Here is a 44,498-nt window from a genome sequence, read left to right as displayed (position 1 = left end):
GGTAGTGGTAAAGTATCCTCCGTTAGTAAGGGCTGGAAGTGTATAACTATCACAAGCTTCAACATCCGATGGATTATCTGCTAGTGGTCTTTGGTAAACTGTTACCACTAATTCTGCACGAGGACTTTCACAACCACTACCATTAGTTTGACTTACATAATATGAAGTAGTACCTGCACTTGAAGTAACTGGTGTTGGCGCTGTAGCACTTCCTATCCCTCCGGTAGCATTAGTATACCATAATAAATTACTTCCTGTAGCTGTAAGAGCACTTGCCGTATCGCCAGTACAATATTCTACTGGACTAACTACTGGTGCAATTGGTGAAGCATTAACTGTTAAATTAATTGTTGAACTGTCATCTGCACATCCTCCCGCAGATGGTACAGTATAGGTTATTGTAACAGACCCTGCACTAACTCCAGTTACTACACCTGAAGAATCCACAGTGGCTACTGATGTATTTGAACTACTCCAACTTCCTCCTGAATCTCCATCTGTTGTTATGGTAACTGTAGCTGAAGTACATACTGAAGGTCCTCCACTTAATGTTCCTGCGTTAGCAGCATTTGACAAGATTACGTTAGCTGTTGTACCTTGCCCTTGATCTCCTCCAACATCAGCAGCTCCTCCAGAGTTTACTAATACAGGTACTCCATCAGCATCTACTGCTCCGCTTATGCTTCCTCCTCCTGTTACTTGAGCAATTGTTACATTTTCATCTGCTTCAATGGCATCAAAACATCCATCATCATCTGAATCAGTATCTAGGTGATTAGGACTCCCATCTCCATCTGTATCTAAATTACAGAATAAACTTGCAAAAGGCACATCTTGCCTAGTTATAACTCCTGATAATTCGTATTCAAAATCTAATGATTCTCCTCCAGCATTTTCATAAAATAAAATTTCTATTTCATGTAAACCAACAGATAGAAAACGGCTACCTGTACGAGTAATCACTCCGTGATCTCCATCATTATCAACAACTTCTACTCCATTGATAAAAAGTTTAGAACCGTCATCTGATGATAAGTAAAAATTATAATTACCTGCATTTGATATATTTAAAAAACCTTTATATCTTAAACCATAGCTATCATTTACTTCTCCTAAAACGTTTATTACCAAATCATCAACATCTAAAGATGCTACAGTTCCTGTAAAACCTGCTCCTGTTGTAGGAATATTATCAACTGTAAGTCCTGATGGTGTTCCATCATAGTACTCATAAGTCAATTCTCCTGAACAAGCTGCTAATTCGTCTGTGTCTAAAATTCCATCATTATCATCATCTAAATCAGCTGCATCTCCAATATCATCTCCATCAGAATCTGTAGTATCTACAAATAATGTTGCACTGTTCACAATATTAGTACAAACATTACTGTTGTGTCCAACTACAAGAAAATATTCTGTGTTATTTAATCCTGTTACATCTACTATTGTCAAAGTGTCAGATGTTTCACCACTATAATTGGTGTTAGATGCAGCTATTGGTGTACCTCCAGAACTCGGATCTCCAATATACCATTGGTAATTTATTCCTGCATTTGCGTTTCCTGGTGTACCATAATTAGGTGTTCCAGAAGAGAAGCTCGTTGCACTTGAAGCTGTTACTGAAGTCACTGTAAATGAAGTTCCAATACCAATTGGAATAATTTGATCTACTAAAGCAGTGGCATTCACAGAAGTTTCTACAGCGATATACTCTCCTCCAGTAGCTGACAAACCATTATATCCTCCTGTTCCTCCAGTAACTTGTCCTGTACTATTAAAACCAGATCCGTCTAAAATTCCATCATTATTTGTATCTACACCTCCAGATTCTACAACATCATTACAAGCATCCCCATCTGAATCTAAATCTAAATGATTTGGTGTTCCGTCAGCATCGGTATCATCATACGTACAGTACTCAAAATTTGTAAACGTAAATGTTAATGTCCCTGTATTCGCTACATTATTATCTTGTCTAGCTTTTCTAGTTGTGATTTGAAAAGAACTTACAAGTCCATTAATAATAACGTCTGAATAACTCTGATTAGCATCTCCTCCATTTATAAATGATGTAATTGTTGGTGATGTTGAGCTATTATTAGTTATATCAAATAAAACTCCTCCTGTATTTGGATCTCCTACATTAGTCCCATCATAATCACTATTAATGGTTGAAACTGGGTTTGCAAATCCTGCTAATAAAATATCATTAGCTCCGTTAGGTCCTGTTGAAGTAACGGTAACTTTATCTCCTTGATCAATTCCTGTCCATCTAAATTTAACATTTGCTACTGGCTCGCTAAATGTAAATATGTATACTACAGAATCTCCTGCACCATCATCAGCTCCAGTCCCTTGTACTCGTAATGTAGTTGCATCTTGCACTTGTAGTTGCGTTAATGAAGCATTAGTTAGACTTGTTGTTAAGTCTACATTAACTCCATCGTGGGTATACATGTTATTTATAAAAGTGTCGGTAGTATAATTACCCACAGCAACACCAACATTTAAAGTAGAACTACAATTTAATCCTTCATTACTATCTAATATACCATCATTATCATTGTCTAAATCACAATTATCAGGCACATTATCAACATCTATATCTGCTGTATCATCAAATCCATTACAAATATCATTTGCATTAATTACACCATCACCGTCATCATCACACTGTGCATCAGTAGTAGCAAAATCTTGTGAAGACCCTAAACCTTGACCTGATGTTGCCAAATTTGGTACTCCATCACTATCTACACCTCCTGTTATTACACCTGAAGCATCTATTTGAGAAACTAAAATATTCTCTGCTCCTTCTAATGCATCAAAACAGCCATCACCATCAGAATCCAAATCTAACCTATCAACAGTTCCATCAGTATCAGTATCTATGTCTGTACATATTTGATGTGCTCTTACAATTACCTCTATAAATTCAAATCGACCATTAGTATCTTGATCCATTTCTATTTGAATGAATTGAGTGTCAGCTGTAAGCGTATAATCAAATTGTGTAACCCCGAATACGTCTGCTGTACTAATAAAGAATTCATTAACTCCATTTCCTAAATCTGGAGTAGCATTAGGTAATTGTGCTACACGAAGTCTTTTATTATTATTATTACTCTCCCATATATAAATACTTATAGTAGTACCTAACGGTAAATCTTGATTAACCCCAGCACCGTTCAAGTCTAAAATTATATACTCATTAATGTTATCAATCGGAGTACCTTGATCTGGTGTAAGTAAACCATCATTAATTCGAAAACGTTGGTTGTTGGGCACACCTGCATCAGCTATAATCTCTGCAGAAGAAGCATCGGGTACAGTAGTACAATTAGACTCTTCTGTATCTAATATCCCATCATTATCATCATCTAAATCACATACATCCCCTACTCCATCACCATCTGCATCTGCTTGATCAGCATTAGGTATGGTAGGACAATTATCTGATTCATCAATAATTCCATCACCATCTTGATCTATTATACAAGTATCAAAAAACACTACTTGTTGCGAAAAATTAAATCCTTGTACATCAAAACCATTACAAGTAGCACTTGCACTAATATCTATAAATGTAAAATTAGCATTTGCAGCAGCAGTAGTAGTATTAGGATTCGTTAAATAGTAAATATTACCACTCCCAGAATCAGATAAGTATAAATTATCATCTGGACCTAAAGCAATTCCTGCCCAACTCCCTAATGTTTCATTCTCTATTCTTTCAGAATCTACATCGCCAATTATGTGCATATATAAATCACTCTGCCAAGCAAATGCACCAGTAAAGTTCTCGTGAGAATAGAATAATCTAGTACCATCAGGAGAAAAATCTAAACTATATCCAGAATCTGTTAACGTTGTGGTTGTTCTTGGTACGTGAGTCCATGTACCTATATTACCTGTATCTGGATCAAAACTAGCATAATAGACCCCTCCAAATTCAACAGCTATTGCAATCAGATCATTTTGCCTATTGAAACGTATTGAAGCTCTTTCCCCTCTTCTTGCTAATTGTGGTGGAATAGACACCTGTAAATCTGGATTATTAGCTCTAGCTGGAGTTAATTCATTTCCATCTTCTACTTCCCATAAAAATATTGAGGCATTACAATTCGTTGTACATCCACTATTATCATTAGCAATTGCAGCAATCCATCCCCCACATTTATCACCATTATTTGTACCAAATATAGCTTCAGAAGCACCACTTATGAAAGTAACATTCTTTGTTGTTACAGCCATAGTATCGACGTTAACTATTGAGTAGTACCCTGTACCATCATTTAATTCATCACTTCCATTACCGTGAATTATATAAATCTGTCTTGCATTAGTACCAGGGACAGGCATTACTGTTGCCATTTGAGTCCTTGTACCATTAGTCAATAAGTTATCACCGTTAGTGATTATAGTGCCTGTATTATCATAAACATCTCCATCATCTACATAAAAAATTAAATCTCCAGTTATTGGATCACTCCATGTAGCTGTTGCTTCAAAAGCACCACCAGATGTTAAACCACAAGATACTGTAGGAGGACTTGTTCTAAAATCCATCAAATAACCTTGACCATTCCACCAATGCGAGTCTACTCCTTGAGAAAATAATGAATTGAACGAAAATAATAAGAAAAAAATTACACTTGCCTTTAGGCAATTGGGTTTTAAAAAGCTTCTCATTTGATAACTTCTATATTTTGAAAACTTACTAAAATATTATTCTTTAATTCAGCTATTAATCAAGTCACAAAAGAGAAAAAGGAATATTATATAAAATATGAAGTGTGATATATTCCACCTCCTAAATCTTACTTATACAGACCCTTTATTCAAGTTTTTAGACAAAACTTAATAGCGGGGGGAACATATTTAATAACAAATATATAATTTTTAAATACATATTTGCATTCTTTTGACACTTTTTTGTCATTTAGGTCACAATTTACTTTATGGAATCTTAATTTTATTTATAAAGCAAACATTTTACCTAAAAGTAATACGATAGAAAAATAAAAAAACAGAACAGATTAGATTCGATATTAATTTTTATTGAAATATAAAAAAACACTCCTAATAAAAATAAGTAAAACCTATACTAATTAAAAATTAAATAATAAAAATAAATTAAAAACACACATAAAAAACAACTTTTAAAGAAATATTATTTTTGAACAATAAAAACACTTGCAACAAAAAAGAAAATAGCTAAAAACAGCTTATTTCCTGTTTCTTACCAAACTATAAGTTTTTATTATTTTACCCATAACAAAATCAACTTCATCTATAGTAGAAAATTTACTAAACGAAAATCTTATTGAGGAAAAATCTAACTCTTCTTTTTCTAAAACTTCTTTAAGCACATGAGAAACTTTTGCACCACCACTCTGACAAGCACTACCTACAGAAGCACAAACACCTTGTAAATCTAAATTAAACAACAACATTTTATCCTTAAACGGGAATCGTACATTTAATATAGTTACGCTAGATTCCTCTAGATTACCTGAGCTCCCATTAAATCTCACATCAGGTATTGAATCCTGCAAAGTTTTAATAAAATATAATTTTAGTTTTTTAATTTCTTCAAGATCTTCATCAAGATTAACCAATGAAACCTCCAACGCTTTCTGCATACCTAGTACAGCATGGACATTTTCCGTACTGGAGCGAATCCCTCTCTCTTGTCCTCCTCCTAAAATCATAGGTTTTACATTATACTTTCCGTTAGCATATAAAAAACCTACTCCTTTGGGACCATGAAACTTATGCCCACTGCCCACTAAAAAATCCACAGGTGTATTTTTTAAATCAATATTAAAATGCCCTATCGCCTGAACTGCATCTGTATGAAAAATAGCATTATATTCTCTACATAAATTAGACACCTTTTCAACAGGCAAAATATTTCCTATCTCATTATTAACCCACATTAAACTGACTAGCACAGGGACATCGGTAGACGATAATTTATCCTGAAGATCTGACAAATCCACCTCTCCATTCTCATTTAAAGAAACAAACTCAACTTCTACCTCAAATTTCAAATTCAAATTATCTACCACATGTAAAACTGCATGGTGCTCTATTTTTGAAGTGATTATTTTCTTTACACCTAGATTTTCTACAGCATTTCTTAACACTAGATTATTTGCTTCAGTTCCGCTAGATGTAAAAACCAATTCTCTTGGCAATACATTTAAATATTCTGCGATCTTTTTTCTAGACGATTCTACCAATACTTTAGCTTTCCTCCCTAAATGATGCGTTGATGATGGATTTCCATAGCTATTTAACATAGCTTCACTCATCACTTCCACAACCTCTCTATACATAGGTGTTGTTGCCGCATTATCAAAATACACCGAATTCATAAGACTCTGATTTATAATTCAAAAATAAGATTTTAAGGGTTTTGATACACATACACTTCTGTTGCTCCTAAGCCATACTTTTGATAAGAAGCATCATAATATTTGACTGGATAACGATCTAAAAGGCAATTGAGTTCTGTTTTAAGCACTCCCTCTCCTACACCGTGTATAAATACAATTTTAGAAACTTTTTTTTGTATAAAATACTCTAATTTTCTTTTTGCTGTGTCAATTTGTATCGATAAAATATCGTAATTATCCATACCCTTGGTAGACTTGATTAGTTTTTCAATATGCAAATCTATCTCTGCTATAACCTCATTCTTATCTTTTTTGAATATTTTCTTTGTTTTTTTCTGGATATCTAGTTGTTCTTTATTAGAAAAACTTTTGTCTACTCTAACTTTTTTCAACAACATATTCTGTTCTAAATCAATTTTAACAACTTCTGATTTATAAAACCAAATATCCATATTTTCTTGTGTGGTAATTAAAATTTTACCTCCTTCTACCTTCTTAATTACCCCCCTTATAACATCATCTAAAACAGCTACTTTATTACCAATTTGTAAACACATACTTAACTTTAAATTAAAAACAAAAAGCGCCTCCCTTTCTTAATTTTGCGTTTAATAGATTATAGCAAAAATACAGCTAATTTCCCCATTAACACCAATATTAATAATGATAAAAACTACTTTTAAAACTAAAGATTTTTTTGAAGCAGCAAAAAATGATTTAGTTATTTCTGAAGATAGGAAAAATTTATTGTATTCAATTGCAGACAAGATAGTTGAAGAACTTGAAGACAGAGACAAAATTAATTTAAATTTCATCTGCACACACAACTCAAGAAGAAGCCAAATGGCGCAAGTTTGGTCTTTTTATGCTATAGAGTATTTCGAATTAAATAATATTTTCTCTTATTCAGGAGGAACAGAAGTAACTGCTTTCCATAGAAACACGGTAAAATGCCTACAAAAAACAGGATTTGAATTTAGTGTAGAAGATTTTTCACATCAAAACCCTTTATATTTAATCACTTTTAAAGGTGCTAAAAAATCTATTCAAGGTTTTTCTAAGATCTTCGACAACGAGAACAACGATTATCCTTATATAGCAATAACCACTTGTGATCATGCAGATGAAAATTGTCCATTTATACCTGATGCTATTCATAGATTCCACCTACCTTATATCGATCCTAAAGTAGCTGACAATACTGATTTACAAAACGAAAAATATTTAGAAACAAGCAAAACGGTTGCTGGAGAGCTTTTTCTTGTTTTTGAAGAAATTAAGAGAATGATGAATGAGTAATTTTAAATTAAAATTACTCATTCATCTTCTTTAAATCTTAGTTTCCTTATCATAAGGAATACTATATAATATATGTTCTATACAATCTATACGCGCTTGTGGCTTTTTATTTGCTCTTATAATTTTCCAAGGTGATTGTTTAGTATTCGTTTTCTTAAACATTTTCTTTTTATACACAGTATAATCATCCCAAAGATCCTGAGCTTTCTCATCAACAGGAGTCATTTTCCACTGTTTTAACGGATCGTTTTTTATTTCATCAAAACGTTTTTGCTGTTCTTTCTTGGAAATAGACATATATATTTTAACAAGTCTTATACCAGATTGTAAAATCATTTTTTCGAAACCATTTACTTGTTTCATAAAAATCTTATACTCCTCCTCGGTACAAAAACCGTTTACAGGTTCAACTACAGCTCTATTATACCAACTCCTATCAAATAAAACTAACTCTCCTGCCTTTGGAAATTGCTCCACATATCTTTGAAAATACCATTGGGTTTTTTGTTCTTCTGTGGGTTTAGGCAAAGCCACAATACGCATATGTCTTGGATTAATTCTTTCTGTTATCCTTCTAATAGCCCCACCTTTTCCGGCAGCATCTCTTCCTTCAAACAAAACTATAATTCTTTCATTATGTTCTATGGCCCAAGTTTGTAATCGTATCAATTCTACTTGCAACTCTTCTAACCTTTCTAAATAATTCACATATCGTAATGCTCTATCTACATTGTAAGGTTCTCTTGAAAGTATAGCTAAAAGCCCTTCTTTAGAATTTAATTTTTCCACATCCTTTTCCGTCAAACCAGATGGAGTAATATCAGTATTTTCCATATAAAACTTTAATCGTTTTGAATTACAGACCTATAATATCTCATTACTACATTAGGGTCTGGATTTAGATTTGTTAATGCATCTTCCTTTCCATCATAATCAAACTTTGACAATACGTGACGAATTGCCTCCAGTCTTGCTATCTTCTTACTATTTGTTTTTATAATCGTCCAAGGACAGTATGTTGTATGTGTATTAGTAAACATTTCTGCTTTATAATAGGTATATCGATCCCATAACTCCTGACCTTTTTTATCAACAGGACTAAATTTCCAGTGTTTTAAAGGATTATCCATTCTAGCCTCAAATCTTTTAAGTTGCTCTTTTTTTGTAATCGACAACCAAAATTTTATCACCACTACACCATCTTCATACAACATATGTTCAAATTCTGGTACTTGTACCAAAAATTTTCGATACTGTGCCTCTGAACAAAAGCCCATCACAGGCTCAACAACTGCTCTATTATACCAACTTCTGTCAAAAAAAACAATTTCACCAGGATTAGGCAACTCTTTTATATAACGTTGAAAATACCACTGTCCCATTTCAACTTCTGTAGGCTTATTTAGTGCAACCAAACGAGAAGATCTAGGATTTAAATGCTCCATAAATCGTCTAATATTCCCTCCTTTCCCAGCAGCATCCCTTCCTTCAAATATAACCGCAACACGTTTATTATTTTTTGCAACCCACTGTTGTAGCTTCACTAATTCAATCTGAAGCTTCCTTAATTCCTCTTCATAAATTAACTCCTTCTCTACAGACCGGAATGGTATGTTATTATCTGTAATAAAAGATAATAACTCTTCATTACTTTTTATTTTTTTAAAGTCTTCTGCTGTGATTTTAGGCTGATTTTCCATATTAACAAAGATTAGCACTAAATTATAAATTCTCAAGTAGAATACTATATTTTTTTTACTAATTTGGCATCGTGATTAAAAAAGGAATTTTATTATTTTTCGTTGCTATTAATTGCTTTTCTCAGAAAAAGTTTTCCAAGCAAATTAGTTTAGCTAGTGACAATGACTTATTCATATCACTAAAACAAGACAGATATTATACAAGTGGTGTATTTTTAACCTATGATTTTCTTAGCAATAAAGAAAATGAAAAGCTATATAAAAAGGTATATACTATTCAAATTGGTCAACAACTATACACTCCATTTAAAGCTAATGTTTTTTCCATTGACCAACATGATAGACCTTTTGCAGGATATTTATATGGAGGTTTTGAATTTAGTAACTTTAGAAAAGATGAATCTATCATTAGAATTGGTGGAAAAATAGGAGTTATTGGACCTTCTGCTTTTGGTGAGGAATTAATGAATTATGTTCATGAAATCTATGGTTTTGTACCAGCAATTGGATGGAAATATCAGATAAAAGAAGCATTTGCTTTAAACTTTAATGCAGAATACACCAAACAACTAAGCACATCTAAACATTTAGACATCAATTGGATGAATAAAGCAAACCTAGGTACCATCTTTACAGATGTTAGCACAGGACTTTATTCTAGAATAGGTTTCATTCCACTACAAAAGATTGCTAATTCTATAGGATTTAACAGTAATCTAAACAATTCTATTAGTAATTTCGAAAACAAGGCGGAAGCTTTTTTTTATATTAATCCTATGTTACGTTTAGCTTTATATGATGCCACAATACAGGGGAGTTTTTTCAACGAAAACGAAGCTGTTAGTTATGGAATTAAACCTATTGTTTTAACTACTGAATTAGGTTTCAAGTTTACGCTTAACAGATTCAATTTCATATACTCTGTAACACATCATACAAAAAAAATTAAAAGCTTCAGGGTTCCCTTGAATAACTTTTACGGTAGCTTAGGTATTAGCTACCTTTTTAATTAATCAACAAATCGTACAAAAAAGTGTTGATAAATTAATTTTCAAAATTAATTGAATACAATATCTTTGTACATCAAATTCATTTAGAAAACAACCAATGAAATTTATTGTATCTAGCTCACATTTACTTAAACAGTTACAAACACTTGGTGGAGTAATTAACAGTAATAATACACTACCTATTTTAGATAACTTTTTATTTGAGTTATCTGAAAACCAATTAAAAGCTTCAGCTTCTGATTTAGAAACTACAATGAGTGCTATAGTAAATGTTGAAAGCACCGACACAGGTTCAATAGCTATCAATGCTAGATTATTACTAGATACACTTAAAACTTTTCCTGATCAGCCATTAACCTTTAAAACAGAAGGAGAAAGCACTATTGAAATTAGTTCTGAACAAGGTAAATACGATATGGCTTATCATGATGGCGAAGAATTTCCTAAAGCTATAGAATTGCCTTCTCCAAGTAGTACTGAAATTCCTGCACATGTTTTATCTACAGCTATTTCTAAAACTATTTTTGCTGCTGGAAATGACGATTTACGTCCTGTAATGAGCGGAGTTTTCTTTCAATTTAACTCTAAAGAGCTAACTTTTGTTGCAACAGATGCACATAAATTAGTTAAATATACGAGAACAGATGTATCGGCTGATAAAACTGCAGAATTCATTATGCCTAAAAAACCTTTAAATATTCTAAAAGGTATTCTAGGAGGATCTGATGACGCTATTACTATTGAATATAACGATACAAATGCTAAATTCACTTTTGACAACATCGTATTAGTTTGTAGATTAATTGACGGAAAATATCCAAATTACGAAGCCGTTATACCTAAAGAAAACCCTAACAAATTAACAGTTGATAGAGCTTCTTTCTTAAATTCTGTACGTCGTGTATCTATTTTCTCGAGTAAAACCACTCATCAAATTAGGTTAAAAATGGCTGGTACAGAGCTAAACATTTCTGCAGAAGACTTAGATTATGCAAATAAAGCTGACGAACGTTTGAGTTGTGATTATCAAGGTGATGATATGCAAATTGGTTTTAATTCTCGTTTTTTAAGCGAAATGTTAAATAACTTGAATGCTAATGATGTACAACTTGAAATGAGTTTACCTAATAGAGCAGGTATTTTAACCCCTATTGATGGAACTGAAGAAGGTGAACATATTACCATGTTAGTAATGCCAGTAATGTTAAATGGATAAAAAAATCTTTTATCATAAATATCAAAAACACAGCTAATAGCTGTGTTTTTTTTATTTCATATATGAATCAACAATTATTTTGAGTTGAAAGAATTTATGATATACCAAACATACAACTACTTAAATTCATCTTAAGGTCTATTAAATTGGGCGAAAAACACTCCAAAAAAAAGCGTTAAATGTATTTAGTGTAATCTTTAACTTTTTTGTTAATATCTTCCTTGTTGAAAAGTCATAAATAATTGTATTTTTACGTTTGTTAATTACATAAAAACTATGAGTAAAATCATTGCAATAGCAAATCAAAAAGGTGGCGTTGGAAAAACTACTACATCAGTAAACTTAGCAGCGGCCCTAGGAGTTTTAGAGAAAAAAGTTTTATTAATAGACGCAGATCCCCAAGCAAATGCAACTTCTGGTCTTGGTATTGATGTTGATACTGTAGAACTTGGCACCTATCAAGTATTAGAACATACTGCAACTATTAAACAAGCTATTGTAAAAACTGAATCACCTAATGTAGATTTAGTACCTGCTCATATCGATTTGGTTGCAATTGAGATTGAACTTGTTGATAAGCCTGAAAGAGAGTACATGTTAAAAAAATCTCTAGCAGAATTAGGAAACGAGTATGATTATATCTTAATAGATTGTGCTCCTTCTTTAGGTTTAATTACATTAAACTCTTTAGTTGGATCAAATTCTGTAATTATACCTATTCAATGTGAATATTTTGCACTAGAAGGTTTAGGGAAGTTATTAAATACTATAAAAAGCGTTCAAAAAATTCATAATAAAGAATTAGAAATTGAAGGCTTATTACTAACTATGTATGATGCTAGACTTCGTCTTTCTAACCAAGTAGTTGATGAAGTACGCAAACATTTTAGTTCTATGGTTTTTGATACTGTAGTACATAGAAATATTCGTTTAAGTGAAGCTCCAAGTTACGGAGAGAGTATAATTTCATATGATGCCACAAGTAAAGGTGCCGTAAATTATATTAACTTAGCAAATGAAATTATAAACAAGAATTCATAAAATGGCAAAAGCAACAAAGAAGCAAGCATTAGGAAGAGGATTATCAGCTTTGTTAAAAGAAACTGCAGAAGTAAATTCTGCGTCAGATGAAAATGCCGATAAGGTTGTTGGTAGTATTATTGAAATTGACTTAAAATTAATAGAAGTAAACCCCTTTCAACCAAGAACTTACTTTGACGAAGATGCTTTACAAGAACTAGCAAATTCAATCAGAGAATTAGGTGTTATACAACCTATCACTGTTAGAAAACTTGCAGAAGATAAATTTCAATTAGTATCTGGTGAAAGACGTTTTAGAGCATCAAAATTAGTAGGAAACGCTTCTATACCGGCATATATTCGTATTGCTAATGACCAAGAAATGCTAGAAATGGCCTTGGTTGAAAATATTCAGCGTAAAAATTTAGATCCTATAGAAGTTGCTTTATCATACCAACGCTTAATAGATGAAATAAAACTAACTCAAGAACAATTAAGTATTAGAGTAGGAAAAAAGAGATCTACTGTTACTAATTACCTAAGATTATTAAAGTTAGATCCTATAATTCAAACAGGAATGCGAGATGCCTTTATTTCTATGGGGCATGGTAGAGCTTTGATTAATGTAGAAAGTCCTTCTGATCAATTAAAGATTTATGAAAAAATCTTAAGAGATAAATTATCAGTACGTCAGACAGAAGATTTAGTAAGAAATTTAAAATCAGGAACTGTTGCAAAAGCAGCTAGTAAAAAATCACTACCTAGTGCTATTTCAGCCAGTTTAAAAGATTTTAATGACTTTTTTGATGCTAAAATTAATGTGACTGTAGCAAATAATGGTAAAGGAAAAATTTCTATTCCTTTTAATTCTATTGAAGATTTTAACCGAATAAAAGAATTGCTTAAATAATATTGAAAATACTTTATTACATATGTATATTTTTTGTGTGTATCAATTTATATGCACAAAAAGACTCAACTCAGGTAAAACATATTTCTCAATTACAACTGAAACAACCTGTTAAGTATAATCCTTTGGCTCCTTCCAAAGCTGCTTTTTATTCAGCGCTTTTTCCTGGAGCTGGACAAATTTATAATAACAGATATTGGTGGCAACTTCCTTTGATTTATGGAGGTATGGCAACTAGTATTTACTTTTTTATAGACAATAGTAATGAATATGATAGGTTTAGAACTGCTTTTAGAAGAAGAAGTGCAGGCCTACCTGATGAATTTTCAGATGCAGATGGAAATCCTATTATATCTACAGCTGGTTTAGAAAGTGCTCAACGCCAATTAAGACAAAATAGGGATTTATCTTTGCTAACTACCGTGTTAATTTACGTTTTACAAATTGTAGAAGCTAGTGTTACTGCACACTTGATTCAATTTGATGATAGTGATGATCTATCCATAAGTCCTACTGCAATACCAAATAATGATATGTTTGATGACTTACCTAAGGTAGGTTTAACTTTAAAATATTCCTTTTAATTATGAAAATAGCCTTACTAGGTTACGGAAGAATGGGTAAAGAAATTGAAAAAATTGCCCTAGAAAGAGGTCATGAAGTTGTGATAAAAGATGATGGGACTAAAAATTACGATATTACAAATGCAGATATAGCTATTGATTTTAGTATTCCTACTGCAGCATTTTCAAATATTTCTAATTGTTTACAAAATAATATACCTGTAGTTTCTGGAACTACGGGTTGGTTAGAAAAATATGAAGAAGCTGTAAATTTATGTGAAACTAATAATGGTGGATTTATATATGCTTCTAATTTTAGTTTAGGAGTAAATATCTTCTTTGAACTCAATCAGCAGTTAGCTAAAATGATGAACTCTTTAGACCAATATAAAGTTAGTATTGAAGAAATTCATCATACAAAAAAATTAGATGCGCCAAGTGGTACTGCTATAACACTAGCTGAAGGAATTATTGAAAACTCCGATAAAACGGCTTGGGAATTGGATAACAAAACATCCGATGATCACATTCCTATTACTGCAGTAAGAACTCCTGAAGTACCAGGCACACATACGATTAATTATGACTCTGTAGTAGATAGTATTGAAATTAAACATACAGCTCATAACAGAAAAGGATTTGCATTAGGCGCAGTAATTGCTGCTGAATGGTTGAAAGATAAAAAGGGAGTTTTCACCATGAAAGATGTGTTAAACATAGGTTAAAACTACGGTCTTTTTATAACTAAATGCTGTAGATTGCGTCTTAAAACTGATAAAAAATTAAACTAGAGAAATTATGTCATTCACTGGATGGTTCATTTTATTTTTAATTGTACAATTAATCCATTTTTTAGGTACATGGAAATTATATGTAAAAGCAGATAGAAAAGCTTGGGAAGCTGCAATACCTATTTATAATGCAATTGTACTACTTGGAATTTTAAAACGTCCTAAATGGTGGGTGATTTTGCTTTTCATTCCTACTGTTAACCTTATCATGTTTCCTGTACTTTGGATTGAAACCTGTAGAAGTTTTGGCTTTAAAACTACTAAAGATTCTATTTTAGCTATAGTAACTTTAGGTTTTTATATCTTTTACATTTCATATTTCAACGATCCAAAATATGATGAGAATAGAAAACTAAAAGCCCCAACTGCCATTGGTGATTGGTTGAGTTCTATAGCATTTGCGATAATAGCTGCAACCATTGTGCATAATTATTTCATTAGACCTTATGTGATTCCTTCTTCTTCGCTAGAAAAAACATTATTAATTGGTGACTATTTATTTGTTAGTAAATTTCACTATGGAGCTAGAGTTCCTATGACTACCGTTTCATTACCAATGATTCACGATAGTATTCCTGGTTTACAGACAAAATCTTATGTTTTTAGTGATGATTATGAGAATAGAAATAACTCATTAATTAATAAATTACAACTTCCATATATGAGATTACCCGGGTTGAAAAAAATTAAACGAAATGATATCGTTGTTTTTGGTCAACCTGCAGATACACTAAGAAATATGAATATTCTTACTTCTGACAGGAACTATTATAAACCTATTGATAAGAAGACAAACTTAGTAAAGCGTTGTGTTGGAGTTGCTGGTGATAGTTTAGAGATTAAAGACGGATATATTTATATTAATGGTAAACGTTCCATATTACCTGAAAGTGCAAAACCTCAGTGGTATCATATTGTTGATACAGGAGAAGAAAGGTTTAGTATCCCTGCTCTTAAAAGATACAATGTAAGGCTAGAAGAAGCTAAATACGGTAATGGTAAATACTTTTTAAATCTTACTGATGAAGAAGCTAAAGCTATTGCCAAAAATCCAATTGTAAAAAGTGTTACTAAAAACCTTGCCCCATCAGGTTTTTATGATAAAAACCAAAGTTTATTTCCTCATAACCCAATGTATCCATGGTCTGTGGACAATTTTGGTCCTATTTATATTCCTAAAAAAGGAGCTACTGTGGAATTAAATGCTAAAACTATACCTTTTTACAAAAGAATTATTCAAGAGTATGAGCAAAATGAGCTTACCTTTTTCGGAGATGATATCTACATCAATGGTAAAAAAGTGAATAGTTATACTTTTAAGCAAGATTATTTCTGGATGATGGGAGATAACCGACAAAACTCTTTAGATGCCAGAGCTTGGGGATATGTACCTTTTAACCATGTTATAGGTACTCCTGTAATGGTTTGGTTTAGTTACGACAAAGACACTCGTAAAATACGCTGGGATAGAATGTTTAGAACTGTTACTAATGGTGAATCTAAATCTTATTTCTGGATCGGTATACTAGCTTTTATTGGAGTTTTAGTATTTGTTTTTATGCCTAAAAAGAAGAAAACAAAATAATTTTTTAAGTTGTCATTATTCATACCTACATATTTTTCTCCAGTAAGCCAATATGCTGCTATTTTAAATTCTGATAACGTAGTTTTTGAAACTCAGGATAATTTTCAAAAACAAACGTATAGAAATCGTTGTTATATTTACGGAGCTAATGGAAGACTACTATTAAATATTCCTGTAAAACATAATAGTAGCTCTGAAAGAAAAAAAACAAAAGATACTTTAATAGAAAACGATTTTCCTTGGCAAAGCCAACATTTTAAGTCATTGAAAGCTGCATATCGATCTTCTCCTTACTTTGAGTTTTTTGAAGATGATATCGCTTCTATTTATAACAAAAAATATGTATATTTAGTAGATTTAAATATTGATTCGTACTTATTTGTTACTGATGCTCTTCAAATGTCTCAGGAATTTTCAAAAACTGACACGTACGAAATAACACCTAAAATAAAGGATTACAGAAATCTATCTATTGCCAAAAATGGTATTTCAATAGAAATTGAAGAATATACTCAGATGTTTGATCACAAACATGGCTTTATTCCTAATTTATCCATTCTAGATCTTTTATTTATGGAGGGGCCAAACGCATTATCTTTTTTGGAAAATGTAAAAATTAAAGAATAACCTAGAAAAATCTTTTTTAGCGTATGAAAGGTACTATTGTTACATCTTTACTAAAGTCATATATGAAAGAAATATCTGATGAAAATATTTCTTTATTTTTAAGTTGCATTGATTTAAAAGAATATCCTAAAGATTACGTACTTATAAAAGAAAAAACTATTGCTAAGGATTTTTTTATTGTTGTATCCGGAATTGTTGGAAGCTATTCTAAAAGTAAGGCTAATGACAAAGAATACATTAGAGCACTTCATGATAAAGGAACCATTTTCACTAATATATCTTCTTTAGACAAGGATAATAATAGTATAAATTACTATAAATCTTTATCATCTTGTACTGTTTTTAAAGGTAGTTATCTAGATTTCATCAAATTAACCACAGAGAATCATCAACTATCATTATTATATAATAGAATCATAGAGCATAGTCTTTTACAATCTCAAAAGAGAATAGATGAACTTTCATTTATGGATGCTACTGAGCGATACAAAAGCCTAAAAAATCGTTTTGCCAACATAGAAAATTTAGTTCCTCAATATCAAATAGCCAGTTATTTAAATATCACTCCCGTACAATTAAGTAGAATTCGAAAAAAAATGTATTCAGTATAACATGGAAAACAATTTTATATATCAATTCTGTAAATTTTACATGAATGATATCTCCGAAACCTCTATAGATTCATTTTCTTCTATTTTAAAAGAAAAAGAGTATAAGAGTGGTGATTTTATAAAAACTAAGGATGTACCTTCTAAAAACTTTTATATCATTGAGTCTGGTATTATGGCCAATTTCACTCAAGATATTAAAATGGAAAAGGAATATATTAGATCTATAATGTTTGAAAAACACATCTTTATGGATGTTTCTGATCTAGGAAATGACAATGATATCTCTACAGATTATTTTAAATGCTTAACCAACTCTAAATTATTCGTTGGTGACATCAAAGATTTAATGAGTTTAGCAGTTAAAAATCAAGAACTTTTAGTATTCATGCATAAAGTGAGTCAAACCTCAATACATCTAATTACTAATCGTTTAGATAGGTTAATACTTTTGGATGCAACTGAAAGATATCAGATATTAAAAAAGAGAATTCCAGATATTGATAATTTAATACCGCAATATCAAATTGCTAGTTATTTGAATATAACTCCAGTGCAATTGAGTAGAATTCGAAAAAAAATGTATTCCAGATAAGGTATTTATAAACTTATGTTAAGCCTAATATCTTTGGAATCCTTGTAACTTCGCTATCATAAGTAATCCCCATTATTTATATTTATGAAGACTTGCTCCTCCCCTAAGCAGAAGTAAGTCTTTTTTATTTCTTCATAAATCTATTCATCAAATTATTAACCTGACTTGAAATTTTAAGTTTGTAAACAAGTAATAAGTACAATACACTTATAAGAATACTTTTAAGTACAATATTAATTATTGGATGAACGGGTAATCTGCCTATAAATATTTCTGGTGTTGGAAAGTTCCAAAAATAAAACACCCCAAATAATACAACAATTACACTAGTTATTAGCCATGTTTTATTGGTATAAGGATTCATATGTAACTTAACATCTACATACTTTAATTTAATGGTATTAAACACTAAATAAGTGATTAAAGTGGAGAATGCTAAACCTGCAGTTCCGAAATCCATATTATAATAAAACAATCTATTTAAAAGGTAAACCGAAAGAGCCATACCTAAACCAATAGGTAACACCATTCTATAGAATTTTGAGTTATTAATAATATCTCTATTATTTCCTAAGGAAATCGTATACATTTTTGCTAAAGAAATCATTAAAACTACTAATTCACCACCCGAATATCCTTCAGGCATCATTTTGAATAACTCACTGATATTGCAATTCACCAACAAAAAAAACAAACCACTTATTACCAATAAATTAATTGAGCTTTTTTTATATAGATTTTGTACTTCTTCAACATCATTCTCATTTAATGATTTTGATGTCAAAGGTTGTAGTATTTGGGCTAAAGCCCTACCTGGAGCTTCAATAAAAGAACCAATATACACTGCTACTGTGTAATAACTAGCTACTTTAATTGCTTCTTTACCAGGTATCATAAGTTTATCTATATCAATAATAATAGCTCCTGCACTTCCTGCTAAAAACACATATGCTGAATATTTTAAAATCTCTTTTAAATTCCCTGGTAATTTGAATCTAAAACTAGGCAGATATGTTTTAAAAGCATAAAACATCATAATTAGTGTTCTAATTACATAGAAAAAAGTAAGTGTATATATAAACTCAGATTTACTAATTATTTTAAATAAAACCCCTAATAATAATATAAAGACTACTGCTCTGTTATAAAACTCTTTTAATACATTTCCTAAAACTGTTTTTAAATGGACTTTAGCCCAAGAATAAAACACTTCAAAATACGCACAACAAATAGAAATGATATAAATAACTAACGTATAATCTTCAACTCTTTTATTGTTTTCAGTATTGAGTTTAGATATGATAAAATCATGAAAATGATCCCAGAAAAAACCTATAGGTATAGCAATAAGAAGTGGAAAAAAGATAATTGAAGATAGAAAGCTATCTTTTTCTTGTTTCGTAGTGTAAGATGAAAAGAATTTTACAATAGTATTATGAATACCAAAGGCAATTACTGGCATAATTAAATTAGATGTAGACAACAAAAATGTGACTAAACCATGGTACTCTTCTTTTAGAAAATTTGGGTAAAAAATAACTGCATTTATGGCCCCAATAGCAAACCCTAAATAAATTACTACAGAGTTTTTAAATGATTGTTTAAAAATTATTCCCAAATCTTATCTATTTATGTCTTTTATTATCAATGATAATTTTTCTGTCAATTTCTTTCTATGAAATTTTTCAATATTCTTAGAGTTGCATACCAAAGTACCATTTTTAAATTCCCTATATAATTTAGCAATTTCATTTTTTGCTAAATCTTTGTTGTTAAAATCTATTGCTAAACCAGCATTAGTATATTTTAAAATATCGGCTAAATCACCATCTTCAGGAGCAAAACCAATAATAGGTCGTTTTGCCTGAAGATATTCAAATGTTTTTCCTGGAATCATTTCTTTTGAACTAGGATAATCATTCACTATAATAAGCAATACTTGAGCTTTTCTTTGATATTCCTTAGCTTCTATATGAGGAACATAAGATATCCTTTTAACCGTTTTAAAGTCTCTGGTTTCAATTTCATTATCCCAGATAGAGTCGTCTATTTTACCGATAAATTTCAATTCCAAATCGTCAGCAAATTCTTTATTTTCATCTATCAATTCTTCTAAGGCTTGCCATAATCCTTTAGGGTTTCGCTCTGAATTCATAGAACCAATATGGGTAATAGAAAACTTCTGATCTAACGCAACCATTTTTTCTTCTAAAATAGTTTCTGTATCAAACCCATTAGTAATTACACTAATTGAATCATTAAATGTCTCATATTTCTTTTTAGCGTGGTTACTTACCATAATTACTTCATCAGCACTTCTTACTACTTCTTTTTCTAATTTGAAATGCTTTCTTCTTGCTTTTTTTGTAAGTGGTAATAAGTGAAAATAATCAATACTGGTCCATGGGTCTCTAAAATCTGCAATCCACTTCACTCCTATTTTTTCTTTTAACTTTTTACCAATTAAATGTAAACTATGAGGAGGGCCTGTAGTTATTACTGCATCTATAGTATTATTAGCTATATAATTCTCTAACATTTTTGCTGCAGGTTTTACCCAAAACATTCTAGCATCTGGTATAAAATAATTAGCTCTAATATAAAGTAAGATTTTAGCTAAAAGAGACGGATTGGGATCTAAAAAACCGGCACTTTTTTGTGTTTCACTTTTTTTAAATTTAGCAACAATATTATTGGGTTCAAAAATAGGACATTTGATTACTTCTATTCCTTGTGGAATATCATTTGCTAAAGTTTCATCTATAGTTGGATAATATGGATTATCAGCAGTAAAAACAATTGGTTCAATATTAAAATCTCTTAAATATTTTACAAATTTTAACCAACGTTGAACTCCCGGGCCTCCTGCTGGTGGCCAATAATATGTAATTATGAGTACTTTCAATTTATCTGCTTAACTTAATTATCTAGACTGACTTTTCTGCATAAACTGCATAATACCTAGGTGTAAATCTTCTTAATATTGGTCTGAGACCTATTTTTTTAACAGGATTAGTCCATTTTTTTCTTTCTAAAATATTCCATCCTGATTTTTCCAACAACCAATCAAACTGCCAATCTTCAAACTCATGATAATGCCTATCCCACATATCAGTTTTACTCCTATAAGCTGTGGAAAACCATAATCGTAAAGGAACTGTTGTAATTAATTTATCACATTCTATTTCACGTAAAACATTAAAAGGAGAAATTAAATGCTCGAAAATTTCAAATGAAGTAACGGCATCAACTTCAAAGTTTTTAACAACTTCAGGTAATAGATCCAAATCTTCACCTGTTGTATTATAAACTGTATATCCATTTTCTTCCATTATTTCGCTAAACGGATTTCTAACTCCTAGATCTAAAACAGTAGCTGGAGCTGGTAATACTTTTTTAAGAAATTCAAGAGTTTGCTTATATCTATACTTAGGATATATTTTATACATTAATTTAAAAATTTAATGACAAATCTATGTATTTAAAGAGTAAAACCATTTTTTTTCATAAAATATTTAGTCTTTATCCTATACTAACGAGTCATTTATAAAAGTGTTCATAACAAGATGAACTATTTTCTCTTATATTTATTTTGTGCTTTTTATAAAATGCATGTATTTTTGATAGATCTAAGAAACCATTTTACATCTTGAAAAAACTTTTTTTCACGACTTTTTTACTTTTTAACTTAACTGTAATTTGCCAAACTATAAATGATGATGAAACATCTTTATTAAAGTTGCATGAGTTTAAGGACACGAATGCCGATAGCTTATATCATTACATTAAAATATTAAGGGCTTCTCCTAATAAATGTCATCATATATTAAGTTATAATGCAGAAGCTTATCATTATTATACGTTAAAAGAGTATAATTTAGCAAGAAAAAATTCTGAAAAAGCAATTAGTTTAGCAGATAAATATTTGCTGGATGAACCAGAAAACTCATGTATAGCGCATGAAAAAATAGATAGTTTCAGTCGGTTATTTTGGATTTATAAAAATTTAGAAGAATACAAGGTAGCTTACGAGTATATCATTAAAGTTTCCAATTTAATTGATCAGGAACAAAGTGATTCTAATAGAATTTTTAATAAAAAAATTGGTATTGCTTTTTCTAAAGCTGTAATAAAAAAAGAACTCAACTTAGAAGAAGACTCAAAGGAAATACTTTTGGATGCTTTAAAAAAAATAGCAACAAAAGAAGTTTTACCTAACAGTTTACTTTATAATAACCTAATTGCTAGAAAGGCAAACATTCATAATTTAATGGGTGAAAATTACTTAGCTTTAGGTAAGAAACTAAATAATATACAATTTTTAGATTCGGCAAGTTTCTATTTTGAGAAAGCCTATAAAACGGCACTCAAATTCAACCCTCCACATAAAGATTCTGAACTTATGTATCATCTGAGAAAAACAGATGTTCTCATAGTACAGAAAAAATATGCAGAAGCTTTAGAGTTAATCAATACTTACAAAAAAGTATGCAATGGTGCCAACTTTAGAGTTTTTGAAACCTTAAATAAAGCTATTTGCTTCCATAATTTAAACGAAATAGATTCTGCTATAGTTAATGCATCGCAATTTTTAAATCATAAACAAACCAAGAAGAGTAAATTAATTACTGCATATGATATTTTATCTAATGATTATGTGATAAAAAACCAATTAGATAGTGCATATAAATATTCAAAATTAACCCTACAAGAATTTGATAGAGCTAGAGAGGATAAACAAAAAACATATCAACTTTTATATGATAATGACCTAAATAAAGCTAAAGCCTTAAATAGTTTAATTGTAGAAAAAGAAAAAAATAAATCTTTTACCTATATTATTCTTATCACATTGTTTTTCTGTTTTGTCTTATTCCTATTGAATAGATTTTATAAAAGGAAAAACCACAATAAAGAAAAGCAAGTCAAAAATATAAAAGCAACAATTCAAAATGAAGATAATTTAAAAGTTTCTTACAATTTAGATGAAGATTTTGAACGAAAGGTGATTGAAATTATTGAGAACTCAGATAAAAATTTTGAGTTTTTAAAACCTGATTTCTCTATAAATTCTCTAGCAAAAAAATTAGATACAAACTCAACCTATTTATCTTACGTATTTAATAAGAATAAACAACAGACATTTAAACAATATTACAATAATAAAAAGTTAGAGTACATAATAGATCGATTAGAAAACGATCCTAAGTATAGAAAATTTACCATACAAGCTTTAGGAGAAGAAATAGGTTATACTAATGCATCAGCTTTTACTAGAGCATTTAAAAAACATACTGGTGTAACTCCTTCTACATTCCTAAAGGAACTGAAATAAAAAAAAGGACTCAAGTCCTCTTTTTTATTTCAGTTTTCTTTTCAGCTTTCTCTAAAAATAATATTTAAGAGACCTCCTCTTTTCTATAAAAATTTCCCCGCAAAAATTTCTATTTCAAAAATATAAATGAACTTTCATTTTAAAAAATATAATAGTGTACATTTTATAAAATGCACATAAAAGTATGTTAAAAATCAAGTTTTTATATTGTATTTTTTCCTTTCAATAAAAAGCCAAATACCAGGTATTACAATCAATAAAACAAAAAATAGTAATGATAAATTACTTCCAGTATTGATTACTTTCGGTTCAAACTTAAATTCAATTGTATGTTCTCCTTCAGGAATTTCCATTCCTCTTAAAACATAATTTACTTGATAATGAGGGTTTAATTTTCCATCAATATATGCATTCCACCCATCACCATAAAATATTTCAGAAAAAACTGCGAATTGATTAGATTCTGTTTTACTTTTATATTCCAATCTATTTACATCATACTTTTCTAATTGAATTGTTGCTAGTGAATCTACAGAAAAATCTTTTGGCCCATTATATTTATCGGATCTAATAATAGCTACCTCTTTAGTATTAACACTATCTAAAGCTTTCATTTCTTCGTTTGCTGAAGTAACCAACTTTAGCTTGTTCACAAACCAAGCATTACCATTGGCTTCATTGTTCGCTTTAACATCAGTTTCCCCAGCAATAAAATACTTAGTATTTAACATATTAAGCATTTCAAAATTATTATTTGCTATTTGGTATTCAAAAAGTTCCTGATAACGCATCATTTTAGCAGCATGATATCCTCCTACTGACTTATGAAAATAAGAAGTCCTAGCCTCATTCATTAAATTGGTAGTAAAGTTAGCTACTCTATAATGTGATTTATCTTTTAAAATCTCTTTATCAGCTTCATTAGCTATAAAAGGTTTTTCAACATTTCTTGCTAAAGTAAAATCATCTGAATTCACATATTTTAAGTCTACAGAAAGTAAATCAAAAAGTATTAATCCTCCTGTAATAAATAATACAGGAACTAATTTTAATTTACTTTTAATAAATAACCATAGTACTCCTCCTGATAAAAGAATCAATATCAAAGAACGTATACTATCCCAAAATAACATTGCTTTTCGATCAGCTATTAATGCCTCAACTAACGCGGGTAATTCTCTATATTGATCATCTCTAAGCCCTTCAAAAGTTGATGATAAATGTGCAAAACAAAAACCTACAATTATCACTCCTCCAGTATATGATAAAGCTTTCACTAATAACTTTTGTTTTTCTTCAAAAGAGAGTTTAGAGGTTAAAAACTCCTTTATGCCTAAAATTCCTAATAGAGGAACACATAATTCCGCTATAACTTGTATAGAAGAAACTGCTCTAAACTTATTATATAATGGTATATAATCTATAAAAAGATTAGTTATAATACTAAAATTCTTTCCCCAGCTTAATAATAATGAGAAGATAGTAGCACCAACAAGCCAATGTTTTATTTTTCCATTCACAAAGAAAATTCCCAAGAAAAATAAAAACCAAATAATTGCTCCAATATAGGCCGGTGCTTCAACAATAGGTTGATCTCCCCAATAAGTTAATACTTGACTTGAATAATCTTTTGCTACTTTTTTTCCCGCATTTTGTTCTAATACTTTGTAAAAGTTTGAATTCTCTCCTAACTTTTCTACTGTTCCTCCTCCCATAAATCTTGGAACAATCAAATTAAAGGTTTCTAGAATCCCATAGCTATACTCCGTAATATAAGTTTTATCTAAACCTGAAGTTTTCTTTTTAGGCATCCCTTCTGGGGTGATCGTTAATTCTGATTTTCCTCTTGTACTATAATTTGCATATTCCTTAGTAGCTAATAAACGAGTAGCATTAGTTCCAATTCCAATTATAAAAGCAATTAATAAAACACCCACTTGTTTAGCAAAAATGGGCAGTTGTTTATTTTTAAAAGCTTGAATACCTTCTACTATTCCTAAAATTAAGATACAGAAACCTAAATAGTAAGTCATTTGTATATGATTGGCCACTATTTCTAATGCCATAGCCAAAGCAGTAATTACAAAACCTAAGAGATATCGTTTTTGAAATACATACAAAACTCCTGCTAATACTGCTGGCATATATGCTATAGCGTGCGCCTTAGCATTGTGTCCCGCTCCAAATATAATAATAAGGTAAGTAGAAAAACCAAAGGATAAACTTCCTAAAACAGCCAACTTCCACTCTACTTTTAAAGCTGTTAATAATAAAAAGAAACTTATAAGATATAGAAAAAGATAATCAGCTGGCCTTGGTAAAAAACGTATTAATAAATCTATCTTTTTAATAAAGTCGTTTGGAAATTTAGATCCAACCTGATATGAAGGCATACCTGAAAATGCATTTCCTATCCAATACGGTTCTTTATTATTTAGATTTCGAAAATCGTTCATTTCTTTGGCCATTCCTTTATATTGAACGATATCACTTTGTTTAATCTGTTTTCCGCTTAATACCGGATTAAAATACAAAAGAGAAGTAATGGCAAAGAATACTAAAGCTCCTAAGTAAGGGAGTAATTTAGAAATGTTCATAGTTATAGTTAGTCAATTTCTTCAAAATCGATATATTCTCCAATCGATTTATTAGTTGATTTATTTGAATTAGGTTTTGTATCTATTACTGTTTCCCCAACTTTTACGTCAGATCCAGTATTAGATTGTTTGTATTTGCTTTTCATTTTTTCTTCCATTTTATCCATCGCTTTTTTCATTAAAAAAGGCGCAAATAACCTTGCTAGAAATTTAAATGAATAGTATATTATACCTAAAATAAGAAGTGTTTTTAATAACCCCATATGATTTAATTATAATCTAAATTTGATAGTTTTGTTAAAAAACAATCAAAAATAACAATTTGAGCTAAAACCTAGCGTTAATAGTTTGGTAAACTTACAGGATTAATATTTTTACTGTATGTTTGTAGCACTAGTAAATTGTTTGTGTTGAGTATGATGAAAAGATTTTTTAATGTAATTCCCCTATTCTTTGCAATTCCGTTTTTTGCACAGTATACTGATGTAATAAACTCAAATAGACCAGGTTTTTCTGAGAGTCCATATAGTGTAGGTATAGGTGTATATCAATTTGAATCTAGTATTTTCCATAGAAAATTTGAAGCTGAAGATCCAACGTTCAGCAATCCAAATGCTACAGGATTAGACTTGCATTTTAGAATGGGTGCTTTAGATGAAAAATTAGAATTCAGCTTAACAACTTCGTTACAAAGTAGTGATATAGTTTTTACTAATGTTTTTCAATCTACAAATTCTAAATTCGGATTCGGACAATTTACTTTAGGAGCTAAATATTTAGTGTATAAACCTACATACCAAGATCGATCAAAAGAAATAAGAAGCTGGAATAAAAGACATTCATTTGACTGGAAAAGATGGATTCCACATGTTGCTCCCTATGTAGGATTTAATATAGGACCTTTTGTTAACGACTTTCATGCCAGAGGTGGAATTACCCCTAAAATTGGAGTTTTACTACAAAACGAATTTTCTAGTAAATTAAATGTCATTACCAATATTCATTACAATTATATTGGCGGGTATTTACCTGAATGGTCTTATGTAGTTACTGGAACTCATAACTTTAACTATAATTGGTCAGGATTTATTGAACATCAAGCACTGTTTAATGAACAGGAAAGTCAAAGTAATTTAGGTTTAGGAGCTGCGTATTTATTTAATCAAGATTTACAGATTAACTCTTCTCTTCGTGCTACCTTTCAACACGAAAACGTAGGTTATTATGCTAGTGTTGGTGTATCTTATAGATTGGACCGACATGTAGAGCAATTTGAAGAGCTTGATGAATTTGGAAATAAAATAGAAGACGACGAAGTACAAACATATAATAAAGGGTTCTTTGGTCGATTATTTGATAAAATTGGTAGCATCTTCAAGAAAAAGGATAAAAGAGAACCTCAACTTGAAGAAGGTAAAGAGCCTACAGAAATTGAACCTAAGCCTAGAAGAACTCGTCAGAAATCTATTTTAGATGATTTAACTAAGAAAGACGAAAAAGCTAAGAAAAAGACAACAAAAGAAAAGGAGAAAGCCGCTAAAAAAATAAAAAAAGAAGAAGAAAAAGCACAAAGGCAACTCCAAAAAGAAAAAGAGAAGGAAGAAAAAGCAAAAAGAAAAGAACAAGAAAAATTAGAAAAAGAAATTAAAAAGTTAGAAGAGGAACTTAAAAAAGAAGAGGAAGAAGAGCTGAATAAAAAATATCAGGAAGAGAAAAAGAAGCGAGAAAAAGAGAAAGAAGAAGCAGATAAAAAGTATATTGAAGAACAAAAAAGAAAGCAAAAAGAAAAGGAAAAAGAAGAAGAAAATGAGAAAGATGAATAATAGAAATTATATTTTTGTTGTATGATACAACTCAAAGAAATAAAAACACGAAAGGAAATAAAGCAGTTTGTTTTATTTCCTTTCACTTTATATAAAGGTAATAAATATTGGGTGCCACCAATCATTAATGATGAAATAGCTCTTTTTGATTCAACTAAAAATCCAATTTTTGAAATTGCTGACGCTCAACTTTTTGTTGCTATCAAAAACAATAAAATTGTAGGTAGAGTTGCTGTAATTATTAATAATTATGAAGTAGATAAACAAGGAATTAAGAAAGTACGTTTTGGTTGGTTTGATGTTATAAATGATATAGAAGTTACAAAACTACTTATTGAAAAAGTTAGAGAAATTGGTAAACAGCATCAGTTAGAATATATGGAAGGTCCTGTTGGTTTTAATAATCTAGATAAAACAGGAATATTAACTGAAGGATTCGACCATATCGGTACTATGATTACATGGTATAATCATCCTTATTATAAGGATCATTTTGAACAATTAGGTTTTACAAAAGAAAAGGAATATCTCGAAAATAAATTTGTTTATAGTAATGCTAATAGTAAAAGATATGCTAAAGCTAGTCGTATTATTAAAAAACGTTATGATTTAAAACCTTTAAATTTTACCTCTACAAAACAGATTCTACCTTATGTAGATGAAATGTTTGAGTTGTTTAGCAAATCATATTCTAAATTATCTACCTACGTACCTATTTCTGATGCGCAGATACAATTCTTTAAGAAGAAATACATCAGTTTTATCAATCCTGAATACATAAAGTTTGTAGTCGATAAAGAAAATAAACTAATCGCTTTTGCTATAGTAATGCCTTCTTTTGCTGAAGCGTTACAAAAAGTAAAAGGTAAATTATTTCCTTTTGGTATTTTTCACTTGTTAAAAGCTAGAAAACATGCGAAAAGCATCACTTTTTATCTTATTGGTGTTGATCCTGCTTATCAAAATAAAGGGGTAACTGCAGTTATTTTTGAAGAATTCCATAAAGAGTTTACTAAAAACAATGTTAAAGAGTGTATACGTACTCCAGAACTTGTAGAAAATATGGCCATTAATAAAATATGGTCAAGTTTTAATCCATGGACACATAAAAAAAGAAGAACATATAGACTTGATTTATAATGCAACTTTTCTATAATCCTAATATCAATAATAATACTAAAGAGATTCTTTTTAATAAAGAAGAGAGCCGTCATATCATAAAAGTTTTAAGAAAAAAAATTGATGATACCCTATTCATAACTGATGGAAAAGGACATTTATATACCTCAAAAATTAGTGTTCCTAATGAGAAAAAATGCATCGCGAATGTTATAAATATAGAGAAAAAAGAAAAAGAATGGAACTATAGACTTCATGTAGCCATAGCTCCAACAAAAAATATGGATCGTTTAGAATGGTTTATTGAAAAAGCGACAGAAATTGGAATTGATGAGATTACTCCTATACTATGTAGTAACTCAGAGCGTAAAGTTGTAAAAACGGAACGCTTATTTAAAATTATGCTTTCTGCATTAAAACAGTCTTTGAAATTTAATGCGGTAATTATTAATGAGCCTATTACTTTTTCTCAATTTATTACTAAAAATCGTGAAGGGGATACCTTTATAGCTCACTGTTATGATACTGATAAAAAAAACTTTAGCGGCATTAGTTTCTCCGATGAAGTAACTGTACTCATTGGACCTGAAGGTGATTTTACCGAAAAAGAAGTAAAGATGGCTGTGCAGAATGATTGTATTCCTATTACCCTTGGAAAAAGCAGATTAAGAACGGAAACCGCAGGATTAACTGCTGTACAATTCTTAAATTTCTCTAACCAATAAACTACTGATTTTCTTTCTTTTGCTTACTATTTAAACTAATTTCAGGAAAAGTACCTTCTGCAGAAGTTTTATAAAATCAATTAATTTGTTAAATTTATAACATAATCAAACCCTATAAGTTAGTTTTGAGTGTTACAGAAGTGTTTAACTTATTTTTATTAATAAGTTCATTAGTTGGTTTTAGTTTAAGTGCTTTCATGTTTTTTTCTAAGTATGGAAAAGATAGAAGTCTGCTATTCTTAAACTTAATGATACTAACTATTGCTCTGAATAATTTTCAATCTTGGATACTTGAGCGTAATTTATTTCAACATAAGTTCTCACTTATTTACATACAAATACCTTGGCATTTTCTAAGTGCTCCTTTCTTTTATACCTTTTTAATTAATTATTTAGACATTAGAGATAAGCAGCGAAAATTACTAAAATATTTTCTTCCTGTTTTTGTAATCATGTGCGTTGCGCAAATAAGCTTTGTTATTATTTCTTCAAATAGCGGTACACAAGAAGAACTAAATTATATTTATGAGAAGTATACCTCTATTGAAGAATTGATTAGTCTTGTAAGCTCTTTATGTGTTTTTGTATACAGTTTTTATGTACTAAAAAACAAGGAAGAATCATTTAAAAAGATACTCACTTTTGATAATTTAAAATGGATTTATAACTTTTTTAAATTAACTGGATTTGTATATCTACTTTGGGTATTTGCCCTAGTTATTAAGTTTAGCTTAAATTTTACAGGGTTTCTTTATTCATATTATCCTTTAAGAATTTCAACTACTGTAATCATATTTATTTTAGGGTATCAAGGAATAAAGTATTTACGACTATTAAAAGAGAGAAAACATATTAGAGAAGAAATAGAAGAAGAAAATTCTCAAAAAGATGATAGTCCTATAAAAAACAATAAAAAAGAAAATAAATACGAAGAACATTTTATTACCATCGATTCTTTTATAAGAGATCATAAAAAATATCTTCAACCTAAATATACATTACATAATCTTTCTAAAGATATTAGCATTGGTACAAGCACACTCTCTGCAATAATTAACAATAATGCCAATAAAAGTTTTGTTGAATATATAAATGAAATGAGAGTAAATCAAGCTAAAAAATTTTTACTAAATCCTAAATACGAAGGATACACTATTGCTTCTATTGGACTAGAGTCTGGTTTTAATTCCAAATCAGCTTTTTATGATGTTTTTAAAAAACACACTGGTTGTACTCCTTTAGCCTTTAAAAATTCAAAAACTGTAAAGTCTGAATAAATAAAATTTGTCCTAAATCGTCCAGTTTTCAATGTTTTAGGAGTCTATTTAATTTAACTCTTCTAAATTTGATATCCGTTTTAAATAGGTGTTATTATCTATTTAAAAAATCGACCGAATTAATCTAAAAATATATAGAGAGTGCTACTCTCTATGAAGAGGGAAAAGCAAAACACTGTTTTTAACAGTGTTTTTTTTTGATATAATTTGTCCTAAAACATCCAAAATAGATGTTTTAGGAGTTTGTAAATAAACAACTTACGTATATTTGAAGTGAAAACTTACATAAACCAGTAAATATATTTAGGGATTAATATTTACTACTTTCTTCACAAAAAAAACACCATGCGGAAGGGGATGGTGTTTTTTTTATATTATTATTGTATTACATTTAAATTGATAAAATGAAGTTTTTCTTTTTCCTTTTCCTACACTGTTCTTTCTTAACTTTTGGTCAACAAGTAGGTATATTAAAATATGATGGCGGTGGAGATTGGTATGCAAATCCTACATCTTTACCTAATCTTGTAAAATTTAGCAATCAATTTACTCAGACATCTATTGATACAAATATCATTACAGTTGAACCTGATAGCGAAGATATTTTTAATTTACCTATTGTGTTTTTAACTGGACATGGTAATGTGTATTTTGATGATTCTGCTGTAGAAAACTTAAAAAAGTATTTAATTTCTGGTGGTTTTCTTCATGTTTCTGACAATTATGGATTAGACAAATACATAAGAAGAGAAATGAGAAAAATATTTCCTAAAATTGATTTTAAAGAGATTCCTGCTAATCACCCAATTTATCATCAAACATTTAAATTCTCAAAAGGTCTACCTAAAATTCATGAGCATGATAAAAAAGCACCTCAAGGTTTTGGACTTTTTTATGAAGGAAGATTAGTTGTTTTTTACGATTATGAATCTGATTTAAGTGATGGATGGGAAGATCGAGCAGTGCATAATAATCCTAATGAAATTCGAGAAAAGGCTTTAAAAATGGGGTCTAATATAATTGAATACGCTTTTAAGAATTAAACATATTCAAATTAGCATCCCATAATAGTTTAAGTCTATTAATTTACCATCTGTTGTGCAATAATCTCGTTGCATTACGCCTTCTAATGCAAAGCCACATCCCTTAGCTAGTTTAATACTTCTTATATTATCTTTAGAAATTCTACAGTACAACTTTTTAAATTCATGCTTTTTCACGGCCTCTTTTAGTAAATACTTAAAGCTTTGGGTTATGATACCTTTTCCTTCAAAGTTATGATCTATAAAAGCACCTATTTCAGCTTTAGGAACACTCCAATCTATATTTTTAAAATCAATAAAACCAATTGGTGTATCCTTGTCAAAAATTAAATACGGGAAATATTCTTTCTTCTCTATTTTTAACTCTATTTCTCTGCAGTAATTTATTGTACTTTCTAATGTTTGAGTGTGCTTAACTGTACCTGCAAAGAAATCTTCAAGTCTATTTTTATTATTGATCATTAGTTCAAAAAACTTTCTTGAATCTGAAAATGATAAAAGTTTAATTGTATAGTTTTCCATTTATTACCGTTATTTAATAACTGTAAAATAAACACTTTGTGAAAAGGAAATTATTGATTCAACTCAAGATTTTTTCAATCTACTCAACGTTTCAGGAGACATTCTTAAATAAGCAGCTATGTATTTATGTGGAATTTCTTGAAATAGTTCTGGATTTTTATGTAGAGCATCGTTAAATCTTTCCTCTGGGGAAGGAAGTAATAAATTTTGTTGCCTTTCAAATTGATAGAGAACAATTTCTTCTAATACATTATTCCACAATTTTAAATACTTGGCATCAGAATTTAAAAAAGTATGAAACTCATCTTTAGACAAAAAATAAGTTTCTGTATTCTTTAAAGCTTTAATTTCTAATTGGCTTTTTTGCTGTATTAAAAATGAATCTAAAGCTGTAATAATGGAATCCTTATAGCCAAAATACATGATATATTCTTCTTCTTCCTTAATAAAAGAAACTTTCACACTTCCTGATACGATAAAGTATATGTTGGTATTTGTAGTATCAGCTATTTTTAAAAACTCATTTCTTTTAAAGGTCTTTTTTTTATGTAAAATTCCTTCGGTATAAATATGATGTTTTAATAACTGATAGGCTTTCAAAATTTACATGAAATTAATTGACTATAGATTCCTGAATAGCTCTTTGAATTTTAGTTCTGATATTACTATGAACTAGTTTTTTATTTTTCATTGTAGGATATGTTCTATTTGATAAAAACACATATAAAATGCCAGTTTCAGGATCTGCCCATGTATAAGTACCGGTAAAGCCACTATGCCCAAAACTTTGATCAGAAACACAACCGCAAGTAGGCTTTTCTCTCGGGTTTATTTGTGGTTTATCAAAACCTAAACCTCTTCTATTACGTACTTCAGGATAGTATCGTTTATTAAATTTATCTATAGTTTCCGTTTTAAAGTATTGAACTCCACCATAGTTTCCTCCTTGTAAATACATTTGCATTAATTTAGCTACATCATTGGCATTAGAAAACAATCCAGCATGTCCTCCTACTCCACCTTGCATCGCCGCACCCATATCATGAACATAACCTCTTAACAATTGATTTCTATAGTAATCATCTTTTTCTGTTGGTACTACATCTTTCCAATTAAATTTCTTCAGTGGTAAATAAGAGGTTCTGTCTAAACCTAAAGAACTATAAAACTCATTTTCAACTACATTATCTATTGACTTTCTATACTTCCTTTCTACGATATCTTTCATAATATAATATCCTAAATCACTATATCGATAGCCTTTTCGCTCCCTTAGATTTGAATCTTTGATAATTGTATGAATAGAATCTTTGTATACTTTGTTTAGATAAACATTTTTAGCAACTTTAGTCGGAAACTCCTTTGATTTTTTTGTACTGTAATACTCTTTTGAAATTTTTCCTGTTACAGAATCTAATGTTCTAGTGTAAAATGGAATCCACGATTTTAATTGTGCATAATGTGATAGTATGTCTTTTAAGTTTATATTTTCCTTATTACTATCTTTATAAGATGGTAGTAAATCCTTTAAATCTGCATTTAAGGATACCTTCTTGTTCTCCTCTAATCGCATAACTGCTGGTAAAGTAGCTAAAATTTTTGTCAACGAAGCTAAATCGTAAACATCCGATTTTTTAACTTTCCTTCTTTTGTTATACGTTTGGTAACCAAATGTTTTATGATAGATTACTTTTCCATGTCTTGCCACTAATACTTGCCCTCCTGGTGTCATTCGTTGATTCAAAATAGTATCTATATAACGATCAACAACACTTAATTTTTCCGTTGACACACCTGCTTCTTCTGGTAGTGTATATTCAAATCGATTTAACGGTGATAAAATCAAACCTCTACCGACTTGAAAATCATTACGAATACTCACAGGAAGTTTACCAGATATCTCAAAAGCACCGAAAATAGCTTGTGCTGATAATTCCTGAGCTAATTTACTATTCTGGTAAGAAACAATAATATTTTCAATATTGGTGAATGTTTTTATATCTAATAAACTATATGGATTTGCAAAAACATCTAAAATTACCCTTTTATTTCTTGCTATTTCTTGAAGCCAAACTAAATCTTTATTCGAAAATTTATACGATTTCCAAGGATGTTTATTCGATTTATGAAAACCTACAATTACTACATTATAATCTTCTAGTTTCTTTGTTAAATTAGATAAATGCTTATCTGAAATTACATCTACTTTAGTGTAATTTCTAAGCATGTTCACAAAATCATCTCCTTTATCATCTCCTAATTTTACATAAGCAATATTGTTTACGTCTAATTTTTTTATAGGTAGAGTTTCACGAGTATTTTTTAATACTGTAATTGATTTTTTTATAAGATGTCTATGCAGAAGTTCATCTTGTACAGTATTCAAATCAGATAATAAATTCTCTTCTTGAATAGGTGTATAATTATGTAACCCTACTAAATACTTTGCCTTTAGAATCTTTCGTACTGATTTATCTATTCTCTCCTCCGTTAACTCTCCTTTTTCAATAGACTTTATAAATAGTTTTACTGTGTTTGGAATATCTTGTGGAATTAGTAAAATATCATTACCTGCTAAAAAAGTTGCTAGATTAATCTCTGCAGCTGTAGCATAATTTGCAGCTCCTTTCATATTTAAACCATCAGTAAGTACTAAACCTTCAAAACCTAGTTTTTCTTGTAATAAATTAGTTACTACATTTTTGGATAGTGAAGAAGGTAAATCTACATTAGGTTCAAGAGATGGGATGCTTAAATGTGCCGTCATTACACTTGCTACACCAGCATCAAACTGCTTCCTAAAAGGATATAGTTCTACAGAATCTATTCTCCTTTCAGTAAAATTAACAGACGGTAAGGTTAAGTGAGAGTCTGTTGAAGTATCTCCATGTCCAGGAAAATGTTTCGCATTAGCCAATACTCCTACGCTTTGCATTCCTTTAGTAAATGCCACAGATTTATTGGCTACATTTTCTTTCGTTTCACCAAAAGAACGATTACCAATAATAGGATTGTTGGCATTGGTATTGATATCTACCACAGGAGCAAAATTAATATGTATTCCAACACGTTTACATTGTTCTCCTATTCTTTTACCTAAGCGTTCAATTAAAGTATCATCTTGTACTGCTCCAAGTGTCATATTCCAAGGAAAACGATAGGTATTCTTTAAACGCATATCCAATCCCCATTCACCATCAAAACCAATTAAAAGTGGAACCTTTTTAGATAAATTTTGATATTTATTGGTTAAAGCCACCTGCTTTTCTGGTGTACCCTTCATGAAAATTAAATTTCCTACATGGTACTTAGTAATTAAATTATGTATAAAATTTTCGTGAGCTAAGTCTTTATTAGAATACGCTTGCATCATAAATAACTGTCCTATTTTTTCTTCCACAGACATATTTTTCATGATACTATCTACCCATTCATTCTGAAGTACATATTTCTCAGCTCTTAAAGGATCAACTTGTTGCCCTTGAATAAAATTTAAACAAAATAATGCTAATACTAGTAATTTTTTCTCCATGTAATACATTCACGCTTTAGAGTAAGTTATGATTCTTACTGTATGTTATTGGGGACCTTAAAAATTAAACAATTCTTATACCAAAAAACGATTATGCCAACTTTCTATTGCCGGAACTTCCCATTTTGTTTTGAAATCTCCTTTAGTATTCACCATATTATTAAATACTATAGTTTGAGAAGTTATTTTTTCTTCTTTAGCAAACTCCTGAAAATCTGATAATTTAACTACATTAATTCGATCTCCATCTTTAAAAGACACATTCATTTTATCCATTAAGTCTAAGTTAAATTCTTTTTCCAATTCTTGAATAAAACGTACTGAAGCATCAATAGAACAACCAGATGCAGCATTAAACGCTTCATCTATGGCTATAATTAAAAACTGATTATACTTAATGGTGAACGAACCTTTTAAATCCTCGCCATGTCTTGTCCATTTTTCTATAAATAAAATAGCCTTAGCTGATATCATTTCTACTTCTTCCAAAGTAAATTCTCTGTTTCCTTGGTACACCCAAATCCTAGCGGTTTCAGGTAATTCATTATAATCTATATACATTATCGTAAATTAAATTTTTGTTGTAGGGCTTTTAATTTTTCTTCATCAGACATTTCAGGCTGTTTGGGTCCACTCATTCGTTCTTTAATTTGACGCAATACCTTTTTAGTATATAGTGGAAAATCAGCCTGCTGAATCCATGAATTATAGCCTGGATTTTCTTTTAAAACCTCCTCTACAGTTCTTCCTTTATATTTTCCAAAAGAAAAAATTTCTTGCTCATTATCATCAAATAAAATAAATCCAGCAAAATCAGCACGTTTTGTATGTGAAGAGAACTCACTTAAAACTTCTACTGAATTTTCTATATCGTCGTACTTATCTAATTGAGCTTTCAAAATTTCATAGGTAGCCATGGTATCTGCTTCAGCAGAATGCGCGTCTTCCAAATCTTTTCCACAATAAAACTTATAACCTGCACTTAACGTACGCTGTTCTTTTTTGTGAAATATTACTTGGACATCTACAGCTTTTCTATTCTCCATATCAAAATCAATACCAGCTCTTAATAACTCTTCAGCTAATAATGGTATGTCAAACCTATTTGAATTGAATCCTGCTAAATCGGCATCCGCTATCATTTCATTTATCTTTTCTGCTAATTCTTTAAATGTAGGCTCATTTACAACTTTTTCATTTGTAATACCATGCACAGCTGTGGCCTGTTCTGAAATTTCTATTTCAGGATTTACCAACCATGTTTTACTTTCTTGAGTACCGTTAGGGAAGATTTTTAATATTGAGATTTCTACAATTCTATCTGTTGCAATATTGATACCTGTTGTTTCTAAATCAAAAAAAACGAGTGGTTTTTTTAAGTTTAATTCCATAAAGTTATTTGTATTCCTGGTTTGTTTATTAGGAAATATATTATTCTAAAGTTAACTAACGATGTAATTGTTACATCATTATTCGTTGTTTAATTGTTCTTTGAATTCATCGATCTTTTCCAAGATTTTTTTGTCTAAAGAAGGTTCTTTGAAATCGTATTCTTTAAACGTTTCTAAAATTGTTGTTGCTACAATCAAACGAGCAGTAGGTTTATCATCAGCAGGTATAATATACCAAGGTGCATAATCTGTAGATGTTCTATTAATAGCATCCTCATAACACTCCTGATATTGATCCCAAAGTTTACGTTCTTTTAAATCTCCTGCTGAAAATTTCCAGTTTTTCTCAGGTATGTTTAAACGTCTTAATAATCTATTTTTTTGTTCATCCTTAGATAAGTGCAAAAAGAACTTTAAAATGATAGTCCCATTTACAACCAAATGTTTTTCAAAATTATTAATTCTTTCCATTCTATCATGATAAAAATCATCATTTAAATCATCTAAACTTTTAACAGATGGAATATTTTCACCGAACACATATTCAGGGTGTACTCGAGTTACCAATACATTCTCATAATGTGTTCTATTAAAAACTCCGACTTTTCCTTTTGCTGGTAAAGCAATATAATGTCTCCACAAAAAATCATGCTTCAATTCAAGTTCAGTAGGCACTTTAAAACTATGAACCTCTACTCCTCTTGCGTTAAACTGCTTAAATACTTCTCGGATTAAACTATCTTTTCCTGAAGTATCCATACCTTGTAAACAAATTAAAGCACTATACTTGCCTTCTGCATACATTGTATTTTGTAAGTCTGCTATTTTCTTTCTTGTTTTTTTAAGCTTTTTCTCAGCATCTTCAATTTGCTCAAAAGTTGCTTTATTTTCTAACTGAATGGCTTCACTTACTTTATACTTGTCTAAATTCATATTCATGCTAAATTATTTCATAAATGTAAAAAAATATACTTCAATTTCACAGATTCTGTAAGCCTTTTACAACTATTTCTACTAACTTATAAATTTTGATTATACATGGCAAATCGTTTTCTTCTTATTTTCCTTTTGACTGCTATTTTTAGCTTTTCTCAAGAGAAACCAGTTGTGGTATTGGAATTGTTTACTTCGCAAGGATGTTCTAGCTGTCCACCAGCAGATAAAGTTTTAGATAAAATTAAACATTCAGCTGATCCTAGTAGCGTAATACCTATAGCGTATCATGTAGATTATTGGGATTATATAGGCTGGAAAGATCCTTTCGCATCGAATAAGTACACAAATAAACAGCGTGATTATGCTCAAAAATTTTATAGCAGCTCAATATATACTCCTCAATTAGTAATTAATGGAGATGAGCATTTTGTTGGATCCAATGAAATTAAAATCAATAGAAAGATAAAACAAATATTACATCGTAAGTCTAGTTCGAATTCAATTTCTATTTCTGATATAAAAACTTCTGATGATAAAGTGTTATTTTCTTATCAAATCAATGGAAAAATAAAAAAACATAAAATTTCCTATTTGTTAATTATTGACGAGCGAATTACAAGTGTAAAAAGAGGAGAAAACAGAAATAGAGTTTTAAAGAATACCAATATTGTCGTTCGTGAAAAAAGTGAGGTATTAAACGTAAAAGAAGGAAAAGCAGAAATAGCGATACCCAAAATTGTTTCTAAAAAAGATAAACTTCGACTTGTAGTTTTAGTGAAAGACAAAGAATCTTTTATAACTACTGGTATTCAAGTTACTTTATAAAAAAAGACGATCTAAAAAATGTTTCATAAATAGTCATTGTGAAAAAATGGAATACAATGAAGTTTTTTAGCAATCTAACCTTTATAAAGTAAGATTACTTTAGCTTTACTAGCTTTGTAATGACACATTACGATTATTTTTTAGATCGTCTTTCTCTTCAAACTCTATTCTTACAATTTATATATCATAAAAGAACACTTGTTTCACTTTTTGATTTGTAGTTGCACTATTACCATTATGAAGTCTAGCATTAACTGATAATTCTAGTGTATACGTACATCTGTCCATATCATTAGGTGGATTGTTAAGCTGTGAACTCGCATTAGTAACTTCATCCGAAACGGGAACTAAGCCTGTGTTATTTGGTAAAACGCCATCATCTATATTTCTATCGACAGAACCACTATTACTTTCTAAATGCAATCTAACATATGATAAATAAGGATGATATACTGTATATTTTGCATGTATCGTTCCATTTATAGGTGTACACAACGTAGTAGCTTCTAATTCTGCTATTGATAATTTCTTATATAAAGAAGTATTATTCATTACTACTGAATTTAAAGTTCTACCACTACCTGGAATAGTATTAAATTGATTTGTCGCTTTGTTTATCACTTCTCTTATTTCAAATCGGATAGCAAATTTTTCTACTGATGCCTTTTCTGAAGGTGGTATGTCTTGCCCTGCTGAAATTGTACTAGTGACATTTGACGCCGTGGTTAGCTTTCTAGTATCTAAAGAAATTAACGTATCCGTATCAATAATGTCAAATAAAGATAAGTCTGCTGGAGTTAAGCCATTTGCAATTAATGTTCTGTCAATAGCTTTATTTACATCAAACCAACCATTGGCATCAAAATCAGCTTGTGCACTGGAAACTGAAATGATATTATTACTAGGCAGTGATATTTTTCTACTAAGACGTAATACTTCTCTAGAAACAAATAAACCAGGCTCAACTCCTACTACTCTATTGAAATTACTATCCGCTGGACTTGAACTACCATTTGGTGTAGTTACATTACTCACCAAAAAACGGTATTCTATAGGATTACCTCTTACCGATTTTAAAGCTGCCTGACCTGTTAAATTAATCACACTATACAATGCATATTTACCCGCACCAGCAAAACCATCTACATCAAAATCTCTGGTACTTGTCCCAAATGAAGCATTGAAAGCACTTCCTATTCCTGTCCAAGCACTAGGAAAATTAGAATCATTTGGATCAACCACATTTACCTCTGAACATAAAGTAACACATAAACAATGGTTTACATTTTTTCTAGCATCTGCTTTTTTTTCATCTACTAAAGTAGCTCCAGCTAATTCAGCTTTAAAGTATACATCTGGTCCACTCTGAAAACGTAATGGCAATCCTGGATCTGTTTCTACATTAATCACAGGAGATAAAAATGTTTGTTTAAATGTTTTTGAAGTGTAGTCAATTCTGAAATGTCCATTAGAATCAGTTGTTGTACTACCTAGACTATCATCTGAAAGAAAATCAGCATCAAAAGCATTTACAGTAGCTCCTTTAATTGGAGTTCCTATTTGACAATTCAATAATTTTCCACAGATAACCCAAGCATCAAAAAGAACTCCTCTAATATAACACCACCACTTTGAGTTAATGATATAATCATGGAATGCTAATTCAAAATCTTGTGTAGAATCGAAATCCCATTTTGGTAAAAATGTTTCTGCATAAAATTGTCTTGTTGGAAATTTACCTTGTTCATGTAATGATTTTGGAACGGTATTCAATTCGAAATGAAATTCTAAATTTCCATCTTGATAATTTTCAAAAAGTTCTATCTCATAATTACCTGATTCATCTGTAAATCCTTCGCCTACCAAAAAATTATCTTTGCTTTTAATTTCTTTCTCTGATAAAAGTTTGAATGAGTTTCTAGAATTTGCTACATCATCATTAGTCGATTGATATAATTTTACTTTAGTATTACTTACACTTTCTAAACAATCTTCACATATGTATCCAGAAAGGTTTCCTTTAATCTGTTTCATTATTTTTAAATTTAAGTTGGTTATAGATTTGTCAATCAACAGATTAACATTTTCACAAAATTAACCACCTAATAACCAGAGAAAGAAATGTTTACACCCTTTAAAACCATCAGGTTTACCCTATTTTATGTATAGTTTTTATCTTATACTTTTCTGGGGTATTTCACCTTTATAAATCGTATATTTAGGGTATGAATAAAAATAAATTAATACTACAAGCTAGCTCTAATGCTAAAGGTAATACGTATAAGATTGTTACGTATTTAAATCAAGACAACCAATTTGATATTATAGATCTTTCTACTAAAAACATTGGACATTTTAATTATAATTTTGAAAACGCTAATGATGATTTCCTCCCTTTAATGGAAGAAATTATTGAAAAATACGATACTATAGTCTTTGCTACTCCTGTTTATTGGTATTCTATGAGCGGAATTTTAAAAGTTTTTTTTGATCGACTTTCAGATCTTTTACATTACAAAAAAGAATTAGGAAGAAAACTAAGAGGTAAAAAAATGGCAATGATTAGTAACTCTGGAGAAAATGATCGAAGAGATGGATTTGAAATGCCTTTTATTGAAAGTGCTAAATACTTAGGAATGGAATATCTTGGAGACACACATGCTTTTTTTACAGAAAATGAAATTGATAATCATGCTAAACATAACATTAATACATTAAAAAACAAACTTTAGCTTTTATATTTATTATCTTTATCGTAATATTGCAATATATAAATGGGAGTAACAAAAAAAGACATATACACCAAAGAGCAAAATGAAATTGCTACTATAGCTAAGGTTCTTGGTCATCCTGCTAGGATAGCCATTTTAGAACATTTATCTAGAACAAAAACGTGTATTTGTAGTGATCTTGTTAATGAAATTGGATTAGCACAAGCAACAATTTCGCAACATTTAAAAGAATTAAAAAAAGTAGAAATTATTCAAGGAACAATAGAAGGTACAAGTGTTTGCTATTGTTTGAATCAAGAAAAATGGACAGAAATTAAACATATAATATCTAATTTTTTAAACGTATTTTCTTGTACCGAAAGTAAATGTTGTTAAAAAATTTTACATTAATCAATCGTAATATTACAATGAATACAAAATTAAAAGAAACCATTGAATCAGTTGCTAAGCTTGAAATTCCTGAAAATAGAAAGGAAATTCTCAATCCTTTCATTGAATACTTAAATGAGAAGATTTCTAAGAATGAAAAAATAGCCATTAATTTTATCTGTACACACAATTCAAGAAGAAGTCATTTAGGACAAATTTGGACACAAACATTAGCAAAGTACTTAAATTTAGATACAATAACCACATATTCTGGAGGAACGGAAAATACTGCCGTTGCTACACCAATTATTAAAACCTTAAGTAATCAAGGTTTTGCAATTACTAAATTAAGTGAAAATAATAATCCTATATATGCTATTAGCTATGATGAAAATACTCATCCAATTATAGGTTTTTCAAAAAAATATCATGATGAGTTTAATCCTACTAGCAATTTTGCAGCAATAATGACCTGCTCTGAAGCTGATGGGGGCTGTCCATTTGTTGCTGGCTCGGAAAAAAGGATTCCAATTACTTATGAAGACCCTAAAATAGCAGATAATACTGATTTAGAACAACAAACATATACAGAAAGAAGTAATCAAATTGCTTCTGAGATGTATTATGTCTTATCACATTTAAAACAATAACATATGATACTTTCAGAAATTAAACAGCATTTACAAGATTTAAAAACGATAGCTTTTGAATTGCCTGACGGAACATTAGTACCAGAACATTTTCATGTTACTGAAGTTGGAAAAGTAACCAAACACTTTATTGATTGTGGTGGCGTATTGCGCAAAGAAGAGAAAATCAATTTTCAATTATGGAATGCTAATGATTACAACCATAGATTACATCCTGAAAAACTGATCAATATTATAGAATTATCTGAAAAAACATTGAACTTAAAGGATGTAGAAATTGAAGTTGAATATCAAGGAACTACTATTGGTAAATATGATTTAGATTTTAATGGAGAAAATTTCTTATTGGTAAATACAGCTACAGCTTGCTTAGCCGAAGATCAATGTGGCATACCATCCACTCCAAAAACTAAATTAAAACTTTCAGAAATACAAAGCCAAGGATTTAGCTGCGACCCGAACTCCGGATGCTGCTAATTGTTATAAAACTTATACCTTAAAAATTAAATAGAAAATTCAATTTGATTGACATAAATAAAAAAAACGAGTGTTTCATCTCGTTTTTTTTATACATTCTTCATTTTTTACTAACAGTTATTGATTTACCGTAAATTTACAATTGGTTTTAAAATGGTATATTCGCGCCGAATAATCCCTAAACATGTTTAAAATCATGAGAAAACTAATTTCAACTTTATTTTTAAGTTTACTATTACTCTCTCTTTATAATTGTTCTGAATGTAATAATGAAAACCCAAGAGCTAGAGTTACTAACTTAAGTAGTAATGAAGTTAGCGTACAAATTAAAACCTCAGGTGGTAATACTGAAAACATAAGTAATATTGAAACTGGTAAATCATCTGAATTTAGATCATATTCACCAGGTGATGTTAACTTTATAATTACTTCTAAAAATAAACTCGAATTTGAAGCAGAAACAGAAGTTGATTTTTGTACCGATTACGAAATAATAATAGAAGAAAACAATTCTATAACTATCATACCAACAAACATAGAATAGAATCATATAAATTACCGAAAATAAAAATCCCAAGTTTTTAACTTGGGATTTTTATTTTAAACTTCTTTATCAAAAGAATACCTATTTCTTTTCTTAAAAGGACGTATTATCAATCGCGTTTCTCTATCATATCTAATATAATTATACACCCAATTTAAAAAAACTACTGCTTTATTTCTAAATCCTATTAAAGAAAACAAATGCACTACCATCCATACAAACCATGCAAAAACCCCTTGAAATTTCCATTTTGGTAAATCTACTACAGCTTTA

At 29.9% G+C, this 44,498-nt stretch carries 41 protein-coding genes (1 of these 41 only partly in view); 23 read left to right on the top strand and 18 right to left on the bottom strand.

The window, feature by feature from the left end:
- The 3 genes from BVC87_RS14465 to BVC87_RS14455 form a co-directional block, all read right to left on the bottom strand.
- The coding region (locus tag BVC87_RS14465; RefSeq protein WP_143569791.1) for a PA14 domain-containing protein at positions 1–4,692 on the bottom strand (4,692 nt) is incomplete at its 3' end.
- A gap of 536 nt (positions 4,693–5,228) precedes the next feature.
- Complete coding sequence (locus tag BVC87_RS14460; RefSeq protein ID WP_075343104.1) at positions 5,229–6,383, bottom strand: cysteine desulfurase family protein; 1,155 nt, start codon at positions 6,381–6,383, stop codon at positions 5,229–5,231.
- 32 nt (positions 6,384–6,415) lie between these two features.
- On the bottom strand, positions 6,416–6,961 hold the full coding sequence (locus BVC87_RS14455) for a Smr/MutS family protein (RefSeq protein ID WP_075343103.1): 546 nt from the start codon (positions 6,959–6,961) through the stop codon (positions 6,416–6,418).
- 106 nt (positions 6,962–7,067) lie between these two features.
- On the opposite strand from BVC87_RS14455, the gene BVC87_RS14450 reads away from it, so the two are divergent.
- The gene (locus BVC87_RS14450) at positions 7,068–7,703 is read left to right on the top strand and encodes a low molecular weight phosphatase family protein (RefSeq protein WP_075343102.1); all 636 of its coding nucleotides are present in this window, start codon (positions 7,068–7,070) and stop codon (positions 7,701–7,703) included.
- A gap of 30 nt (positions 7,704–7,733) precedes the next feature.
- Here BVC87_RS14450 and ppk2 (BVC87_RS14445) read toward each other — a convergent pair whose 3' ends face one another.
- Positions 7,734–8,537: a polyphosphate kinase 2 gene (gene ppk2, locus BVC87_RS14445; protein WP_075343101.1), complete on the bottom strand. Its 804-nt coding sequence runs from the start codon at positions 8,535–8,537 to the stop codon at positions 7,734–7,736.
- A gap of 8 nt (positions 8,538–8,545) precedes the next feature.
- Positions 8,546–9,403 carry a polyphosphate kinase 2 gene (gene ppk2, locus BVC87_RS14440; RefSeq protein WP_075343100.1) on the bottom strand — a complete coding sequence of 286 codons (858 nt, stop codon included), beginning with the start codon at positions 9,401–9,403 and terminating at the stop codon, positions 8,546–8,548.
- A gap of 71 nt (positions 9,404–9,474) precedes the next feature.
- Here ppk2 (BVC87_RS14440) and BVC87_RS14435 point away from each other — a divergent pair, with 71 nt between their 5' ends.
- The 10 genes from BVC87_RS14435 to BVC87_RS14390 all read left to right on the top strand — a co-directional run bounded on the left by BVC87_RS14435 (position 9,475) and on the right by BVC87_RS14390 (position 18,328).
- Positions 9,475–10,416 (top strand): lipid A deacylase LpxR family protein, encoded by a 942-nt coding sequence (locus BVC87_RS14435; RefSeq protein WP_234974675.1) that lies wholly within the window; start codon positions 9,475–9,477, stop codon positions 10,414–10,416.
- Between the two features lie 94 nt (positions 10,417–10,510).
- The gene (dnaN, locus tag BVC87_RS14430) at positions 10,511–11,629 is read left to right on the top strand and encodes a DNA polymerase III subunit beta (RefSeq protein ID WP_075343099.1); all 1,119 of its coding nucleotides are present in this window, start codon (positions 10,511–10,513) and stop codon (positions 11,627–11,629) included.
- Positions 11,630–11,905: 276 nt separating this feature from the next.
- Positions 11,906–12,670 carry a ParA family protein gene (locus BVC87_RS14425; RefSeq protein WP_075343098.1) on the top strand — a complete coding sequence of 255 codons (765 nt, stop codon included), beginning with the start codon at positions 11,906–11,908 and terminating at the stop codon, positions 12,668–12,670.
- Between the two features lies 1 nt (position 12,671).
- Positions 12,672–13,559: a ParB/RepB/Spo0J family partition protein gene (locus BVC87_RS14420; RefSeq protein ID WP_075343097.1), complete on the top strand. Its 888-nt coding sequence runs from the start codon at positions 12,672–12,674 to the stop codon at positions 13,557–13,559.
- Positions 13,560–13,594: 35 nt separating this feature from the next.
- A complete protein-coding gene (locus BVC87_RS14415) occupies positions 13,595–14,143 on the top strand; it encodes a DUF5683 domain-containing protein (protein ID WP_234974674.1) in 549 nt (182 codons plus the stop codon).
- Between the two features lie 2 nt (positions 14,144–14,145).
- Positions 14,146–14,847: a 4-hydroxy-tetrahydrodipicolinate reductase gene (gene dapB / locus BVC87_RS14410; RefSeq protein WP_075343095.1), complete on the top strand. Its 702-nt coding sequence runs from the start codon at positions 14,146–14,148 to the stop codon at positions 14,845–14,847.
- 73 nt (positions 14,848–14,920) lie between these two features.
- Positions 14,921–16,498, top strand: coding sequence for a signal peptidase I (lepB, locus tag BVC87_RS14405; RefSeq protein WP_075343094.1), 1,578 nt, complete (start codon positions 14,921–14,923; stop codon positions 16,496–16,498).
- A 9-nt stretch (positions 16,499–16,507) separates the two neighbouring features.
- The gene (locus BVC87_RS14400) at positions 16,508–17,125 is read left to right on the top strand and encodes a WbqC family protein (RefSeq protein ID WP_075343093.1); all 618 of its coding nucleotides are present in this window, start codon (positions 16,508–16,510) and stop codon (positions 17,123–17,125) included.
- Positions 17,126–17,148: 23 nt separating this feature from the next.
- Entirely contained in the window at positions 17,149–17,736 is a 588-nt protein-coding gene (locus tag BVC87_RS14395; protein ID WP_075343092.1) for a Crp/Fnr family transcriptional regulator, read from the top strand.
- Positions 17,737–17,776: 40 nt separating this feature from the next.
- Positions 17,777–18,328 (top strand): Crp/Fnr family transcriptional regulator, encoded by a 552-nt coding sequence (locus tag BVC87_RS14390; protein WP_075343091.1) that lies wholly within the window; start codon positions 17,777–17,779, stop codon positions 18,326–18,328.
- 124 nt (positions 18,329–18,452) lie between these two features.
- On the opposite strand, the gene BVC87_RS14385 is transcribed toward BVC87_RS14390, so the two are convergent.
- From BVC87_RS14385 to BVC87_RS14375, 3 genes are read right to left on the bottom strand one after another with little or no spacing between them, the layout of a single operon-like run.
- Positions 18,453–19,946, bottom strand: coding sequence for a lipopolysaccharide biosynthesis protein (locus BVC87_RS14385; RefSeq protein ID WP_075343090.1), 1,494 nt, complete (start codon positions 19,944–19,946; stop codon positions 18,453–18,455).
- A 3-nt stretch (positions 19,947–19,949) separates the two neighbouring features.
- Positions 19,950–21,233 carry a glycosyltransferase family 4 protein gene (locus tag BVC87_RS14380; RefSeq protein ID WP_075343089.1) on the bottom strand — a complete coding sequence of 428 codons (1,284 nt, stop codon included), beginning with the start codon at positions 21,231–21,233 and terminating at the stop codon, positions 19,950–19,952.
- Between the two features lie 22 nt (positions 21,234–21,255).
- A complete protein-coding gene (locus BVC87_RS14375) occupies positions 21,256–21,777 on the bottom strand; it encodes a methyltransferase domain-containing protein (RefSeq protein ID WP_075343088.1) in 522 nt (173 codons plus the stop codon).
- Positions 21,778–21,977: 200 nt separating this feature from the next.
- Between BVC87_RS14375 and BVC87_RS14370 the strand changes: the two genes are divergently transcribed.
- Positions 21,978–23,663 (top strand): helix-turn-helix domain-containing protein, encoded by a 1,686-nt coding sequence (locus tag BVC87_RS14370; RefSeq protein WP_075343087.1) that lies wholly within the window; start codon positions 21,978–21,980, stop codon positions 23,661–23,663.
- 194 nt (positions 23,664–23,857) lie between these two features.
- Here BVC87_RS14370 and BVC87_RS14365 read toward each other — a convergent pair whose 3' ends face one another.
- Together BVC87_RS14365 and BVC87_RS14360 are read right to left on the bottom strand one after the other, a co-directional pair.
- Positions 23,858–26,260, bottom strand: a complete 2,403-nt coding sequence (locus tag BVC87_RS14365) for a YfhO family protein (RefSeq protein ID WP_075343086.1) — start codon at positions 26,258–26,260, stop codon at positions 23,858–23,860.
- A gap of 8 nt (positions 26,261–26,268) precedes the next feature.
- Complete coding sequence (locus BVC87_RS14360) at positions 26,269–26,523, bottom strand: DUF4834 family protein (RefSeq protein ID WP_075343085.1); 255 nt, start codon at positions 26,521–26,523, stop codon at positions 26,269–26,271.
- 153 nt (positions 26,524–26,676) lie between these two features.
- On the opposite strand from BVC87_RS14360, the gene BVC87_RS23435 reads away from it, so the two are divergent.
- From BVC87_RS23435 to BVC87_RS14330, 5 genes are all read left to right on the top strand, one after another.
- Positions 26,677–28,083, top strand: coding sequence for a transporter (locus BVC87_RS23435; RefSeq protein WP_083629490.1), 1,407 nt, complete (start codon positions 26,677–26,679; stop codon positions 28,081–28,083).
- Between the two features lie 21 nt (positions 28,084–28,104).
- The gene (locus BVC87_RS14345) at positions 28,105–29,223 is read left to right on the top strand and encodes a GTP cyclohydrolase (protein WP_075343084.1); all 1,119 of its coding nucleotides are present in this window, start codon (positions 28,105–28,107) and stop codon (positions 29,221–29,223) included.
- Positions 29,223–29,927 carry a 16S rRNA (uracil(1498)-N(3))-methyltransferase gene (locus BVC87_RS14340; protein ID WP_075343083.1) on the top strand — a complete coding sequence of 235 codons (705 nt, stop codon included), beginning with the start codon at positions 29,223–29,225 and terminating at the stop codon, positions 29,925–29,927. Before BVC87_RS14345 ends, BVC87_RS14340 begins: the two co-directional genes overlap by 1 nt.
- A 248-nt stretch (positions 29,928–30,175) precedes the next feature.
- Entirely contained in the window at positions 30,176–31,204 is a 1,029-nt protein-coding gene (locus BVC87_RS14335) for an AraC family transcriptional regulator (RefSeq protein ID WP_159439363.1), read from the top strand.
- Positions 31,205–31,608: 404 nt separating this feature from the next.
- Entirely contained in the window at positions 31,609–32,247 is a 639-nt protein-coding gene (locus BVC87_RS14330; RefSeq protein WP_075343081.1) for a DUF4159 domain-containing protein, read from the top strand.
- 6 nt (positions 32,248–32,253) lie between these two features.
- Here the strand turns inward: BVC87_RS14330 and BVC87_RS14325 are convergent, their stop codons facing one another.
- From BVC87_RS14325 to BVC87_RS14300, 6 genes are all read right to left on the bottom strand, one after another.
- A complete protein-coding gene (locus BVC87_RS14325) occupies positions 32,254–32,769 on the bottom strand; it encodes a GNAT family N-acetyltransferase (RefSeq protein ID WP_075343080.1) in 516 nt (171 codons plus the stop codon).
- A 63-nt stretch (positions 32,770–32,832) separates the two neighbouring features.
- Positions 32,833–33,369 carry a Crp/Fnr family transcriptional regulator gene (locus BVC87_RS14320; RefSeq protein ID WP_075343079.1) on the bottom strand — a complete coding sequence of 179 codons (537 nt, stop codon included), beginning with the start codon at positions 33,367–33,369 and terminating at the stop codon, positions 32,833–32,835.
- A gap of 13 nt (positions 33,370–33,382) precedes the next feature.
- Positions 33,383–36,301, bottom strand: coding sequence for a glycoside hydrolase family 3 N-terminal domain-containing protein (locus BVC87_RS14315; protein ID WP_075343078.1), 2,919 nt, complete (start codon positions 36,299–36,301; stop codon positions 33,383–33,385).
- Between the two features lie 75 nt (positions 36,302–36,376).
- Positions 36,377–36,862 carry an ABC transporter ATPase gene (locus BVC87_RS14310; protein ID WP_075343077.1) on the bottom strand — a complete coding sequence of 162 codons (486 nt, stop codon included), beginning with the start codon at positions 36,860–36,862 and terminating at the stop codon, positions 36,377–36,379.
- The gene (locus tag BVC87_RS14305) at positions 36,862–37,692 is read right to left on the bottom strand and encodes a 3'-5' exonuclease (RefSeq protein ID WP_075343076.1); all 831 of its coding nucleotides are present in this window, start codon (positions 37,690–37,692) and stop codon (positions 36,862–36,864) included. The genes BVC87_RS14310 and BVC87_RS14305 overlap by 1 nt, the downstream gene beginning before the upstream one ends.
- 78 nt (positions 37,693–37,770) lie before the next feature.
- Complete coding sequence (locus tag BVC87_RS14300; protein ID WP_075343107.1) at positions 37,771–38,625, bottom strand: PPK2 family polyphosphate kinase; 855 nt, start codon at positions 38,623–38,625, stop codon at positions 37,771–37,773.
- A 105-nt stretch (positions 38,626–38,730) separates the two neighbouring features.
- Here BVC87_RS14300 and BVC87_RS14295 point away from each other — a divergent pair, with 105 nt between their 5' ends.
- The gene (locus tag BVC87_RS14295) at positions 38,731–39,453 is read left to right on the top strand and encodes a DUF1223 domain-containing protein (protein ID WP_075343075.1); all 723 of its coding nucleotides are present in this window, start codon (positions 38,731–38,733) and stop codon (positions 39,451–39,453) included.
- A 177-nt stretch (positions 39,454–39,630) separates the two neighbouring features.
- On the opposite strand, the gene BVC87_RS14290 is transcribed toward BVC87_RS14295, so the two are convergent.
- The gene (locus BVC87_RS14290; RefSeq protein WP_143569790.1) at positions 39,631–41,487 is read right to left on the bottom strand and encodes a transthyretin-like family protein; all 1,857 of its coding nucleotides are present in this window, start codon (positions 41,485–41,487) and stop codon (positions 39,631–39,633) included.
- A gap of 191 nt (positions 41,488–41,678) precedes the next feature.
- On the opposite strand from BVC87_RS14290, the gene BVC87_RS14285 reads away from it, so the two are divergent.
- The 5 genes from BVC87_RS14285 (at position 41,679) to BVC87_RS14265 (ending at position 44,225) form a co-directional block, all read left to right on the top strand.
- Positions 41,679–42,185, top strand: coding sequence for a flavodoxin family protein (locus BVC87_RS14285; protein ID WP_075343073.1), 507 nt, complete (start codon positions 41,679–41,681; stop codon positions 42,183–42,185).
- 42 nt (positions 42,186–42,227) lie between these two features.
- Positions 42,228–42,560, top strand: coding sequence for an ArsR/SmtB family transcription factor (locus BVC87_RS14280; protein ID WP_075343072.1), 333 nt, complete (start codon positions 42,228–42,230; stop codon positions 42,558–42,560).
- 32 nt (positions 42,561–42,592) lie between these two features.
- On the top strand, positions 42,593–43,204 hold the full coding sequence (locus tag BVC87_RS14275) for an arsenate-mycothiol transferase ArsC (RefSeq protein ID WP_075343106.1): 612 nt from the start codon (positions 42,593–42,595) through the stop codon (positions 43,202–43,204).
- 3 nt (positions 43,205–43,207) lie between these two features.
- Positions 43,208–43,681 (top strand): DUF6428 family protein, encoded by a 474-nt coding sequence (locus BVC87_RS14270; RefSeq protein WP_075343071.1) that lies wholly within the window; start codon positions 43,208–43,210, stop codon positions 43,679–43,681.
- 196 nt (positions 43,682–43,877) lie between these two features.
- Positions 43,878–44,225: a hypothetical protein gene (locus BVC87_RS14265; protein ID WP_143569789.1), complete on the top strand. Its 348-nt coding sequence runs from the start codon at positions 43,878–43,880 to the stop codon at positions 44,223–44,225.
- A gap of 56 nt (positions 44,226–44,281) precedes the next feature.
- Here BVC87_RS14265 and BVC87_RS14260 read toward each other — a convergent pair whose 3' ends face one another.
- Positions 44,282–44,498, bottom strand: the 3' end of a protein-coding gene (locus BVC87_RS14260; protein ID WP_075343069.1) for an NAD(P)/FAD-dependent oxidoreductase. 1,085 nt of this gene lie beyond the right edge of the window; 217 of the gene's 1,302 nt are visible here — the last part of the coding sequence; its start codon lies off the right edge, out of view; it ends in the stop codon at positions 44,282–44,284.

It is taken from the genome of Tenacibaculum agarivorans, from assembly GCF_001936575.1.
Lineage (GTDB): Bacteria > Bacteroidota > Bacteroidia > Flavobacteriales > Flavobacteriaceae > Polaribacter > Polaribacter agarivorans.
The sequence above is the reverse complement of the archived record's forward strand: the minus strand, read 5'-3'. Positions and strand labels throughout refer to the sequence as shown.

Coding starts and splice junctions, on each gene's coding strand:
- BVC87_RS14460 (WP_075343104.1), bottom strand. CDS start 6,383: ATGAATTCGGTGTATTTTGATAATGCGGCAACAACACCTATGTATAGA.
- BVC87_RS14455 (WP_075343103.1), bottom strand. CDS start 6,961: ATGTGTTTACAAATTGGTAATAAAGTAGCTGTTTTAGATGATGTTATA.
- BVC87_RS14450 (WP_075343102.1), top strand. CDS start 7,068: ATGATAAAAACTACTTTTAAAACTAAAGATTTTTTTGAAGCAGCAAAA.
- ppk2 (WP_075343101.1), bottom strand. CDS start 8,537: ATGGAAAATACTGATATTACTCCATCTGGTTTGACGGAAAAGGATGTG.
- ppk2 (WP_075343100.1), bottom strand. CDS start 9,403: ATGGAAAATCAGCCTAAAATCACAGCAGAAGACTTTAAAAAAATAAAA.
- dnaN (WP_075343099.1), top strand. CDS start 10,511: ATGAAATTTATTGTATCTAGCTCACATTTACTTAAACAGTTACAAACA.
- BVC87_RS14425 (WP_075343098.1), top strand. CDS start 11,906: ATGAGTAAAATCATTGCAATAGCAAATCAAAAAGGTGGCGTTGGAAAA.
- BVC87_RS14420 (WP_075343097.1), top strand. CDS start 12,672: ATGGCAAAAGCAACAAAGAAGCAAGCATTAGGAAGAGGATTATCAGCT.
- dapB (WP_075343095.1), top strand. CDS start 14,146: ATGAAAATAGCCTTACTAGGTTACGGAAGAATGGGTAAAGAAATTGAA.
- lepB (WP_075343094.1), top strand. CDS start 14,921: ATGTCATTCACTGGATGGTTCATTTTATTTTTAATTGTACAATTAATC.
- BVC87_RS14395 (WP_075343092.1), top strand. CDS start 17,149: ATGAAAGGTACTATTGTTACATCTTTACTAAAGTCATATATGAAAGAA.
- BVC87_RS14390 (WP_075343091.1), top strand. CDS start 17,777: ATGAATGATATCTCCGAAACCTCTATAGATTCATTTTCTTCTATTTTA.
- BVC87_RS14375 (WP_075343088.1), bottom strand. CDS start 21,777: ATGTATAAAATATATCCTAAGTATAGATATAAGCAAACTCTTGAATTT.
- BVC87_RS14365 (WP_075343086.1), bottom strand. CDS start 26,260: ATGAACATTTCTAAATTACTCCCTTACTTAGGAGCTTTAGTATTCTTT.
- BVC87_RS14360 (WP_075343085.1), bottom strand. CDS start 26,523: ATGGGGTTATTAAAAACACTTCTTATTTTAGGTATAATATACTATTCA.
- BVC87_RS23435 (WP_083629490.1), top strand. CDS start 26,677: ATGATGAAAAGATTTTTTAATGTAATTCCCCTATTCTTTGCAATTCCG.
- BVC87_RS14345 (WP_075343084.1), top strand. CDS start 28,105: ATGATACAACTCAAAGAAATAAAAACACGAAAGGAAATAAAGCAGTTT.
- BVC87_RS14340 (WP_075343083.1), top strand. CDS start 29,223: ATGCAACTTTTCTATAATCCTAATATCAATAATAATACTAAAGAGATT.
- BVC87_RS14335 (WP_159439363.1), top strand. CDS start 30,176: ATGATACTAACTATTGCTCTGAATAATTTTCAATCTTGGATACTTGAG.
- BVC87_RS14330 (WP_075343081.1), top strand. CDS start 31,609: ATGAAGTTTTTCTTTTTCCTTTTCCTACACTGTTCTTTCTTAACTTTT.
- BVC87_RS14325 (WP_075343080.1), bottom strand. CDS start 32,769: ATGGAAAACTATACAATTAAACTTTTATCATTTTCAGATTCAAGAAAG.
- BVC87_RS14315 (WP_075343078.1), bottom strand. CDS start 36,301: ATGGAGAAAAAATTACTAGTATTAGCATTATTTTGTTTAAATTTTATT.
- BVC87_RS14310 (WP_075343077.1), bottom strand. CDS start 36,862: ATGTATATAGATTATAATGAATTACCTGAAACCGCTAGGATTTGGGTG.
- BVC87_RS14305 (WP_075343076.1), bottom strand. CDS start 37,692: ATGGAATTAAACTTAAAAAAACCACTCGTTTTTTTTGATTTAGAAACA.
- BVC87_RS14300 (WP_075343107.1), bottom strand. CDS start 38,625: ATGAATTTAGACAAGTATAAAGTAAGTGAAGCCATTCAGTTAGAAAAT.
- BVC87_RS14295 (WP_075343075.1), top strand. CDS start 38,731: ATGGCAAATCGTTTTCTTCTTATTTTCCTTTTGACTGCTATTTTTAGC.
- BVC87_RS14290 (WP_143569790.1), bottom strand. CDS start 41,487: ATGAAACAGATTAAAGGAAACCTTTCTGGATACATATGTGAAGATTGT.
- BVC87_RS14285 (WP_075343073.1), top strand. CDS start 41,679: ATGAATAAAAATAAATTAATACTACAAGCTAGCTCTAATGCTAAAGGT.
- BVC87_RS14280 (WP_075343072.1), top strand. CDS start 42,228: ATGGGAGTAACAAAAAAAGACATATACACCAAAGAGCAAAATGAAATT.
- BVC87_RS14275 (WP_075343106.1), top strand. CDS start 42,593: ATGAATACAAAATTAAAAGAAACCATTGAATCAGTTGCTAAGCTTGAA.
- BVC87_RS14270 (WP_075343071.1), top strand. CDS start 43,208: ATGATACTTTCAGAAATTAAACAGCATTTACAAGATTTAAAAACGATA.
- BVC87_RS14265 (WP_143569789.1), top strand. CDS start 43,878: ATGAGAAAACTAATTTCAACTTTATTTTTAAGTTTACTATTACTCTCT.